The organism is Bradyrhizobium sp. SZCCHNRI20481 (assembly GCF_032485055.1).
Taxonomy (GTDB): Bacteria; Pseudomonadota; Alphaproteobacteria; order Rhizobiales; family Xanthobacteraceae; genus Bradyrhizobium.
In genome coordinates this window covers 57,672-107,708 of sequence record NZ_JAUEUE010000024.1, presented here as the reverse complement: position 1 = coordinate 107,708, position 50,037 = coordinate 57,672, and the positions used below count along the sequence as shown (strand labels likewise).

Annotated in this window: 49 protein-coding genes and 1 pseudogene (1 of these 50 cut by a window edge); 22 read left to right on the top strand and 28 right to left on the bottom strand. The window is 65.4% G+C overall.

The genetic code is table 11. The features are described 5' to 3' along the window. Positions 1-265 precede the first annotated feature (265 nt). Positions 266-592, top strand: a complete 327-nt coding sequence (locus tag QX132_RS31130; RefSeq protein WP_315775518.1) for a hypothetical protein — start codon at positions 266-268, stop codon at positions 590-592. Between the two features lie 438 nt (positions 593-1,030). Here the strand turns inward: QX132_RS31130 and QX132_RS31125 are convergent, their stop codons facing one another. The 4 genes from QX132_RS31125 to QX132_RS31110 all read right to left on the bottom strand — a co-directional run bounded on the left by QX132_RS31125 (position 1,031) and on the right by QX132_RS31110 (position 4,582). After that, positions 1,031-1,510 (bottom strand): DUF3237 domain-containing protein, encoded by a 480-nt coding sequence (locus tag QX132_RS31125; RefSeq protein ID WP_316163667.1) that lies wholly within the window; start codon positions 1,508-1,510, stop codon positions 1,031-1,033. Beyond that, positions 1,510-2,829 carry a TRAP transporter permease gene (locus tag QX132_RS31120; protein WP_315734739.1) on the bottom strand — a complete coding sequence of 440 codons (1,320 nt, stop codon included), beginning with the start codon at positions 2,827-2,829 and terminating at the stop codon, positions 1,510-1,512. Before QX132_RS31120 ends, QX132_RS31125 begins: the two co-directional genes overlap by 1 nt. Before the next feature lie 6 nt (positions 2,830-2,835). Further along, positions 2,836-3,345 (bottom strand): TRAP transporter small permease, encoded by a 510-nt coding sequence (locus QX132_RS31115; protein ID WP_315734741.1) that lies wholly within the window; start codon positions 3,343-3,345, stop codon positions 2,836-2,838. Between the two features lie 220 nt (positions 3,346-3,565). Next, positions 3,566-4,582: a TRAP transporter substrate-binding protein gene (locus QX132_RS31110; RefSeq protein WP_315783768.1), complete on the bottom strand. Its 1,017-nt coding sequence runs from the start codon at positions 4,580-4,582 to the stop codon at positions 3,566-3,568. 411 nt (positions 4,583-4,993) lie between these two features. Here QX132_RS31110 and QX132_RS31105 point away from each other — a divergent pair, with 411 nt between their 5' ends. Then, complete coding sequence (locus QX132_RS31105) at positions 4,994-5,407, top strand: PaaI family thioesterase (RefSeq protein WP_316163666.1); 414 nt, start codon at positions 4,994-4,996, stop codon at positions 5,405-5,407. Positions 5,408-5,629: 222 nt separating this feature from the next. Here the strand turns inward: QX132_RS31105 and QX132_RS31100 are convergent, their stop codons facing one another. Then, a complete protein-coding gene (locus QX132_RS31100; RefSeq protein WP_315775521.1) occupies positions 5,630-6,514 on the bottom strand; it encodes a LysR family transcriptional regulator in 885 nt (294 codons plus the stop codon). Between the two features lie 120 nt (positions 6,515-6,634). Between QX132_RS31100 and QX132_RS31095 the strand changes: the two genes are divergently transcribed. Then, positions 6,635-7,267, top strand: coding sequence for a pyridoxamine 5'-phosphate oxidase family protein (locus tag QX132_RS31095; protein ID WP_315783771.1), 633 nt, complete (start codon positions 6,635-6,637; stop codon positions 7,265-7,267). 120 nt (positions 7,268-7,387) lie between these two features. Here QX132_RS31095 and QX132_RS31090 read toward each other — a convergent pair whose 3' ends face one another. Beyond that, positions 7,388-8,116 (bottom strand): glutathione S-transferase family protein, encoded by a 729-nt coding sequence (locus tag QX132_RS31090; RefSeq protein WP_315734752.1) that lies wholly within the window; start codon positions 8,114-8,116, stop codon positions 7,388-7,390. 218 nt (positions 8,117-8,334) lie between these two features. On the opposite strand from QX132_RS31090, the gene QX132_RS31085 reads away from it, so the two are divergent. Both QX132_RS31085 and QX132_RS31080 read left to right on the top strand, forming a co-directional pair. After that, entirely contained in the window at positions 8,335-9,033 is a 699-nt protein-coding gene (locus QX132_RS31085) for a YafY family protein (RefSeq protein WP_315734755.1), read from the top strand. Beyond that, positions 9,026-9,346 carry a YkgJ family cysteine cluster protein gene (locus QX132_RS31080; RefSeq protein ID WP_315734757.1) on the top strand — a complete coding sequence of 107 codons (321 nt, stop codon included), beginning with the start codon at positions 9,026-9,028 and terminating at the stop codon, positions 9,344-9,346. Before QX132_RS31085 ends, QX132_RS31080 begins: the two co-directional genes overlap by 8 nt. Positions 9,347-9,370: 24 nt before the next feature. On the opposite strand, the gene QX132_RS31075 is transcribed toward QX132_RS31080, so the two are convergent. The 4 genes from QX132_RS31075 to QX132_RS31060 all read right to left on the bottom strand — a co-directional run bounded on the left by QX132_RS31075 (position 9,371) and on the right by QX132_RS31060 (position 12,112). After that, positions 9,371-9,763 (bottom strand): hypothetical protein, encoded by a 393-nt coding sequence (locus tag QX132_RS31075; protein WP_315735689.1) that lies wholly within the window; start codon positions 9,761-9,763, stop codon positions 9,371-9,373. Between the two features lie 134 nt (positions 9,764-9,897). Then, the gene (locus QX132_RS31070; RefSeq protein WP_315735691.1) at positions 9,898-10,248 is read right to left on the bottom strand and encodes a DUF3307 domain-containing protein; all 351 of its coding nucleotides are present in this window, start codon (positions 10,246-10,248) and stop codon (positions 9,898-9,900) included. Positions 10,249-10,542: 294 nt separating this feature from the next. Further along, entirely contained in the window at positions 10,543-11,424 is an 882-nt protein-coding gene (locus QX132_RS31065; protein WP_315734759.1) for a DUF6537 domain-containing protein, read from the bottom strand. Positions 11,425-11,443: 19 nt separating this feature from the next. Next, positions 11,444-12,112: a cyclic nucleotide-binding domain-containing protein gene (locus tag QX132_RS31060; protein ID WP_315713745.1), complete on the bottom strand. Its 669-nt coding sequence runs from the start codon at positions 12,110-12,112 to the stop codon at positions 11,444-11,446. 293 nt (positions 12,113-12,405) lie between these two features. On the opposite strand from QX132_RS31060, the gene QX132_RS31055 reads away from it, so the two are divergent. From QX132_RS31055 to QX132_RS31040, 4 genes are all read left to right on the top strand, one after another. Next, a complete protein-coding gene (locus QX132_RS31055) occupies positions 12,406-13,518 on the top strand; it encodes a cyclic nucleotide-gated ion channel (protein ID WP_316163665.1) in 1,113 nt (370 codons plus the stop codon). Next, positions 13,515-14,309, top strand: a complete 795-nt coding sequence (locus QX132_RS31050; protein WP_316163664.1) for an enoyl-CoA hydratase/isomerase family protein — start codon at positions 13,515-13,517, stop codon at positions 14,307-14,309. Before QX132_RS31055 ends, QX132_RS31050 begins: the two co-directional genes overlap by 4 nt. 157 nt (positions 14,310-14,466) lie before the next feature. Then, positions 14,467-15,201 carry a LuxR family transcriptional regulator gene (locus QX132_RS31045; RefSeq protein ID WP_315734766.1) on the top strand — a complete coding sequence of 245 codons (735 nt, stop codon included), beginning with the start codon at positions 14,467-14,469 and terminating at the stop codon, positions 15,199-15,201. 82 nt (positions 15,202-15,283) lie between these two features. After that, entirely contained in the window at positions 15,284-15,967 is a 684-nt protein-coding gene (locus tag QX132_RS31040) for an acyl-homoserine-lactone synthase (protein ID WP_315734768.1), read from the top strand. 631 nt (positions 15,968-16,598) lie between these two features. On the opposite strand, the gene QX132_RS31035 is transcribed toward QX132_RS31040, so the two are convergent. The 8 genes from QX132_RS31035 to QX132_RS31000 form a co-directional block, all read right to left on the bottom strand. Continuing rightward, entirely contained in the window at positions 16,599-17,246 is a 648-nt protein-coding gene (locus QX132_RS31035; protein ID WP_316163671.1) for a nitroreductase, read from the bottom strand. A gap of 254 nt (positions 17,247-17,500) precedes the next feature. Further along, the gene (locus tag QX132_RS31030; protein WP_316163663.1) at positions 17,501-18,748 is read right to left on the bottom strand and encodes an acyl-CoA dehydrogenase; all 1,248 of its coding nucleotides are present in this window, start codon (positions 18,746-18,748) and stop codon (positions 17,501-17,503) included. A 122-nt stretch (positions 18,749-18,870) separates the two neighbouring features. Then, positions 18,871-20,115 (bottom strand): acyl-CoA dehydrogenase, encoded by a 1,245-nt coding sequence (locus QX132_RS31025; protein ID WP_316163662.1) that lies wholly within the window; start codon positions 20,113-20,115, stop codon positions 18,871-18,873. Positions 20,116-20,235: 120 nt separating this feature from the next. Beyond that, entirely contained in the window at positions 20,236-21,363 is a 1,128-nt protein-coding gene (locus QX132_RS31020; RefSeq protein ID WP_316163661.1) for an acyl-CoA dehydrogenase family protein, read from the bottom strand. A 135-nt stretch (positions 21,364-21,498) separates the two neighbouring features. Beyond that, the gene (locus QX132_RS31015) at positions 21,499-23,367 is read right to left on the bottom strand and encodes an AMP-binding protein (protein ID WP_316163660.1); all 1,869 of its coding nucleotides are present in this window, start codon (positions 23,365-23,367) and stop codon (positions 21,499-21,501) included. Positions 23,368-23,408: 41 nt separating this feature from the next. Continuing rightward, positions 23,409-24,215 (bottom strand): enoyl-CoA hydratase/isomerase family protein, encoded by an 807-nt coding sequence (locus tag QX132_RS31010; RefSeq protein WP_316163659.1) that lies wholly within the window; start codon positions 24,213-24,215, stop codon positions 23,409-23,411. 153 nt (positions 24,216-24,368) lie between these two features. Continuing rightward, entirely contained in the window at positions 24,369-25,127 is a 759-nt protein-coding gene (locus tag QX132_RS31005) for an SDR family NAD(P)-dependent oxidoreductase (RefSeq protein ID WP_315783788.1), read from the bottom strand. 84 nt (positions 25,128-25,211) lie between these two features. Next, positions 25,212-25,871, bottom strand: a complete 660-nt coding sequence (locus QX132_RS31000; protein ID WP_315753583.1) for a TetR family transcriptional regulator — start codon at positions 25,869-25,871, stop codon at positions 25,212-25,214. A gap of 138 nt (positions 25,872-26,009) precedes the next feature. Here QX132_RS31000 and QX132_RS30995 point away from each other — a divergent pair, with 138 nt between their 5' ends. The 4 genes from QX132_RS30995 to QX132_RS30980 all read left to right on the top strand — a co-directional run bounded on the left by QX132_RS30995 (position 26,010) and on the right by QX132_RS30980 (position 30,686). Further along, complete coding sequence (locus tag QX132_RS30995) at positions 26,010-27,182, top strand: acetyl-CoA C-acetyltransferase (RefSeq protein WP_315775533.1); 1,173 nt, start codon at positions 26,010-26,012, stop codon at positions 27,180-27,182. A 169-nt stretch (positions 27,183-27,351) separates the two neighbouring features. Then, positions 27,352-28,890, top strand: a complete 1,539-nt coding sequence (locus tag QX132_RS30990) for an acyl-CoA synthetase (protein ID WP_316163658.1) — start codon at positions 27,352-27,354, stop codon at positions 28,888-28,890. Between the two features lie 252 nt (positions 28,891-29,142). After that, entirely contained in the window at positions 29,143-30,213 is a 1,071-nt protein-coding gene (locus tag QX132_RS30985) for an alpha/beta hydrolase (protein ID WP_316163670.1), read from the top strand. A 95-nt stretch (positions 30,214-30,308) separates the two neighbouring features. Continuing rightward, on the top strand, positions 30,309-30,686 hold the full coding sequence (locus QX132_RS30980; protein ID WP_315734788.1) for a hypothetical protein: 378 nt from the start codon (positions 30,309-30,311) through the stop codon (positions 30,684-30,686). Between the two features lie 72 nt (positions 30,687-30,758). Here the strand turns inward: QX132_RS30980 and QX132_RS30975 are convergent, their stop codons facing one another. Continuing rightward, positions 30,759-31,481 carry a hypothetical protein gene (locus QX132_RS30975; protein WP_315812491.1) on the bottom strand — a complete coding sequence of 241 codons (723 nt, stop codon included), beginning with the start codon at positions 31,479-31,481 and terminating at the stop codon, positions 30,759-30,761. Positions 31,482-31,683: 202 nt separating this feature from the next. Between QX132_RS30975 and mbfA the strand changes: the two genes are divergently transcribed. The 3 genes from mbfA (at position 31,684) to QX132_RS30960 (ending at position 34,817) form a co-directional block, all read left to right on the top strand. Further along, complete coding sequence (mbfA, locus tag QX132_RS30970) at positions 31,684-32,655, top strand: iron exporter MbfA (RefSeq protein WP_315713729.1); 972 nt, start codon at positions 31,684-31,686, stop codon at positions 32,653-32,655. Between the two features lie 78 nt (positions 32,656-32,733). Beyond that, entirely contained in the window at positions 32,734-33,264 is a 531-nt protein-coding gene (locus QX132_RS30965; RefSeq protein ID WP_315783794.1) for a cytochrome b, read from the top strand. 83 nt (positions 33,265-33,347) lie between these two features. Continuing rightward, on the top strand, positions 33,348-34,817 hold the full coding sequence (locus QX132_RS30960) for an amidase (RefSeq protein WP_316163657.1): 1,470 nt from the start codon (positions 33,348-33,350) through the stop codon (positions 34,815-34,817). 188 nt (positions 34,818-35,005) lie between these two features. Here the strand turns inward: QX132_RS30960 and QX132_RS30955 are convergent, their stop codons facing one another. Further along, the gene (locus QX132_RS30955) at positions 35,006-36,094 is read right to left on the bottom strand and encodes a Zn-dependent alcohol dehydrogenase (RefSeq protein ID WP_316163656.1); all 1,089 of its coding nucleotides are present in this window, start codon (positions 36,092-36,094) and stop codon (positions 35,006-35,008) included. A 41-nt stretch (positions 36,095-36,135) separates the two neighbouring features. Next, entirely contained in the window at positions 36,136-37,920 is a 1,785-nt protein-coding gene (locus QX132_RS30950) for an acyl-CoA dehydrogenase family protein (RefSeq protein ID WP_315797115.1), read from the bottom strand. 62 nt (positions 37,921-37,982) lie between these two features. Between QX132_RS30950 and QX132_RS30945 the strand changes: the two are divergent. From QX132_RS30945 to QX132_RS30935, 3 genes and pseudogenes are all read left to right on the top strand, one after another. Then, positions 37,983-38,222, top strand: a pseudogene (locus QX132_RS30945) (glutathione S-transferase N-terminal domain-containing protein); the annotation flags it as partial. Between the two features lie 239 nt (positions 38,223-38,461). Then, a complete protein-coding gene (locus tag QX132_RS30940) occupies positions 38,462-39,046 on the top strand; it encodes a glutathione S-transferase C-terminal domain-containing protein (protein WP_316163655.1) in 585 nt (194 codons plus the stop codon). 95 nt (positions 39,047-39,141) lie between these two features. Then, a complete protein-coding gene (locus QX132_RS30935) occupies positions 39,142-39,843 on the top strand; it encodes an SDR family NAD(P)-dependent oxidoreductase (protein ID WP_315734802.1) in 702 nt (233 codons plus the stop codon). Between the two features lie 158 nt (positions 39,844-40,001). Here QX132_RS30935 and QX132_RS30930 read toward each other — a convergent pair whose 3' ends face one another. Together QX132_RS30930 and QX132_RS30925 are read right to left on the bottom strand one after the other, a co-directional pair. Next, the gene (locus QX132_RS30930; protein ID WP_316163654.1) at positions 40,002-40,616 is read right to left on the bottom strand and encodes a GNAT family N-acetyltransferase; all 615 of its coding nucleotides are present in this window, start codon (positions 40,614-40,616) and stop codon (positions 40,002-40,004) included. A gap of 78 nt (positions 40,617-40,694) precedes the next feature. Continuing rightward, the gene (locus tag QX132_RS30925; RefSeq protein WP_315734806.1) at positions 40,695-40,898 is read right to left on the bottom strand and encodes a DUF1127 domain-containing protein; all 204 of its coding nucleotides are present in this window, start codon (positions 40,896-40,898) and stop codon (positions 40,695-40,697) included. A gap of 113 nt (positions 40,899-41,011) precedes the next feature. Here QX132_RS30925 and QX132_RS30920 point away from each other — a divergent pair, with 113 nt between their 5' ends. From QX132_RS30920 to QX132_RS30910, 3 genes are all read left to right on the top strand, one after another. Continuing rightward, positions 41,012-41,932, top strand: a complete 921-nt coding sequence (locus QX132_RS30920; protein ID WP_315734808.1) for a transcriptional regulator GcvA — start codon at positions 41,012-41,014, stop codon at positions 41,930-41,932. A 120-nt stretch (positions 41,933-42,052) separates the two neighbouring features. Beyond that, positions 42,053-43,363 (top strand): MFS transporter, encoded by a 1,311-nt coding sequence (locus QX132_RS30915; RefSeq protein WP_315775542.1) that lies wholly within the window; start codon positions 42,053-42,055, stop codon positions 43,361-43,363. 109 nt (positions 43,364-43,472) lie between these two features. Further along, on the top strand, positions 43,473-43,955 hold the full coding sequence (locus QX132_RS30910) for a CinA family protein (RefSeq protein ID WP_316163653.1): 483 nt from the start codon (positions 43,473-43,475) through the stop codon (positions 43,953-43,955). A 217-nt stretch (positions 43,956-44,172) separates the two neighbouring features. Here the strand turns inward: QX132_RS30910 and QX132_RS30905 are convergent, their stop codons facing one another. From QX132_RS30905 to QX132_RS30885, 5 genes are all read right to left on the bottom strand, one after another. Beyond that, positions 44,173-45,513 carry an HlyD family type I secretion periplasmic adaptor subunit gene (locus QX132_RS30905; protein WP_315753615.1) on the bottom strand — a complete coding sequence of 447 codons (1,341 nt, stop codon included), beginning with the start codon at positions 45,511-45,513 and terminating at the stop codon, positions 44,173-44,175. Next, positions 45,510-47,252, bottom strand: coding sequence for a type I secretion system permease/ATPase (locus QX132_RS30900; protein WP_315734816.1), 1,743 nt, complete (start codon positions 47,250-47,252; stop codon positions 45,510-45,512). The genes QX132_RS30905 and QX132_RS30900 overlap by 4 nt, the downstream gene beginning before the upstream one ends. Positions 47,253-47,445: 193 nt before the next feature. Next, the gene (locus tag QX132_RS30895) at positions 47,446-47,715 is read right to left on the bottom strand and encodes a GlsB/YeaQ/YmgE family stress response membrane protein (RefSeq protein WP_315713716.1); all 270 of its coding nucleotides are present in this window, start codon (positions 47,713-47,715) and stop codon (positions 47,446-47,448) included. A gap of 124 nt (positions 47,716-47,839) precedes the next feature. After that, a complete protein-coding gene (locus tag QX132_RS30890) occupies positions 47,840-48,823 on the bottom strand; it encodes an ABC transporter ATP-binding protein (RefSeq protein ID WP_316163652.1) in 984 nt (327 codons plus the stop codon). 254 nt (positions 48,824-49,077) lie between these two features. Next, positions 49,078-50,037, bottom strand: the 3' portion of a protein-coding gene (locus QX132_RS30885; protein ID WP_316163651.1) for an amidase. The gene runs 453 nt beyond the window's last position; 960 of the gene's 1,413 nt are visible here — the last part of the coding sequence; the start codon falls outside the window, past its right edge — the gene reads right to left on this strand; it ends in the stop codon at positions 49,078-49,080.

Below are 50,037 nucleotides of genomic sequence, written 5' to 3'. Positions count from 1 at the left end.
ACATGATCGCGGCCACCGCTCCCCGCCCCGCGTGTCGTGACGATCGCGCGCTACGCCCCTCGGCTTGGGACGGGATGCCGGTAAAGAACCATAATTTCCGATAAAGCGCAAGATATTTATTTTTATCAGAATATGCTGGGAGGATGCCGCTTAGGCCGAAGCCCCCGGGGGCGACATCCGAGATGAACGGCCAACAACATTGCATTCAGGGTGCCTTCAAAGCCCGCGATGTAGAACGTCCCTACACTTCCCAATGGAGGGGACCATGGTTTCGCTGAAGACATCTCTCGCAGGCGGCGTCGCCGCGCTCGCTGTGACCGCAACCCTGTTCGCCGCGCCGGCGCCCGCTCAAGCCCATGACGGCCGCAATGCGGCGTTGATCGGCGGCCTGGTGGCCGGAGCCCTCATCGGCGGCGCGCTGGCGTCGGAAGCGCAAGCGTATGAGGCGGCGCCGGTCTACCGCTCCCACTACCGCGACGCCACGTATGACGGCTACGGCTACGAGCGCTACCGTTACGTGCCGGCTCACCGCTATCGCGATTGCGACCACGGCGGCTACGGCCGGGTTTCGGATTGGGACGACGAGGATTAGTCGTACGTCTGCCCGGGATCCGGGCGTCCCGATTTTCTTGCTCGACGCCATGGCTTCCGGACGGCGCCACCACTAGCTGCGCTGTCGTCCCGGGGCGGCGCCTCGACCGCGCTGCGCGCCGCCGAGGCTTACCCGGGACGACAATGGTGTATGAGGCGAGAGCCCGCGGCCACAGATTCCGGTGTCGTCCCTGCGAACGCAGGGACCCATAACCACCGGCTTCGATGGGACGATGACTGGCAGTCATGCCTCACCGATCAATTCCGCGGTATGGGTCCCTGCGTTCGCAGGGACGACAGCCGAGGTTGCAGCAACAGCTGGCGCCGCACCGTCATTACGAGCGACGCGAAGCAATCCAGACTGCCTGCGAGGAGATGCTCTGGATTGCTTCGTCGCTCTGCTCCTCACTATGACGAAGCGTGACGCAAGCCGCCCGGCCTACAGCACCATGTGCACGTCGATGATGACGCGATCGGCATGGCGGGCGGCGGAGCCTATGAAGACGTGCTCCATCAGCCAGCGATACTTCTCGTGGCCGGTCTCGAAGCGCGGGTGGGTGCGGAAGTAGATCAGCCTGGGGTCCACCGGCTCGCCGCGCTTGAGCTTCTGCAGCAAGTCGACCGGCCCGAAGCGGATGCCGCGGTTCTCGACATGGACGGTCGCGCCGTCATCGGTCTCGAAGGCGTATTTGGCTTCGAGGTCGATCAGCTCGTTGGGGCGGATGATCTGGAAGTCGGCGCCGAAGTTGCAGATTGTGCCGCTGATGCCTTCGCCCCCGAGGCCCGGCCCCTTCACCTCGCCGCCATGGATCGGGATGATCCGGCGCACGCCGATGCCGGTCTCGCCGGCGGAGGTCACCTCGCCGATCATGACGGTGAGGGTGAAGACGTAGCGGGTGTCGAGGATGGGCGCTGTCATCAGCGGTTCATCATCTGTTGCGGCAGCCAGGTGGCGAGCAGCGGGAAGGCGATCAGGATCACCAGCCGGATCAGGTCGGTCGCGACGAACGGCAGCACGCCCTTGAAGATCGTCGAGAACGACACGTCCTTCACCACGCTCTTGATCACGAACACGTTCATGCCGACCGGCGGATGGATCAGGCCGAGCTCGACGGTCATCACAATGATAACGCCGAACCAGATCGGATCGAAGCCGAGATGGGAGATGACGGGGAAGATGATCGGCACGGTCAGGATGATCATCGCCATCGCGTCCATCAGGCAGCCGAGGACGAGATACATCACCATGATCAGCGCCAGCACCCCGTAGGGCCCGAGGCCTAGACCGGTGAGGAATTCGGTCACCTTCTGCGGCGTCTGCGTCACCGTCAGGAAGTAGCCGAAGATCAAGGCGCCGATCAGCACCGTGAACACGGCCGCCGCGGTGCGCGTGGCCTGCAGCAGCGAGGCCAGGATCTTGTCCTTGTTCAGCCGTCCCGTGAACACGCCGATCAGGAACGCGCCGGTGGCGCCGACGCCGCCGGCCTCGGTCGGCGTGAAGCGCGGCAGGAAGGGGAGACCGTAGAGGCCGCCGATCACGAACAGGAACAGCAGCATCGGCGCCCAGATGCCCTTGAGGCCCTTGATACGCTCGCTCCAGGGCAGCGCCTCGCCCTTGGGCAGGAAATCCGGCCGGACGCGGCCGATCACCGTGATGGTGATCATGTACATGGTCATGGCGAGCAGGCCGGGGATGATGCCGGCGATGAACAGCTTGCCGATGTCCTGCTCGGTGATGATGCCGTAGACGGCGAGCACGGTGGAGGGCGGCAGCATCGCGCCGAGCGTGCCGCCGGCGGCGATGACGCCGGTGGCGAAGGATTGCGGATAGCCGAAGCGGCGCATCTCCGGATAGGCCACGGCCGAGAACGTCGCGGCGGTCGCCACCGACGAGCCGCAGATCGCGGCGAAGCCGCCGCAGGCCGCGACCGTGGCGATGCCGAGCCCGCCGCGCAGATGGCCGACGAAGCCGTTGGCGGCGCGGAACAGCTCGCGGCTCATGCCCGAGTTGGACACGAACGTTCCCATCAGCAGGAACATCGGGATCACGCCGAACGTGTAGTCCGTGACCGTGCGCATCGAGGTCTGGCCGACCAGCTTCAACGCGGCCGTGCCGTTGACGAGATAGGCGAAGCCCGACACGCCGACGAGTCCCATCGCCATGCCCACCGGCACGCGCAGCAGCATCAGCGCAAACAGCGCAACGAAGCCGATGACGGCAACCGCATCCGTGCTCATGCGGCGCTACTCCGTGGGCTTGATGTGAGGGTCATGAATCTCCTCGGGGTGGAAAATCAGGCGATAGGTCCGGATGGCGATCAGGAGCACCGCCGAAACATCGCCGATCCAGGCGATGGCGAAGAACGGCCAGGTCGGCATGTGCAGATCGAAGGTGAGGACGTTGTCCTCATAGGTGCCGCGCACCTTGTCGAACAGGGTCCAGGTCTGCACCGTGACGACGAACAGCAGCACCAGCGTTGCGAAGATGTCGATCCAGCGCTGATAGCGCGGGCCGACATTGCCCCAGATGAGGTCCACCGTGATGTGGGTGCCGCGGTACGATGTCGCGGCAATGCCCCAGAAGATCAGGATGCCGAGCAGCATCCGCCCGATGTCGAAGGAATCGGGGATTGAATAGTTCAGCGTGTTGCGGAGCAGCACCGACAAGAAGATGTCGAGCGCGACGATGCCGACGAAGAACGCGGCGATCCACTCGATCCCGTCGATGATCCGGTCCATGAAGGCGCGCTGCATGGCGTCCCCGTTTGATCTTAGTCGTAAACCTGAAGATTGAGCGCGAGCTGTTGCTCAGCAGGCGGTGGGCCCCCTCGCCCCGCTCTTGTCCGCCGTAGCTCGAAGAGCGAAGGCGGATGCGGGGAGAGGGTTGGGGTGAGGAGCGCGCGTCGAGGGCGCGCCCGTTGCCGCATCCATCGGAATGAGGCGGGAGGCGCGGCATCTGCGATGATCGCGATCGCTACTGCGCCAGCGCCTTGTACTTGGCGAGCGAGGCCTTCAGCTCGGTCATGGCGGCCTCGGCGTCGACGCCGGTCTTCTTGACGCCATCGGCCCAGGTCTTGAACAGCGGCTCGGAGGCCTTTTTCCACAAGGCGGTCTGCTCCGGCGACAGCTTGTAGACCTCCTGGCCGGACTCGGCCTTGATCTTGTCGACGCCGGCGTCCTCGAACTTGCCCCAGGGCTCGCCGACCCGGCCGGCGGCTTCCGTGTTGCAATTGTCGTCGATCGCCTTCTTCTGCGTCGCCGACATCTGGTTGTACTTGTCCTTGTTCATGACGAAGACGAAGGTCGTCACGTAGAACGGCGCATCCATGTGGTACTTCGTGACCTTGTCGACGCCGAACAGCACCAGCGAGCCCGCCGGAAAGGTGACGCCATCGGCGACGCCGCGCTCGATGATGTCGCGCACTTCCGGTGCCGACGACTGCACGTTGGTGCCGCCGAGCAGGGTGACGAAATTGGCGATCGTCGCATCGGCCGGGCGGATCTTCATGCCCTTGACGTCCTCGGGCACGACGACCTTCTTGGTGCGGGTGTGGAAAGCCGACGGCGTGTGGACGAAGGCGAGGCAGTACTTGACGTCCTTCATCTCCTTCTCGGCATATTTGCGATACCACGCGTCCAAACCTTCCGAGCCCCCCTTGGCGTCGGAAATCAGGAACGGCAACTCGCCGGCGCCGATGATCGGGAAACGGCCGGGCTGATAGCCGGGATTCACATAAGTGACATCGGCGATGCCGTCGCGCGCCATGTCGTAATGGTCGAAGGCCTTGCCGAGCTGCTGGGCCGGGAACACCTTGCCCTTGATGGTGCCACCCGAGGCCTTTTCGACCGACGCGGCCCAGTCCTCCAGCGCCTTCTGCAGCGGATGGCTCGCCGGCACCCAGTGCGAGATCTTCAATTCGAATGTCTTGTCCTGCGCGAGCGCGGGGGTCACACCGGCGGCCAGAGCCAACGCCAGAAGCGTCTTCCTCATCGGGATCGTCTCCTCCATCAGGGGGCCTTCGAGGGCCCTTTGCTTCATTGTTATAGCATATAAGCATCATTGCAAGCACGGCGGCAGGTTGGCCACCAGTGCACGCGCCAAGCGGAGCCTATCGCGCCCGCCAGCGCAAGTCTGGCAGACGAAAGTTGCAGGCACATGGCCATTTCATTAACACGTTAAGGATCTCGCCTGCACCCGAAATTGCACGGCGGGAGCATCGCACCACGAAATTGCCGCAGGGCCGCACCGGACGGCCGGCGACATCGCGCGCGGCCCATCCCGTGCATCCGATGCGCAACGTGTCAAACGCCCGCGCAAAAGACGTTTGAAACTTTGTAGGCGGTGCAAAATCCGCGCTGATGTCGTTGACTGCGGACATCGCCAGCAACGATCGAGACACGCATGAGCAGCGTCCCCGCCGGATTCGAACCGCATTTCCGCAAGAGCCCGTTCACCGATCCCTGGGAGCCGCTCTACGCCAAGAAAACCGACAAGGCCGTCATCCTCGGCCTGCGGCTCGCCACGCCGCACACCAATTCGCGCGGGCTGATCCATGGCGGGCTGATCGCATCGCTGGCCGACAATGCGATGGGCTATAGCTGCGCCCAGGCGCTAGGCTGGGAGGCGTCGCTGGTGACGATCAACCTCGCAGTGGACTACATCGGCAGCGCCGGGACCGGACAGTGGCTCAGCGTCGAGAGCGACGTCATCAAGAGCGGACGCACCGTCTGCTTCGTCCAGAGCCTGGTGCTGGCCGACGACGCCGTCGTCGCGCGTGCGAACGCGACCTTTCGCGTGGTGCCGAAGAAGGAGTGACCGAAACAGCCGGTCTTTCACATCAAGACGAGTGTCGCACCAAGGTCGGCGCAATCGCATCCACTCGTCATTCCGGGGCAATCGGCAACGCGCATCTGCGCGTTGTCGATTGAACCCGGAATCTCGAGATGATGAAGAACAGAGGCAAGACAACATCGGGATTCCGGGTTCAAGGCCTTCGGCCTTGCCCCGGAATGACGGGGTGTGGCGTTGTAGTCGCTTTCAGCCGAAGCGCCAGTCGCAGGTCGTGGTCACTAGGTCGATGAAGGCGCGCACTTTGGCGGAGAGGAGGCGGGAGCTCGGGAACACGATGTGGATCGGGAGCGGCGGCGGCTCGTATTTCGCCAGCACCCGCTTGAGGCGGCCGCCGCGCAGCATGTCCGCTGCCTGATAGGCCATCACCCGTGTCACGCCGCCGCCCGCCTCGGCATATTGGATCGCGGCGTCGGCATTGTTGGTGACAAGGCGCGGGCTGACCGCAATCCGCAGCTCCCTGCCCTCCTTGACGAAGCGCCATTCGTCGGACGGGCCGAACTGGATGGTCTGGTGCTTCGTCAGCGCCTCGGGCGTCCGCGGCTCACCATGGACCTTGAAGTAGGCGGGAGCGCCGACCACGATGCGGCGCATGCTGCCGACCTGGCGGGCCACGAGCGACGAATCGCCGAGATGGCCGATACGGACGGCACAGTCGACGCCGTCCTCCACCAGATTGATCTGACGGTCCTCGAGGCGCAGCTCGGCCGCGACCTCGGCATAGCGGCTCAGATACGCAGCCATGACAGGACCGACATGGAGCCGGCCGAAGCCGACGGGCGCCGAGACCACCAACCGCCCCACCGGCTGCAGGCGCTCGCTCTCCGCGGCGCGCTCCGCCTCTGCCAGATCGGCCAAGATGCGGCTAGCGCGCTCGAGATAGCGTCGTCCGGAATCGGTCAACGTCACCGAGCGCGTCGTCCGTTGGAGCAGGCGGACGCCAAGATGCGATTCGAGCGCGGCGACCAAACGAGTGACCGCCGATGGTGACAACTTGAGCCGGCGCGCCGCCGGCGCGAAGCCGTTCAGCTCGGCGACGGTGACGAAAGCCTGCATGGCGTCGATGCGGTCCATGGGATTATTGCAACATCTGCAACGATACAATGTCAACTAGCCGGATTATTTCCCAGGGGGATTCGGACCATATTGGCGTGATGGCGGCAGTCACTGCCGCAGCGACAAGGAGTCATTGCGATGACCCAGACAACCATCCAGGCACCCGGCGACGTCATGTTCTCACCCGCCGCGAAGGCGATCCAGGCGCGCAAAGGGTCGCGCGACAGCTACGCGCATGTGGAGCAGAGCCGCGGCTTTCGCCACGCGGTCGACGCCGATCTCGCCGGCCGCCTCGCCGAGGCCACGAGCTTCTATCTCGCGACCGCCTCGGCCGACGGCCAGCCCTACATCCAGCATCGCGGCGGACCGAAGGGCTTTCTCAAGGTGCTGGACAGCCACACGCTGGCGTTCGCCGACTTCAGCGGCAATCGGCAATACATCACGCAGGGCAATCTGTCGGAGAACCCGCACGCCTACATCTTCATCATGGACTACGCGCATCGCCGCCGGGTGAAGATCTGGGGGACGGCGCGGGTGGTGGAGGACGATGCCGCGCTGACGGCCTCGCTGATGCCGGGAGGCTACAAGGCGCGGCCCGAGCAGGTCATCCTGTTCACGATCAGCGCGTGGGACACCAACTGCCCGCAACACATCCCGCAGAAGTTCGACGCGGCCGACGTCGCGGAAGCGCTGGCCTTTCGCGATGCTCGCATCGCGGAGCTCGAGGCCGAGCTGGCGACGTTGAAGGGCGAGAGCAAGCCCTCCGCCTAGGTCCTGCGCGCTGCGGGCCGCGCCTTTCGCTTGTTAGTCATTCCGGGGCAATCGTCAGTGCGCAGCGGCGCACTGGCGATTGAACCCGGAATGACGGTGAGTCGGACTCGACTGATCAGCTCACGCCGCCTCGGCTGCCCCGCCCCACTCGAACTCGGGGTAATACTGCGCCATCATCCGGTCGGCATAGGCGACGAGGTTGGCAAAGCCTTCGGTGCGCCGGCGCAGCTCGGATTCGAAGAACGGGGTGAGAATGCCGGCGATGACGGCGAACGCCGTCGCGTCGGTGCCGCACGGACGGTCGCCCATCAGATAAGGCCGGTCGCCGAGCTGCACCGACAGCGCGCGCAGCGAGCGCGCTGCGAGATCGACGTCCTCATCCGGCGCGTGGCGGCCGAGCCCGGAGATCAGATAGTTCTCGGCGACGCGAAACTGCGCGTCCTCGCGCAGCTTCTCGCGCTTGTCGGCCGGCACACCGTCGAAGAAATGCGCCGGCCCCTTGGCGAAGTTGACCGGATCGACCCAGCGCGCTCCGACCAGCGCGAAATACAGGTGATGCTCGATCATGCGCTCGAACCCCCAGGCCTGCGCCCGCGCGCGCACGTCGAGTCCATGATCGAAGTCGAAGCCATATTTGCGCTCAACATGGGCGCGGATGAAGGTCGAATCGGCGATCAGCTCGCCGCCGTCGTCGATGAAGGGCAGTTGCCCCTTCGGCGAGGCCGGCGGCATCGCCCGCTGCTTCCGAAAAGCAAGCCCCGCCATCTTCAATTGCACCTCCGTCTTGGTGACGAAGGGGCTGATCTCCGGCAGGCCGAAGCCCGCGCCCAAACCGAACAATGTGATCATGACAGCACTCCCGACTTCCTGAGCAGACGCCGGACGCTACGAACATGCTGCTGCCACCATGGTGTCAGCAGCGGCACTAGCGTGGTGGCAAGGCCAAGGCCATAAAACATCATCATCGACATCACCCCTTCAATCTCGTTGTTGACCCGGTATAAAGGCGGGCTGCTGCCAGCATCCTGTCAGCATCGGCGGGGGTGCTCGCCCATGCAGGACACACCATGAGACGCGCCGACCGGCTGTTCCAGATCATCCAGGTGCTGAGACGCACGCGCCGCCCCTTGACGGCGGATGCGATCGCGGCCGAGCTCGAGACCTCGAAGCGCACGATCTATCGCGACATCGCCACCCTGATCGGCCAGCGCGTGCCGATTCGCGGCGAGGCCGGCATGGGCTACATCCTGGAGAAAGGTTTCGATCTGCCGCCCCTGATGCTGACGCCGGACGAGATCGAGGCGGCGGTGCTCGGGGCGCAATGGGTCGCGGTCAACGCCGACCCGGTGCTGGCGCGCGCGGCGGAGGACCTGATGGCCAAGATCGCCGACACCGTGCCGGAGCGGCTGCGGCCGTTCGTGCTGGAGCCGGCGAGTCGCGCCCCGCGGCCGTGGATGCGCGAGCCGGACCACATCGACATGGCGCGCACACGCTCGCAGATCCACGAGGGCCGCAAGATCAGGTTGCGCTATCGCGACGAGCAGGGCCGCGACAGCGAGCGCGTGATCTGGCCGATCGCGATCGGCTATCACGACGCGGTCCGCATCCTCGCTGCCTGGTGCGAGCTGCGCCACGACTTCCGCAGCTTCAGGACCGACCGTGTCGTCGAGGCGGACTATCTCGACGACAAATATCCGGAAAGGCGCGAGGCGCTGCGCGCCAAATGGCGGCGCAGCCTGGTGTGGGAGGTTCCCAAGGATGTCTGAACCGATGCCCGATGACCTTGACGTCAGCCCCTGTCAGAGCTGCGGCGCGTGCTGCGCCTATTCGTCGAACTGGCCGCGCTTCACCATCGAGGAAGATGCCGCGCTCGACCTCATCCCGGCGGAGCTGGTCAACGAGCGGCTGTCGGGCATGCGCTGCGACGGCGACCGCTGCTGCGCGCTCGATGGCGAAATCGCGCGTTCCGTCGCGTGCCGGATCTACGCGATCCGCCCCGAGGTGTGCCGGACCTGCATGCCCGGTGACGCCGAATGCGCGATGGCCCGACGCAAGTTCGGGCTGCAAGTGCTCGCCTGAGCCAAAGGCGAGGAAGACGGGAAGTCAGGCCATGACCGGCTCGGGGCTGTCGTCGAGATCGTCCTCGAACGGCTTCATCACCGAGAGCGGCTTGGTCGACAGCGAGATCGGCTTGCGGCTCGAGGTCGTGCTGGCCGGACCCGCCCGGCCCCCGCGGGATTGCGCATACAGCGCCGATCCGACCCGGCCGCCGAACTGCGACAGGTCCTGCTCGCTGCAGGTGGATGCAATCGCAAGCGCCAGCGGGTGAAGATGCGTGCGCCTGTAGCAGAACAGCGCCAGCATGGCCCTCACATCGGCGGACACGCTCTCGACCAGCGCGGGCAGCCCGTTGGCGTCGGCACGGTAGAGCTCGCCGAGAAGCTCGTCGCCGACCGGGCACGAATCGCTCTCGAACGCATCGCGGCTTTGAAGCATCGGTTTGATTGCCATGCCGCGACGATGCAGCGCGAATCGCTAACGGTCGGTTAACCAAACCGAACGGTCGTCCCACCCCCGGCTTGACACGGGGGCTGCCGCGGCCGGCGCGCCGAGACGCGCCGTGGCCGGGCTCAGCCGTTCGCGGCCATGAAGATCGAGAGCCCGAAACCGGTGAGGTGATGCAGCGCCTGATCGACGCCGATCAAGGTCCAGAACCAGGGGTGCTCGGTATTCATGCCGAACCGCGACGAGCAGATGCCCTTCAGGCGATCGATGGTGATGTGAATGGCGAAGTCGATCACGGCGACGAACCAGAATCTCGGCGCGACGATCAGGATCAGGACCATGGCGACGGCGAGATGGATCAGGCAGTGCACCAACAGCGGCAGCGCCCAGCCCTTCCGCTGGTCCTTGCCATAGGCCATCCAGGCGTTCTGCAGCACGAAGTCGCCAATGATGTGCTTGAAGGTCAGCAGCAGCATCCAGCCGACCAGCGCACCAACCGGAACCTGCGACGACAAAGAGGGAAAAGACAAAGCTGACGCTCTCGCTACGACTGACCCTTGGAACCCAACCTTGGACGCACGGGGAACTGGAGGCGTTCAGCGCAATCTGATGAGAATACCCGGCCAATTCGACGCGTATGCGACGCTTATGACATCTCCGGTAGCGAATTGCACGCGAAAGGGAACTTCAAATCGCACCCTGCTACCCTTCGCGGCAATCCCGCCGGGGGTAAGGTTACCCACGCCGCGGCAACCGTCGCTGCGGCGGCGTCATTCCGCGGCGTTGGCCTTCGGCACTGAGAGCGCCCTCGCCCGGATCTGCGCGATGGTCCGCTTCAGCGCCCCCTGTCCCGGCTCTGCCAGCGCAACGGCGCGCGCCTCGGCGATGGCGGAGGCAAGATCCGAGATCGGCAGGACGCCATCGAAGGTGGGCTTGGCCAGGCCATCGATGATGGCATGCCAATCGGCGAGACCCTGCCGGTAGCCGTCGCCCTGGCCCTGGATCATGGTCGCCGTCGCGATCACGGCGGGCGCCGCCGCAGGCTGCTTGTCCAGCGCGCGCGCGATCATGTGCAGCCACCGCTCGGCCCAGGCGCGCTCCTCGCCATAGCGCACCGACTGCAGCCGCCAGCGCCGCAGGCCAGCCATCAGCTTGAGGCGGCGAACGGCGAGCCGCGATCGGACCGAAAAGCGGACCTTGACCCGGCGCCGACCCAGCCAGCCGATCTGCTCGAAGACTGCCAGCAACGATTCCGCCACGGCTTGCGGCAGCGCACCGATCAGCTCGTCGAGGCGGAACCTCCTGACGTCGTCGCTCTCGCGCCCCCCCGGGCGCCGCCCCATGTCGAGGCTGATCAATCTGAGCTGGGCGATCCGGATCGGATCCTCATAGGCCATGCGGGCGGCCAGCAGCTGCGCGATCTCGGACAGCATGCCGGCATCGACGTTCGATCTGCGCACGAACCGCTTGATGCGATCGACATAGAGCTGCGCGTAGCTCGCGCCCTGATACTCCATCAGCAGATGGATGCCATCGCTCACCGCCGGCACGGCGGCGTCAGGAAGGCCCTGAGGCAGAAAAGGCGGCTCGCCATCGTCGCCGCCGATGACGTCGGCGAAGAGATATCGCAGCGAGGACCGGACGCTTTTCACTGGGCTTCAGGCTCCCGGATCACGCCGGCTTGGCGACGGGCGCCGGCGCGGTGGTCTGTTGCGCCAGTCGCCGCTCGAGCGTTTCGATGTTCTGGAACAGCCGGGCGCTGGCGAGGCGCAGGAAGTAGAAGGCGAAGGCGGGGTTCTGGACGTAGAGCTGCTCGACCTGGTCGTAGGAGACCGACAGGATCAGGCCGCCCTCGACGCATTCCAGTGTTTGCGTGCGCGTATTGGACGGCGAGATCATGCCGAACTCGCCGACGATCGCACCGACCGGCAGCTCGATACCGGATTCGACCAGGCGGAAGCGGCCGCTGACGATGTAGTACATGCTGTCGGCCTTCTCGTCCTTGTAGAACAGCACCTCGCCGGGACCGCATTTGCGCTCGGTCATGAACGGCTTCAGCCATTCCATGGAGAGGTCGCTGTTGACCGACTGCTTCACGTCGCGGACCAGCTGCAGCATCTGGTGGAGCCGGTAGCTGTTGAGCGGCAGCAGCACCCCGTGCAGGATCAGGACCGGATAGTTGTGCATCGGCACCGCAGTCGCGATCAGGACGATGTTGGTGAGGATGGCGAAAACCCGCAGCGGAATCATCGTCCGCATCGACAGCGTGGCGACCACGAAGATCGAGGCGAAGAGGCTGCCGGCGGCGCCCGCATGTTCGACCAGGTGTGAGGTATCCATCGGGATCAACCAGACTCTTGGGACGCGGGAGGGCGGACGCTCGGTTCCGGCCTCCTTTTGCCTAATTTAGCGTGTCCATGCCGACCTCTGATATACGGCGATCAGACGACGTTTGAACCGGTATTTGAGCCGGCACGGAAAAATTCCCCGCTCGAAGTAGAACGGCTGGACCTGCCGGATGACGCTGCCCAACCGACCGACCCGCATCGTTGACGGGATTTCCCCGATCGGGGCACCTTGACGCCGCCGCGATCTCCTGCGGCTCTGAGACCAGCGACTGACGCCCGCCGCCCATGACCAAACCGCAGCACCCTGCCCTGGCGGCATTCGTCACCGCGTTGGCCGGACGCAACATGACCAGAGCGGCCCATGTGGCCGTGGCGCTCGGCATGAGCGCCATGGTGCTGTTGACGATGGACCCGGCCTACGAGGCTGGGCGGCGCTGGATCATCGCCCTGCTGTGGGGATGCCTTGTCTTTTTCGTCGTCGAATGGGCCGTTCGGGTTCAGCAGGCGGCGCGGGCGCAGCGCGCCGCCGCCTACCTGATGTCGGGCCGGGGGCTGCTGGACACGCTCTCCGGCCTTGCCGTTCCGGTCGCGCTGGTCTCGGGCATGGAGGTACGCACCGCGTGGCTGCTGGCGGTCATCTGGGTGCTCAAGGTGACCTCCGGCGTCCCGGGCCTACGCCAGCTCCGCCGGGTGCTCGTGGTCGAAGCACGCCCGCTGCTGTCGGTGCTGGTGCTGTTCCTGCTGGTGCTGTTTCTCGGATCGGTCGCCGAATACGCGCTCGAGCACGACGAGCAGCCGGCCACCTTCGGCACCATCCCGTCCGCGCTATGGTGGGCCGTCGCGACCCTCACCACCACGGGCTATGGCGACGTGGTGCCGATCACGCCGCTCGGGCGGGTGGTCGCCGCCACGGTGATGATCTCCGGCCTCGGCGTCTTCGGCTTGTGGACCGGCATCCTGGCCACCGCCTTCGCCGCGGAAACCCGGCGCGACAACTTTCTGAAGACCTGGGAATCGGTCAGCAGGGTACCATTCTTCGCCAGCCTCGGGCCCTCCACGATCGCCGACGTCGCGCAGATGCTGCACACCATCGACCTGCCGCCGCGCGCCATCGTGATCCGCAAGGGCGAGCCGGGCGACTGCATGTATTTCATCGCCTCCGGCGAGGTCGAGGTCGACCTTCCCGGCAAGAAGGTCCGGCTCGGCGAGGGCGCGTTCTTCGGCGAGATGGCGCTGCTCGGGAACAACCTGCGCTCGGCCGACATCAGCACGACCGGGCTGTCGAAGCTGCTGGTCCTCGACCTCGTCGATTTCCGCGTGCTGATGGCACGCCACCCCGATCTGGCGCAGAGCATCGATGCCGAGGCCAAGCGCCGAACCATGGAGAACAGGACATGACGACCGGACGGACCACCCAGGCCGATGACGCGCCGAGCAAGCCGCTCCTGACCATCGACGGCGCCCGCGCCACCATTCGACTCAACCGTCCGCGCCATCTCAACCGGCTGCAGCCGGAGGATCTCGGCGCGCTGCTGGCGCTGTTCGACCAGGTCGAGGCCGACCCGGCCTTGCGCGTGCTGGTGTTGACCGGCACCGGACGCGCCTTCAGCGCCGGCTTCGACCTTGGCGCCATCGGCGCAACGCCGGCGGATACGGCCGAGACTTCCAGCCCGGCATTCGAGGAGGTCGTCGACCGGCTGGAGGACCTCGCTCTGCCGACGATCTGCCGGCTCAACGGCGGGGTCTACGGGGGTTCGACCGATCTGGCGCTGGCCTGCGATTTCCGGATCGGGGTCGATACCAGCGAGATGTTCATGCCGGCGGCGCGGCTCGGGCTGCACTACTACCCGAATGGCATCAAGCGCTACGTGTCCCGCCTTGGTATCGACAATGCCAAGCGTCTGTTCCTGACGGCGGAGAAGATCAACGCGGCTGAGATGCTGCGCATCGGCTATCTCACCGGTGTGGCGACGGCCGATGCGCTCGACGCGGAGGTCGACCGGCTGGCGGCCATTCTAGCCGGCAACGCCCCGCAGGCCATGCGCGGCATGAAGCGCGCCATCAACGAGTTTGCACGCGGAGCCCTCGACGATGCGGCGGCTCGCCGCAGGCATCGGGACAGCATGAGCGGCGCAGAAATCCAGGAGGGCATGAGATCGTTTGCAGAGAAGAGAACGCCGACATTCTGAGCGCAGCCGCGCCCCGAACTGATAAATTTTGCATGCAAACGTCTGTATCCAGCCGGTGTTCTGACACACGCTCAACGAACTATCGACCTAAACCTCCAATTTGCGGTTGACAGCTTTTTGTCCGTGGCTAGCTTGAACCGCGGGCGGAGACTTTCACATGCAAGTGATGGACGCGTATTGGGGACGACGAGCTCTGGAGTACGTCGATGCGATCGAGGCGTCGAAGACCAGCGCAAGCGTGCTCTCCCAGTTCGAGAAGATGATCAGCGACCTGGGCTTTCACGCCTACATCATGGCCGGCGTGCCGACCTCGGGCCAATCGCTGCAGCAGACCATTCTCGCCAACGGCTGGCCGCGGGAATGGTTCGACATGTATGCGCGCGAGCAATTCCACCGCTGCGATCCGATTCCGCGGCACTGCATCTCGACATTGAATCCATTCGCGTGGACGGAGGTGCCCTACAACCGCGAGGACGAGCCCGGCGCGCATGAGGTGATGATGCGCGCGAAGGACTTCCGGTTGAACGAAGGCTTCTGCGTTCCCATCCACTACGACGATGCCGTGGGCGCCGTCAGCCTTGCAGGCGAAAATCCGAATCTCGCCCCCGACGCGCGGGGCGCGCTGCACCTGATCAGCATCTTCACGCACAGCAGGCTGCGCGCATTGGCGCGCTCCGCCGCGAGCAACCAAAGCCGACGCCTGTCGCGGATCGAGGCCGAGGTGCTGAGCTGGGCGGCGCGCGGCAAGACCGCGTGGGAGACGGCGCGCATCCTCGGCGTCTCCGAACGCAACGTCCGTTGGCATCTGGAGGAGGCGCAGCGCAAGCTTTCGACCAAGAACAAGACGGCGACGGTTGCGACCGCTCTTGTCAACGGCGAGATCTCGATCTGATCTGGCGTTTCTCCCACTGGATCAATTCGAGCGCATCGGCAATCTGCAAACCCCAATTTGATTCAGACGACCGGGGGTTTCGATGCCTGAGATTCATGTCGTTCGAAAAGATAATCGCGCTCTGTACGAGAAATATTTCGATCCGTATTACCGGCTGCGCCACGAGATTTACGTCAAGCAGCGCAAGTGGACGGCGCTCGATCGTCCCGACGGGCGCGAGATCGATCAGTTCGACACCGAGGATTCGGTCTATCTGTTCTGCATCGACAACGGCCAGTTGATCGGCTCGATGCGCGCGGTGCCAACGCTGATGCCGACGCTGATGAGCGACATCTTCCCGTATCTGAATCTGCGCGGCACGATCCAGCGCCCGGACGTCTACGAGCTGTCGCGCATCTTCGTGATCCCCGAGCGCCGCGGAGAGCATGCGGGCCCGCGGATCGACATGCTGCTGCTGACTGCGATCATGGAGTACGGCATCTCGATCGGGTTGACCGGCTTTTCGATCGTGCTCGAAACCTGGTGGCTGCCGCGGTTCGAGAAGTGCGGCTGGAAGGCGCGGCCGCTCGGCGTACCTCACATGATGGATGGGATGTCGGTAATGGCCGTGCTCGTCGACTGCGATGAAACGACGTGGAAGTCACTCTGCAAGCAGATCGGCCTGACGCGGCCGACGCTGACGTGGCAAGGACTCGAAGACGTCAGCCGCCAGGCCCTGCCGGATATCTTTCTTCATCTTCCACGAGCCGCTCAGCCAGCGCAATGAGCTGTTCCCGGTGCCGCTTCAGCCTGAGCTTATGGAAAGCCTTCAAGAGGCGGTGACCAAGGAGCGTCGCCTCATCCACCTCGAGGACGTAAAGGTTGGAGGGCGTATTCATGGAATCCATCGCTGACACTTCAGGTTTTGAGCCGTGACTGAACCTTCAATCGAGAAGATCATCGAGCTACTACAATTTTGCATCGTTGACGCTCGGGCAATGCAACTCAAAATGTTGGAGAGGATTTTGTCAATATCATTGCTTGAAGCCCACGAGCTCAGGGAAAAATGCGCGCCCAAATCGAGCAACAGCAACCACTAGCGCTCCTGCACCGACCCTCGCCACCCCTCCGGTCCTGCAGCAGTGAGCCTCGATTGGCGGATCGCGGACAAACTGTTGATTTCAGAGCGGCTTTCGATGTGAAGGTCGGGCAGGAGAGCGCGAGCATCGTTGCCGAAACGCGCTCGCCGAACGTGGACGACAGCTCGGCAAAATCATGGCACCGCCGCCCGAGCTGCTCCCTGTTCAGCAAACTCGGTTTACAAAAAGGGACTCGTGGGTCGTCTTGCCCCGTCCGGAGTCCCGCAAAACGGAACTCCGCCGGCAACAAATACGCGCGCACGACTTACGGACGCGAAGTTATTCGTCGTTAAAACGGACCGTCTCGGCAACCGCGGCGCGGCTGGTGCGGTAGGAGTTCGCCTTGTGACCGAGATCGGGATAACCGAACGAGATGCCGCAGACCACCTTGCGGTCGTCACCTAATCCGAAATGCTGCCGCACCACGTCGGAATGAAATGCCAGCGCCGCCTGCGGCACGGTGGCGATGCCGAGCGCCTGCGCCGCCAGCATGAAGCTCGTGACGTAGCCACCGCAGTCGATCGCGCCGTAGGTGCCGAGCGCCTCGTCGCTGTGGATGATCGCCACATGCGGCGCGCCGAAGAAGTTGTAGTTCTCCAGCGCCTGCCGGGCATAGCCGGCCTTGTCGCCGCGCGGGATGTCGAGCGCGTTGTAGAGCTGGAAACCACTCTCGCGCCGCCGGTCCAGATAGACGCCGGTGTATTCGCGCGGAAACGGGAAGTCGCCTGACGGCGGCTTGCCGCTGGAGGCCGCCGCATACATCACCTTCCGGAAAGCCTCGGTCGCCGGGCCCGACGTGATCTCGACCTGCCAGGGCTGGCTGTTGCACCAGGACGCGGTTTTCTGCGCCGCCGCCAGGATGCGCTCGATGGTGGCGCGCGGCACGGGCTCCGCGCGGAAGCTGCGGCAGGAGAAGCGCGCGGCCATCAGCTCTTCGAGAATGGTGATGGGATCTTGCTCTGACTTTGGCGCCGCTGATGACATGACAACCTTCCGTACAGTTCGACCGGAGGCGCTCGCGTTGTGCTCGCCCTCCACACCCCGCCATTCCGGGGGCGGTCGCCGCGGCGACCGCCCCCGGAATCTCGACATTGTTCAGAATAAGCCCAAGCCGACATCGAGATTCCGGGTTCAAGGCCTGCGGCCTTGCCCCGGAATGACAGTCGTCGTGATGCCGTGGACTAGCGCCGCCCCTTGGTCGGCACCTTGTTGAACGGCACGTCCTTGTCGACACGGATATCGCCGGGCAGGCCGAGCACGCGCTCGGCGATGATGTTGCGCAGGATCTCGTCGGTGCCGCCGGCGATGCGCATCGAGGGCGAGGTCAGCAGCATCTGCTGAAACTGGCCCTGCGTCACCGCCTCGTCCGCGCCGGTCAGCACGCCGGCGCCGCCTTCGAGATCCATGGCATAGGTGGCGATGTCCTGCAGCATGACGCCGGCGACCAGCTTGCCGATGGAATTCTCAGGTCCCGGCCGCTCGCCCTTGGACAGCGCCGAGATCGCGCGATAGCTCGTATATTTCAGCCCGCTGGCCTTGACCGCCCACGACGCCAGTTTCGAGCGCGTGGCGCGATCGTCGATGGCGAGTCCGCTCTCGGTCATCAGATTGGCGCAGAACTCGAACATCTCCGGGAAGCCGGTGGCGAGCCGCGCGCCGATCGACATGCGCTCGTTCATCAAGGTGGTCAGCGACACGTTCCAGCCGTCGCCGACCGCGCCGAGCCGCTGGCTATCCGGGATCACCACGTCGGTGAAATAGACCTCGTTGAACTCCTGCATGCCGTTGGCCTGCTTGATCGGGCGGACCTCGACGCCCGGACTCTTCATGTCCAGGAAGAACATCGTCAGGCCCTTGTGCTTGGGCACGGTGGGATCGGTGCGCGTGATCAACAGGCCATAGTCGGAATAGTGCGCGCCCGAGGTCCAGATCTTCTGACCATTGATGAGCCAGTCGTCGCCGCGCTTCTCGGCGCGGGTGCGCAGACCCGCGACGTCGGAGCCGCCCGCCGGCTCGGAGAACAGCTGGCACCAGATCTCCTCGCCGGAAGCGAGCTTGGGCAGATGGCGCCGCTTGTGGTCCTCACTTCCATAGGCCATCACGGTCGGGCCGCACATGCCCTCGCCGATCTGGAACGGCTGCGTCAGCTTGCCGTACACGCCCTCCTCCTGCTGCCAGATCACGCGCTCGATCGGCGTCGCACCGCGGCCGCCATACTCCTTCGGCCAGTGCAGGCAGGCCCAACCGGCATCGGACTTCTTCTTCTGCCAAGCCTTGCCGACCTCGACGATGTCGGCATGCTTGAGCCGGATACGCCCGAGCGAGGAGCTCGCCAGCTCCTCCTCCAGCTCCTTCGGCGCGTTGGCCGCGATCCAAGCGCGCGCGGTGTCGCGAAAAGCGGCTTCCTGCGGGGTGTCGTCGAAGTTCATGGTCTAACCCTCACTCCCAATGCGTAGGGCGGGTTAGCCAAAGGCGTAACCCGCCACTTGATCAGCGTTGTACGAGCTGACGGCGGGTTACGCTGCGCTAACCCGCCCTACGACTGCACGTGTTAGTTTCGTCCCCGGGTCGGCACCTGATTGAACGGCACGTCCTTGTCGACCCGGATGTCACCCGGCAACCCGAGCACGCGCTCGGCGATGATGTTGCGCATGATCTCGTCGGTGCCGCCTTCGACGCGGGTGCCGGGCGCGCGCAACAGCATCGCCTGGAATTTTCCGGCGAGCTCAGCCTCCGGGCCGCTCAGCACGCCGGCGGCACCCTGCAGGTCCAGCGCGTAAGCCGCGACGTCCTGGATCATCGGCCCCGCCACCAGCTTGCCGATCGAGTTCTCAGGTCCCGGCCGCTCGCCCTTCGACAGCGCCGAGATGGCGCGGATGCTGGTGTATTTCAGCCCGCTCGCCTTCACCGCCCAACTCGCGAGCTTCGAGCGCACGTTGCGGTCCTCGATCGCGGGACGATCGTCCAGCATCAGGTTGGAGCAGAAGTCGAACAGCTCCGGGAAGCCGGTGGAGACACCGGCACCGATCGACATGCGCTCGTTCATCAGCGTTGTCAGCGCGACGTTCCAGCCGTCATTGACGGCGCCGAGCCGTTGCGAGTCCGGGATCACGACGTCGGTGAAATAGACCTCATTGAAATCGGAGTGACCGCTGGCCTGCTTGATCGGCCTGATCTCGACGCCCGGACTCTTCATGTCCAGGAAGAACATGGTGAGCCCCTTGTGTTTCGGCACCGTGGGATCGGTGCGCGTCAGCAGGATGCCGTAGTCGGAGTAATGCGCGCCGGATGTCCAGATCTTCTGGCCGTTGATCACCCAGTCGTCGCCACGCTTCTCGGCGCGGGTGCGCAGGCCAGCGACGTCGGAGCCGCCGGCCGGCTCGGAGAACAGCTGGCACCAGACCTTCTCTCCCGACGCGAGCGGCGGCAGATATTCACGCTTATGCTGCTCGGAGGCGTAGGCCATCATGGTCGGGCCGCACATGCCATGACCGATGATGAACATGCCGGAGAGCTTGCCGTAAGGCCCCTCCTCCTGCTGCCAGATCACGCGCTCGATCGGCGAGGCGCCGCGGCCGCCATAGTCTTTCGGCCAATGCAGGCAGGCCCAGCCGGCCTCCGCCTTCTTCTTCTGCCAAGCCTTGGCGACGTCGAGGATATTGGCGTCCTTCAGCGCGACGCGGCCGAGCGAGGAGGCGCGCAGCTCGTCCTCATACTGCTTTGGCGCATTGGCCGCGATCCAGGCGCGGGCTTCGGCGCGAAATGCAGCCTCCTGCGGGGTGTCATCGAAGTTCATGGTCAAACCCTGCTTTCGTAGGGTGGGCAAAGGCGCAGCGCGCCGTGCCCACCGTTGCAATCACATGACGCGATGGTGGGCACGCTTCGCTTTGCCCACCCTACGAGTTCTCACCTTGCCTCACGCCGCATTGCGCTTGCGCATGCGGTCGATCAGCTGGTCCTCCCAATAGGACAGACTGCCGAGACCGAGCGCGAGCGCATTGGCGCGGCGGTAGTACATGTGGCAGTCGAACTCCCAGGTGAAGCCCATGCCGCCATGGACCTGGATGTTGTTCTTGGCGCAGTGCTGATAGGCCTGCGTCGCGCTGATGCGCGCCGAGGCCGCGGCCTCCGGCAGCTCAGGAGCGTTGGTCGAGAGCGCCCAGGCGCCGTAATAGGAATTCGAGCGCGCCAAGGTCGCGGACACGTACATGTCCGCGAGCATGTGCTTGACCGCCTGGAACGAGCCGATCGGCCGGCCGAAGGCGATGCGGTCGAGCGCGTAGTCGCGGCCCATCTCCAACGCGCGGTCGGAGCCGCCGACCTGCTCGAAGGCGGTGAGCACCGCGGCGCGATCGAGCACCTGGGTGATGATGCTCCAGCCCTCGCCGGCGGCGCCGAGCGGCTCCGCCCTGCAGTTCTTGAAGGTGAGCTCGGCCTGGCCGCGGGTCGGATCGAGATTGGTCAGCGCCTTCGCTTCGACACCGCCCGCCCTGGTGTCGACCAGGAACAGCGAGATGTCGCTGTCGCGGCCGGTCGAGCCGGTACGCGCGGCAACGATGATGAGATCGGCGATGGCGCCGTCGGCGACCGGCTTCTTGGTGCCGTTGAGCACACCGTTGGCGGCCTCACAATTGATCGCTTTCGGCGACGGATTACCGGTGCCCTCGAACAGCGCCAGTGTGCCGATTGCCTCGCCGCTCGCTATTTTCGGCAGCCAGGTCTGCTTCTGCGCATCGCTGCCGGCCAGCATCAGCGCTTCGGCGGCGAGATAGACCGTGGACGAGAACGGCACCGGCGCCAGCGCGCGGCCGACCTCCTCGGCGATCACGCAGAGCTCGAGATGGCCGGCGCCCGCGCCGCCATATTCTTCCGGAATGGCCACGCCGAGGAAGCCCATCTCGGCAAAGCCCTTCCACAGCGCGCGGTCGTATGGCTCCTTGCCGTCGAGCACGACACGCACCGCCTTGGGCGGACACTTCTCGGCGAGGAACTTCCGCGCCTGGTCCCGCAGCTGCTTCTGGTCGTCGGAGAAATCGAAGTTCATGGCCTCACCTGCTTCCTGATCGTCATTCCGGGGCGATGCGCAGCATCGAACCCGGAATCTCGATCTGATTTATCTCTGGATTCCGGGTTCACTCGCTGCGCGAGTGCCCCGGAATGACGGTTTCAAAATGCGTCATCACAGCACGATCACGTCGCTGTCGGGCTCGGCCGCATAGAGCCGCTCGACCAGCGCGGCGCGGCGTTCGAGACCGGCGCGCTGGTTGATGTAGCCCTTGTCGGTCAGCTCATGGCCATCGATCGAGGGCGGCTCGACCATCAACATGGCGCGGCCGATGCGCCGGCTGGTCGCGCCCTCGCACTCTTTATTATGGGCTTCGAGACCACGGCGGACGCAGTCGATGACGGCAGGATGCTTCACCACATCCTCGAACGTCGCATTGGGATCACCGACCAACTGGCGGCAGGCGTGCAGATTGGGCCAGGCCAGGAGACCGACATATTCGCGGTCCTGCCCCGTCACCAGCGCATCGTGGATCGCCGGCGTTGCGGCTGCGATCGCATCCGTGCGCAGCGAGCCGACATGGACGAAGGTGCCGGTCGTGAGCTTGAAATCCTCGACCACGCGGCCGGCGAAGATGATGCCTTGCGCCGGGTCATTGGGATCGACGAACACGCCGGCATCGCCGATGCAGTAGAACCCTTCCTCGTCGAACGCCTTCTTCGTCAGCTCGGGCTGACCGAAATAGCCGGGCATCACGTTGATGCCGCGCAGGCGCAGCTCGTACTTGTCGCCGGTCGGCACCATCTTCAGCTCGACGCCGGGGAACGGCAGGCCGATGAGGCCGACCCGCTCCGTGTTCCAATAGGTGCCGGTCGAGGTCGGCGCCGTCTCAGTCGAGCCCCAGCCGGTGTAGAACACGATGCGCTCGCCCGTGGTCTTGACCGCCAGCGCCTGCATCCGCTCATAGAGATCGTCAGGCAGCCGCGCGCCGCCATAGGCCATGATGCCCAGATCCCTGAAGAAGGAGCGGCACAGCGCGTCGTCCTTTTCCATCGCCGCCGCGAGCGCCGCATAGCCGGCGGGGACGTTGGCGTAATAGGTCGGCGACACCTCGCGCAGGTTCCGGATGGTTTCGTCGAACATGCCGGGCATCGGCCGGCCGTCATCGATGTAGAGCGTGCCGCCCTCGATCAAGAGCGGATTGAACAGCGCGTTGCCGCCCATGGTGTGATTCCACGGCATCCAGTCGAGCACGGTGGAGATCGGCGCCTCCGGTCCGCGCGGTCGCGTCTGCATCATCATCGCCGCATTGGCGCACATCATGCGCTGGGTGTTGATGACCGCCTTGGGCATGCCGGTCGAGCCGGAGGTGAACAAGAGCTTGCCGACGGTATCCGGCGTGATCTGCGCGATCGAGGCATCGACCTCGCCGGTGACCGGCGTCGCGGCGAGATCGGCGAAGCTGACGCTGGGGATGCCCTCGCACGGGCGCGCGACATGAATGACGGTGACGCCGTCGAGATCGAGCGCCTTCAGCGCCTTCTCGAAGGTCGGGCCGTCCTGCACCATGACAACGCCCGGCTTCACCAGCCCGAACAGATATTTGAGCTTGAGATGATCATGGCTCATCAACGAATAGGCCGGCGACACCGGAGCGGCCGGCGAACGGGCCTGCATCGCGGCCATGGTGATGAGCGCATGCTCGATCGAATTGCCGGAGAGGATCGCGACCGGGCGGCCGTCGAGTTTCAGATTGAGCAGACCCTGCGTCAGCCCATCGACGGTGCGCTTGGCCTCGGCATAGGACAGCTTGCGCCACTGCCGCTCGGCCCCGCTGCGTTGCGCGAGCCAGGTCCGCGTCGGCGCCTCCTTGGCCCAGCGGGCGAGCGGCGCCGCCAAATGCGGCTCATAGGCCTGCAGCGGAATGCGCGACTTGATGACGATGACGCCGTCACCGCGCCTGATGACATCGATGTCGCGCGCCAGCCAGTTGACCTTGCGGAATGTCGGCTTCTCCAGCACCTTCGCTGCCGTCCCGTCCATTTTGCGTCTCCCGAAATATCGTCCTTTGCGGATCTTGATATCTACCGGTTGGTATAGACCGGCTTTCGCTTCTCGAGGAAGGCTTGAATGCCCTCCTTGAAATCCTCCGAGCGGCTGCACAGCACCTGATTGCGATCCTCCATCGCGATGACGGCCTCGATCGACGACGCATCGACGCTCATGTTGAGGCATTCCTTCGACAGTCGAAGACCGACCGGCGATGCGGTCATCATCGCCTCGACGAAGGGCGCGGCCGCGCTGTCGAGCATATCGTCCTCGACGATCTCCGACACCAGCCCGACCATGAGCGCGCGCTCGGCGCCGATGAAGCGGCCGGTGAGAATGAGCTCAGACGCGACGGAGACGCCGACGAGGCGCGGCAGGAAGTAGCTGGTGCCGATGTCGCAGCCCCCTAAGCCAAGCTTGATGAAGGCGCAGTTCATCCGCGCCGAGCGCGACGCGATGCGGATGTCGGCCGCGAGCGCCAGGGCGAAGCCGCCGCCGGCGGCTGCGCCCTGTACCAGCGCAATGATCGGCTGCGGACAGCGCCGCATCAGCATCACGATATCGGCGATGCGCCGCTGCGAATCCAAGGACTCGGTGACGCCAGGGGGCTCATTGACACCGCCGCGCCGCTGCATCGCGGCTTTCAGATCGAGCCCGGCGCAGAAGTTCTTGCCGGCGCCCTTCAGCACGACGACGCGCGTGGTGCGATTGCGCTGCAGGCTTTCGAAATAGGCATTGAGCGCGTCGATCAGCGCCGGATCGAGCGCGTTGAGGCTGTCCGGACGATTGAGCGTCACCCGGTCGACACCATTGTCGTGCTCGATCAACAGCGGTTGGGACATGACGCGCGCTCCACCCTTAGTAACATCCCGGCGAACGCCGGGATCCATAGCCACCGGCTTGTGTTGTACCTACGGCGTCTGTCAGATTGCCTGTTTCAGACGCCGCGGAGCATGGGTCCCGGCGCAAGGCCGGGACGACAGCGGAGCTTGCCGCTAGCGCGGCGCCATGCGGATGGCACCGTCGAGGCGGATGGTCTCGCCGTTCAGCATCGGATTCTCGACGATGTGAACCGCGAGGTTGCCGTACTCCGAGGCGTCGCCGAGGCGGGCCGGATGCGGCACCTGGGCGCCGAGGCTCTTGCGCGCCTCTTCGTTCAGGCCCATCAGCAGCGGCGTCAGGAACAGGCCCGGCGCGATGGTGTTGACACGGATCTTCTGGCTGGCGAGGTCGCGCGCCGCCGGCAAGGTCAGGCCGACGACGCCGCCCTTCGAGGCCGAATAGGCGATCTGGCCGATCTGGCCTTCATAGGCCGCGACGCTGGCCGTGTTGATGATGACGCCACGCTCCTCGCCGATCGGCTCGGCGGTGACGAGGCGCTCGGCGAACAGCCGCAGCACGTTGAAGGTGCCGATCAGGTTGACGTTGATGATGCGGGCGAACTTCGCGAGCGGATAGACGCCGTCCTTGCCGACGATGCGCTGCGAGCCGCCGATGCCGGCGCAGTTGACCAGCACGCGGGCGACGCCATGCGCCGCCTCGGCCTTGGCGAGGCCGGCCTTGACCTGCTCCTCGTCGGTCACGTCGGCATGAATGGCGACGCCCTTCAACTCGGCGGCAACCTTCTCCGCATTCTCCTTGCTCTGGTCGAGCACGGCGATCTTGGCGCCCTTGGCAGCCATGGCGCGCGCCGTGGCGGCGCCCAGGCCCGAGCCACCGCCGGTGATGAGAACGGCAACGTTGTTCAACTGCATGATACGCTTCCTCCTTGGACGTTTTTTTGTTTGCGAATAGCGAATGGGGAGTAGCGAATAGGGCGAACCTCTATTCGCTACTCCCTATTCGCCATTCGCCCTCTTCAATATTCCGCCGCAGATCAGCGCCTCCATGTGGGCGATGTACTGACGGCAGACATCATCGGTGACCGGGCCGACGCCGATCGCGCGCGACATCGCGTGGCGGCCGAAGAACAGATGATCGCAGGCGCCGATCAGGCTGGTATAGAACAGCACCGGATCCACGGCGCGGAACTCGCCCTTGGCGACGCCCTCCTCGATCAGCCGGCGATGGAAATCCAACAGCGGCGCGACGAAGAACTTCGACACTTCATCCGCGGCTTCGGCGCTGCTCTCGTGCAGCAGATAGTGGATCAGCCGGTTCATGTAGGGAAACCGGTGATAGGCGCGGATGATGCCGCTGATGTGCAGCTTGAGCTTGGCCGTCGGCGCAAGTGGCTGCGCCAGCAGATAATCGAGATTGGCGACCTCGGTCGCAGCATCGCGGGCGAGCAGCGCCAGCAGCAGCCCGTCCTTGTTGCCGAAATGATATTTGACCAGGGCGGCGTTGGCGCCGGACTTCTGGGCGATGTCGCTGAGCGAAATTTCGATCGAGGACCTCTGAATCATCAGCTCGCTCGCTGCGTCCAGCAGCTTCTCCGCGGTGGCATTCCGTCCCGCGGGAAGTTTTTCCGGCACGCTGTTCTGAAGCTGAGGTCCCAAGACGCATCTCGCTGATGATCGCGGCAGATAAGCCGAAGCCGGAGTTCATCTCAAGAGTTAATTGATCGATTGACTAACCGACATCGGAGCATTTAAATCGCGCGCAATCACGAACACCAAGTCTAGGGAGGACACGTCATGGCGGAAGCCTACATCGTCGCGGCCGCACGCACGGCCGGCGGCCGCAAGGGTGGCCGTCTGGCCGGCTGGCATCCTGCCGATCTCGCCGCGAAGGTGCTGGATACGCTGGTCGAGCGCTCCGGCGCCGCGCCGGACCAAGTTGAGGACGTGATCATGGGCTGCGTCATGCAGACCGGAGAGCAGTCCACCAACATCGCGCGCAACGCGGTGCTGGCGTCGAAGCTGCCGGAGAGCGTGCCCGGCACCTCGATCGACCGGCAGTGCGGCTCGTCGCAGCAGGCGCTCCACTTCGCTGCGCAGGCGGTGATGTCCGGCGCGATGGATGTCGTGATCGCCGCCGGCGTGGAGTCGATGACCCGGGTGCCGATGGGTCTCTCCTCCACGCTTCCGGCGAAGAACGGCTTCGGGCACTACAAGAGCCCTGGCATCGAGAGCCGCTATCCGAACATCCAGTTCAGCCAGTTCACCGGCGCGGAAATGATGGCGGAGAAGTACGGACTCTCGAAGGATGAGCTCGACGAATACGCCTATAACAGCCATCAGCGCGCGATTGCCGCCACGCAAGCAGGCCAATTCAAGGACGAGATCATCCCGCTCGAGATCACCCGTGCCGACGGCTCGACCGACACCCACTACATCGACGAGGGCATCCGCTTCGACGTCAGCCTCGACGGCATCAGAAACGTCAAGCTGATCGCCGAGAACGGCAAGCTGACGGCGGCCACGGCCAGCCAGATCTGCGACGGCGCCTCGGGCGTGATGGTCGTCAACGAGCGCGGCCTGAAGTCGCTCGGCGTCAAGCCGATCGCCCGCGTCCATCACATGACCATGATGGGCGGCGATCCCGTCATCATGCTGGAGGCGCCGTTGCCGGCGACACAGCGCGCGCTGCAGAAGGCCGGCATGTCGATCGACGACATCGATCTTTACGAGGTCAACGAGGCCTTCGCCTCGGTGCCGACCGCGTGGCTGAAGGCAACCCGCGCGGATCCTGACAGGCTCAACGTCAATGGCGGCGCCATCGCGCTCGGCCATCCGCTCGGCGGCTCCGGCACCAAGCTGATGACCACGCTGCTGCATGCGCTGAAGGCCCGCAACAAGCGCTATGGGTTGCAGACGATGTGCGAAGGCGGCGGCATGGCGAACGTGACGATCGTGGAGCGGCTGTAGTCCTCGCTACAGCAATGGTGTCGTCCCGGCCTTGCGCCGGGACCCATACGCCCACGTGTTCGTGGTCGAGCTGAGCTGGAGCTCCAGCTCGCTTCCCAATTTCATTCGGTGGTTATGGGTCTCCGCTTTCGCGGGGACGACAGCCATCCTGATCAAGCGGTGTGCCCTCATGACCCACCCCTCCATCCACGCCCGAAGCCATCCCGACAAGATCGCCTATCAGATGGCCGGCACCGGCAAGGCCATCACCTATCGCGAGCTCGACGAGCTCTCCAATCAGGGCGCGCAGCTGTTTCGTGCGCTGGGCCTGAAAGCCGGCGACCATATCGCCTTCCTGATGGAGAACCGGCTGGCCTTCATGGAGATCGCCTGGGCCGCGCAGCGCTCCGGTCTCTACTATACCGCGATCAGCCGCTATCTCACCAAGGACGAGATCGCCTACATCATCAAGGATTGCGGCGCCAAGGTCTTCATCACCTCGCCGAAATGCGCCGAGCAGGTCCGCGATCTCGTGAGCGGCACGGACGGCCCGCTGTTCTTCATGGTCGACGAGCCGGAGCCCGGCTTCCGCTCGTGGGACAAGGAGGCCGGCGCCCAGCCCAAGACGCCGATCGCCGACCAGGTCGCCGGCTACGACATGCTGTATTCGTCGGGCACCACGGGACGGCCGAAGGGCATCAAGAAGGATTTCGAAGGCAATCCGATCGATCAGCCGAACCAGTTCTTGCGCGTGCTCTGCGCCGACATGTGCGGCATGAACGCCGACAGCATCTATCTGTCGCCGGCACCGCTCTATCATGCAGCGCCGCTGCGCTTCAACATGATGGTATCCGTGCTCGGCGGCACCTCGATCATCATGGAGCATTTCGACGCCGAGGAGTTCCTGAAGCTCGTCGAGACATACAAGGTCACGCAGTCGCAGCTTGTGCCGACCATGTTCGTGCGAATGCTCAAGCTGCCGGAGGACGTCCGCAAGCGCTACGACGTCTCGACCTTGAAGGGTGCGATCCACGCCGCAGCGCCCTGCCCGGTCGACGTCAAGGCGAAGATGATCGACTGGTGGGGCCCGATCCTGATCGAGTACTATGCTGGCTCTGAAGGCAACGGCGTCACCGTGTGCGCCTCGAAACAGTGGCTCGAGCACCGCGGCAGCGTCGGACGCGCCGTGGTGGGCAAGATCAAGATTCTCGGTGAGGACGATCAGGAAATGCCGACCGGCGAGATCGGGTCGGTGTATTTCGCCGATGCGCCGCAATTCTCCTATCACAACGATCCGGAGAAGACGAAGCGCGCTTATAATGACAAGGGCTGGTCGACCCTCGGCGATGTCGGCTATCTCGATGCCGACGGCTTCCTCTATCTCACCGACCGCAAGTCCTACATGATCATCTCCGGCGGCGTGAACATCTACCCGCAGGAGACCGAGGACGTCCTCATCACCCACCCGGAGGTGGCCGACGTCGCGGTGTTCGGCGTTCCCAATGAGGAGATGGGCGAGGAGGTCAAGGCGGTGGTGCAGCCGCACGACATGGCGCGCGCCGGCAAGGCGCTCGAGGAGCAGTTGATTCTGTTCTGCCGCCAGCATCTGTCGCCGATCAAGTGCCCGCGCTCGATCGACTTCGAGCCGGAACTGCCGCGCACGCCGACCGGCAAGCTGGTCAAGCGCCACCTGCGCGAACGCTACTGGCCGAAGAAGGGCTCGGCATAGCTCCAATAACGGTAGCTGTCGTCCCGGCCTTGCGCCGGGACCCATAGCCACCGCAGCCGATGATGCGAAGGGTATAAGCTCCAGCTTGGCGCCACATGAGCGCCTGTGGTTATGGATCCCGGCTCGCGCTCGCTTCGCTCGCTTGGCCGGGACGACGCGAGGAGAGTGCACGCCATGTCCCAGTCCCTTCCCCCGCTTCCCCTCCCATCCACGATCCGCTCGCGCTTCGTCGACGGCATCAACGGCCTGCGCATGCACGTGCTGGAAGCCGGCTTCGAGACGCCCGGCCGCCCCTGTGTGCTGCTGCTACACGGCTTTCCCGAGCTGGCCTATAGCTGGCGCAAGGTGATGCCGGCGCTGGCCGCCGCCGGATATCACGTGCTGGCGCCGGACCAGCGCGGCTATGGCCGCACCACGGGGTGGAGCGCCGACTATGACGGCGATCTCGCGCCGTTTCGATTCACCAATCTGGTCCGTGATGCGCTCGGCGTGGTCTATGCATTCGGCCATCACCATGTCGCTTCTGTCATCGGCCACGACTTCGGCAGCCCCGTCGCGGCGTGGTGCGCGGTGATCCGCCCCGATGTCTTTCGATCGGTCGTGATGATGAGCGCACCGTTCCCCGGGCCACCGGCAGCACCGTTCGACATCGCCAGCCATCCCCTCGTGCCGCAGGAGGATCCCGTGCATCGCGAACTGGCCGCGCTGCCGCGGCCGCGCAAGCACTATCAATGGTACTACGCGACGCGGCAGGCCAATACGGACATGCATCGGGCGCCGCAGGGACTGCATGACTTCCTGCGCGCCTATTACCATCACAAGAGCGCGGACTGGACGGGCAACGCGCCTTACCCGCTGCAGGCGTGGAGCGCGAGCGAGCTCGCGAAGCTGCCGACTTACTACGTGATGGACCTCGGCAAGACCATGGCCGAGACCGTCGCCGAGGAGATGCCGGATGCGGCGGCGATCGCGGCGAATCGCTGGCTGCCGGACCATGAGCTCGCTGTCTACACCGCCGAATATGAACGAAACGGCTTCCAGGGCGGACTGCAGTGGTACCGCTGCGGCACGTCTGGCCTATTCGACGCTGAATTGCAGACGTGGTCGGATCTCACCATCGACGTTCCGTCTGCATTCATCTCGGGCCTGCAAGACTGGGGCATCTACCAACGGCCCGGCGTGTTTGAGGCGATGCAATCCCGAGTGTGCACCAACATGATACTGTGCGAGCTGATCGATCGCGCCGGTCATTGGGTGCAGCAGGAGCAACATGAACGAGTCAATGAGCTCCTGTTAACGTTCCTGAACAGACTGACAGCCTGATTTCGGACGCCGTTTCGAACTATCAGGCGAATCGAGGAACGAACATTCGGGGTTGACGTTTCTGCATCCGGGCGATGCGCATCAGGAGATGATTTATGGATAAGAAGATCGCAGGCTTGTTGGGCGCGGTCGCCGCTGTCGGCGCGCTCGGCACGGCGCAGGCGTCGGCGGCTCCCGCCCCGACCGATGTCCTGAAGGCCAATTCCTACGCCGACCTGCTCGAGCCGATTCCGAACGCCGCCAAGGTGCTTCAAGCACTCGACGAGCAGGGACCGCCGACGGCCGAGCCGAAGGTTCAACTCGCGCAATGGTACCATCACCACCATCATCATCACCATCACCACCATGGCTACTGGCGCGGCTATGGCTATGGCTACGGCTATGGTCCGCGCGTCTACGTGGTGCCGCCGCGGCGCTGGTATCACCACCATCACCATCATCACCACCATCACTGGTACTACGATCGCTACTGATCGCATCGCGATGATGGTTTGACGGGGCGCCGGCCGCGAGGTCGGCGCCTCTTTCATGTCAGCAGGGCGTCCTCACGATTTGCGCGCCTTCTCTTTCGCTGCGCGATGCAGGTGGCGGTAGGTGCCGTCGAACACCGTATCGGTGCTCGACACCCATTCGGTGTCCTTGGCGAGGACCGGCCGGCTGGCATGGATCCGGCGTGACTGCAGCTCGCGTTCCGCCGCCTCGTCGGGGCTCATCGGCTCGACCGTGAAGTTCGCCTCCTCGGGAATCACGATCACCTGCGCGAACGGCTCGCCGGGGCGGAAGATGTGGGTCCGGCCCTCGGCAGGCGCCTTGAACACGCAGAAGAACAGCATCGGCCAGAAACTGCGCACCAGCGCCGGCACGGCGATCGGGCAGGTATCGGTGCGGTCGGTGTAGAATCGCGGATGCGGCTCGGTCCGGATCGCAAAGCCGTTGGGCACCTTGAGATCGAGCAGGATCTGGTAGGTGTAGAAGGCATCGCCGAAATTGCGGAATGGCGGCCATTGCAGGCTCGGGCTCGGCGGCTCGCCCCATTCGCCGGACAGCTCCAGCCTGCCGTCGCGCGTGGTGACCTGCAGCTCGAAGTCGTAGGGATAAAACAGCTCGATGCCATATTGCGCACCTTCCGAGAATGGTACGCAATGCCAGACCTGCTCATGCGAGCCGTTCGCGCGTGGCTGGCGTTCGCCCGCCCAGCCCGGGATGTCCATCCGGGTGCGGCGCGGCGCCAACCCTGGATCGTTGAGCCGATATTTGACGCTATCCATTGGAACTCCTTAGGTGGCTGAGCGGAACGCGAACGACGGACTATCCTCGCAGTTCCATGACTGGAGCTTGAATGCGACGTCACGAAAGGGTTTCGCGACCAATCTGCGGCCGGAGTTTGACCGCGGTGCAGCAAATCCATATAGACTTTAGAAACGTTCTAAATACTCGAATGTTGAGAGCGAAAGATCCGGGGACCTTGGAATGAAGAACTTCGCCGACCTCACCGAGCGCGAGATCCTGGCAATCGCGATCTCGGCCGAAGAGGAAGACGGCCGCATCTATATGAGCTTCGCGGAGGATCTGGCGGAACGTTATCCGGATTCGGCCAAGCTGTTCGAGCAGATGGCCGAGGAGGAGAAGGGCCACCGCCACATGCTGCTCGAGCTCTATGAGGAGCGCTTCGGCAAGAACCTGCCGCCGATCCGGCGCGAGAACGTCAAGGGCTTCATGCAGCGCCGGCCGATCTGGCTGACCAAGAACCTGTCGCTCGACGCCATCCGCCGCGAGGTCGGCACGATGGAGTTCGAGGCCGAGCGCTTCTACGCCAAGGCCGCCGAGCAGGCCAAGGACGTCGGCGTGCGCCGGCTGCTCGGCGATCTCGCCGAGGCCGAGAAGGGCCACGAGAAGGTCGCGGCGAAACTGACCGACAAGATCCTCAGCCCGGACGTCCGGCACAAGGAGGACGAGACGCGGCGGCGCGTGTTCGTGCTGCAATATGTCCAGCCCGGTCTCGCCGGCCTGATGGACGGCTCGGTCTCGACGCTGGCGCCGCTGTTCGCCGCCGCCTTCGCCACACATCAGAACTTCCAGACCTTCCTGGTCGGTCTCGCCGCCTCGATCGGTGCCGGCATCAGCATGGGCTTTGCCGAGGCGCTGTCCGACGACGGCTCGCTGACGGGCCGCGGCTCGCCGTGGCTGCGCGGCGCTGTGTGCGGCGCGATGACGACGCTCGGCGGATTGGGGCACACGATGCCCTATCTCGTCCCGGACTCCTGGACCAACGCGTTCTGGATTGCGACCGCGATCGCCAGTCTCGTCGTATTCTTCGAGCTGTGGGCGATCGCCTACATCCGCGCGCGCTACATGGACACGCCGTTCCTGCAGGCGGTGTTCCAGATCGTGCTCGGCGGCATCATCGTGCTCGGCGTCGGAATTCTCATAGGAGCGGCCTAGCATCCGCACCCCGGCGTCTTGCGAAACGTCCAGCCGCGAGGCTGATGGCGCCAGACCGACCGCAACGGAAAACTCGTCATGACGCCACGCTTGCATTACGGCACGCCCGCGAAGATCCTGCACTGGCTGGTGGTGGCGCTGCTCGCCATCCAGTATCCGATCGGCTGGCTGATGCCGGACCTGCACGCGAACACTCCCCCCGGCGCGCCGATGATCCTGCACATCTCGTTCGGTCTCACCATTCTGGCATTGATCGCCGTGCGCTTCGTCTGGCGGCTCACCCATCCGGTCGCACCGGAGAGCTCGCTGCCGCCCTGGCAGCGGCTGAGCTCGGAGGTCGTGCACTGGATGCTCTATGTGATGGTGCTGGCGAGCACCATCACCGGCTGGCTGTTCGCCTCCTTCCGCGGCTGGAGCGTGTCGTTCTTCTACCTGCTTCCGTTGCCGATGCTGGCCGCGCGCAACCCGGCCGGTAACCGCGCCATCGACGGGCTGCACCAGGCCTCCGAATGGCTGCTGCTGATCCTGATCGTCGTTCACGTCGCCGCCGCGATCGCGCACGTCTTCATCTATCGCGACCGCGTCATGCAGCGGATGCTGCCGGGCTAGAGGATAGTCCGCAATTTTGGTCAAGCGATCGCCATCCGCATCGGTTAAGACTCCCGGCAAACATCGTACCGGGAGGATCGACCTTGGCCGCACCGCAATGGACGTTCGCAACCGCCGTCGACACGGCGAAGGCATTGGCAGATCGTCAGATCTCGTCGGTGGAGCTGACCAAGCTCGCCATCGACCGCATCGAACGTCATGACTCCGATATCAACGCCGTCTGCGTGCGCGATTTCGAGCGCGCGCTCGCTGCCGCTGACGTCGCCGACGCGGCGCTGGCGCGCGGCGAACGGCGGCCCCTGCTCGGCCTTCCGCTCACGGTGAAGGAATCCTACAACGTCGCCGGCCTGCCGACGACCTGGGGTTTTCCGCAGCATAGGGATTTCATCGCGGCCGAGGATGCGCTGACCGTGACGCGCGTGAAGGATGCCGGCGGCATCGTGCTCGGCAAGACCAACGTGCCGCTCGGGCTCGGCGACTGGCAGAGCTACAACGACATCTACGGCACCACCAACAATCCCTACGATCTCGACCGCACGCCAGGCGGTTCGTCCGGCGGATCGGCCGCGGCACTGGCGGCCGGCTACGGCTCGCTGTCGCTCGGCTCCGATATCGGCGGCTCGCTCCGGGTCCCCGCGTTTCATTGTGGCGTCACCGCGCACAAGCCGACCTACGGCCTCGCGGCCTCGCGCGGCCACACGCCACCGCCGTTTCAGCCGCTGCCGGGCGAGGCGGACCTCGCCGTCGTCGGCCCGATGGCCCGCTCGGCCGCTGATCTGTCGCTGCTGCTCGATGTGATCGCAGGCCCCGACCCGCTCGAAGCCGGCAAGGCGTTTCGCCTCGACCTGCCGCCGCCGCGTCACGGTCGCCTGCAGGATTTCCGCGTGCTGGTGGTCGCGAGCGATCCGCTGCTGCCGACCAACAGCGCCGTGCGCGGCGCGATCGAGCGGCTGGCGGCCGACCTCGCGCGGGCCGGCGTCAGCGTCACGACGGAGAGCCCGCTGCTGCCGGACTTCGCCGCATCGAGCCGGCTCTACATGCGCATGCTGCTCGGCTTCATCGGCGCCACCATGCCGGCGGAGGTCCACGCCGGCGCCAGCCACGCGGCCGCGCAATTGCCGAAGGAGGCAGCGAGCCTCGCGGCCGAGCGGCTGCGCGGCATCGCGCTCAGCCATCGCGACTGGGTGCAGGCCGGCGGGGCGCGGGCGCGGCTGCGCGCGCAATGGCGAACGCTGTTCGAGAATTTCGATGCCGTGATCTGCCCAATCATGCCGACGCCGGCCTATCCGCACGACCATTCGGCCGACCAGGAGCAGCGCCGCATCAGCATCGACGGCGTCGAGCACTGCTACACCGATCAGCTCGCCTGGCCGGGCATCGCCACCTTGCCCGGACTGCCCGCCACCGCGATTCCGCTTGGGCTTGCCGACGGCCTGCCGGTCGGGGTGCAGATCGTCGGCCCGTACTTCGAGGACCGCACGCCGCTCAAGCTCGCCGAGCTGATCGAGCGCGAGTTCGGCGGCTTCGTTCCGCCGCCGCTGTTTGCGGACTAGTTAGCGATCGGGCTTCTTCAACAACGCCTCGCCAAATTCCGCCGTCGTCCTACATCGTCATGGCCGGGCTTGACCCGGCCATCCATCTTCCAGAGAGGCTGGATGCCCGGGTCAAGCCCGGGCATGACAGGTAACTAATAGGCAGACCCGCCGAACCTCATCACCTGCCTCACACCCGACCACCCACCTCACGCGTCGAACATGATCACGCTGCGCAGCGTCTTGCCGGCTTTCATGTTGGCAAAGCCCTCGTTGATCTCGGACAGCTTCAGCTTGGCGGAGATCCAGTCCTCCAGGTGCAGCTTGCCGCGCAGGTAGAACTCGATGAGGCGGGGCATGTCGACGCGGAAGTGGTTGGAGCCCATCGACGAGCCCTGAATGCGGCGCTCGCGCAGGAAGTCGAAGCCGTGCAGCTCGATCTTCTGGCCGAACGGGATCATGCCGACGATGGTCGCGGTGCCGCCAGGCGCCAGCATCGCGAAGGACTGCTCGGCGGTCTCCTTGCGCCCGAGCACCTCGAAGGCGTGATGCACGCCGCCCTTGGTGAGCTCGCGCACCTGCGCCACGACGTCGCCCTCAGCGGGATTGATGATGTCAGTCGCACCCAGTTTCGTCGCGAGCTGCAGCTTGGCCGGATTGGTGTCGATGGCGATGATGCGGCCCGCGCCCGCGATCTCGGCGCCGTTGATCGCAGCCATGCCGACGCCGCCGCAGCCGATCACGGCCACCGTCTCGCCGGCCTGCACCCGCGCCGTGTTGACGACGGCGCCATAGCCGGTGATGACGCCGCAGCCGATCAGCGCCGCGAGGTCGAGCGGCATGTCCGGGCGGATCTTCACGATCGCATTCTCGTGCACCAGCATCTGCTCGGCGAAGGACGAGAGGTTGAGAAACTGGTGCAGCTTCTCACTTCGTCCCCATGACAGCCGGTTGGAGGCGCCGGGCGGCATCTTCACCGTCGTATCGGTGCACAGCACCGGGCGGCCCGTCGTGCAGTTGTCGCAGGTGCCGCAGAACACGGACAAGCACGTGACGACATGATCGCCCGGCTTCACATAGGTTACGTCGGCGCCGACCTGCTCGACGATCCCAGCCGATTCATGGCCGAGCACGGCGGGCAGCGGATGCGGATACAGGCCTTCGATGAAGTGCAGGTCGGAATGGCAGAGACCGGCCACCGCCGTGCGGATGAGCACTTCCCGCGGCCCCGGCTTGGGCACACTGATGTCCTCGATCACCAGCGGCTTGTTGACCTCCATCAGCACGGCGGCTTTCATTGGCGTTCTCCCGATCTTGTTTGTTGTTGGTCGCGGCAAGCCTACGCCGCTGACAGCAGTTCGCCAACCTCCTCCATGTCAGCGGTACGTTCGCCGAGCAGCAGCGTGGCGATCGCATCATCCATCCTATTTTCCGCAAGCCGGAACGGATCGGACGGCGTCAGCCGGTGCGCGACGACGAGCTTCGCCAGCAACAGCCTGCGCGCGTCGCCGCGCATCACGTGGATGCGCGCGCTTTCCCAGGTCGTCGAGACGGCGCTCGCCACGTGATACAGCAGGCTGGTGGCGCGGCGCGCTTCGGACTCATTGTCGGCGCGTCCAGCGACCTCGCGCGCAAAGCCGACGGCACGATCCACGAGTCGATGCAGCTGATCGCGCCAGGCCTGCGGCACGGCGGCGCTGTCGTCGAGCCGCGCATGCAGGTCGGCTGCCAGCGCGGCCTCCGCACCGTGCCGGCCCACGGCGCGCTTCAGCGCATCGAGCGCGACGATGTTGCCGGTGCCCTCCCAGATCGAGCCGAGATGGGCGTCGCGCAGCAGCCGCGCGGTGACGAACTCCTCGACATAGCCGATGCCGCCGCGCATCTCCAAGGCATCGCCGCAGACCTTGCGCGCGTCGCGCGTGGCACGGAACTTCAATGTCGGCGTCAGGATGCGCAGCAGCGCCGCGGCCTCCTGGCTGCCGGCCTCGGCACGGTCGAGCGCGTCGGCGGTGAGGAAGCTCATCGACAGCGCCTGCTCGGTCGCGAGCAGGATCTTCATCAATTGCCGACGCCCGAGCGGCAGGTCGACGATGCGTTTTCCGAACACCACGCGGTTGCGCGCGACCGTGATCGCGTCGTGCCAGGCCCGCCGCATCAGCGCAGTCGACTTGACGCCGTTGGAGAGACGCGACGAGTTGACCATCTCGGCCATCTGCACGAAGCCGCGATCGAGCCGCCCGACCGCATAGGCGATCGCGCCCTCCAGCTTGATCTCGCCCGAGGCCATCGAGCGGGTGCCGAGCTTGTCCTTGAGGCGCACGATCCGATAATGGTTCTGGCTGCCGTCATCGAGGAAGCGCGGCATCAAGAACAGGCCGACGCCGCGCGTTCCCGCTTCGGCACCTTGCGGCCGCGCCAGCAGCATCACCACTTTCGCATCGGCATTGGAGCAGAACCATTTCTCGCCATGCAGGCGCCAATGGTCGCCCTCCGGGACGGCGACCGTCGTCAAGGTGCCGACATCGGAGCCGCCCTCCTTCTCGGTCATGAACTGGCCACCCTGGGTCAGCTTTCTCATGTCGGTCTGCGTCAGGCCATCGAGGTACTTGGCCTTGAGCCCGTCGCTGCCGAAGCTCGCCAGCAGCTTGGCGCAGCCATCGGTGACATTGATCGGACAGCCCAGACCGAACTCCGCCTGGTTGAACAGGAAGGTGAAGGCGTGCTTTGCCGCGACGGGATATTTGCTCGGCCAGCCGAGAATGCCCTTGCGGATCGACATCGCATGAATGCCGAACTCGCCAAAGGCGGCGCGCTCCAGCTCGCGATACGCGGGATGATACTCGACCCACTGCACGTCGCGGCCGAAGCGGTCGCGCTGGTGCAGCACGGGGCCATGACGGTCAGCCAAGCGGGCGCATTCGTCGAGATAGGAGCCGGCGAGCTCGCCGAGACGGTCGAGATGCGGCACGAGGTGCCGAAACAGCGTCTCGGGCAGATGGATGCGCAGGAGATCGGTGAGCGCCGGATCGGCGCGATAGAAGTTCAGCCCCGTGGTATCGGGCGCCAGCAACTCCGGCCTCGCGCCGCCGGTCATCACGTCATCGCGTTTCAGGAACTGATGCATGATCGTTAAGCCCTCGTTCGTTTCCGCAAGTCTCTGATGGACTCTTCGACAGGTTGCGCCTGATGGGATACACAACAAGCAGCGGCGTGCGCCGAACCGGGAGCAGATCCATGACCAATCAGCCGACGGAGGTTTATCGCATCTTCGGGGCGGAGATGTCGCCCTATTCGGTCAAGGTGCGATCGTATCTGCGTTACAAGGGCATTCCGCATCAATGGATATTGCGCAATGCGGAAAGCGAGGCGGAGTTCGCGCGGCACGCCAAGCTGCCGATCATTCCGCTGGTGGTCGGCCCCGGCGAGGTGCCGATGCAGGATTCGACGCCGATCATCGACGCGCTGGAGCTCGACTTTCCGCAACCCACGATTCATCCCGGCGACGCGCTGACGAGCTTCATCTCGGCCTTGAGGAGTTCGGCGACGAGTGGGGCAACAAGTGGATGTTCCATTATCGCTGAGCCCGTGATCTCGATCAGCGCGCCTCGGCCGGACGCATCGCCCGCATCCGCGCCCCCAGGGCGGACGAGGCCGAGTGCGGCGAAGTGGCGGATAAAGTCCGCGCCCGCATGGTCGAGCGGCTCTGGTATGTCGGCTCGAACGAGATCAACGCGCCGCAGATCGAGCAGGGCTTTGCCGAAATGCTCGACCTGCTCGAACGACATCTCTCGGTCAGGCCGTATCTGTTCGGCCACCGTCCGGCCTACGGCGATTTCGGACTGTGGGGCCAGCTCTACGAGCTGTGGACCGATCCGACCGCCGGCGCCCTGATCGAAGGCCGCGCGCCGCATGTGCTGGCCTGGATCCACCGCATGCTATGGCCGCGCGCCGAAGGCGAGTTCGAGCTGTGGCCGGAACTGTCACTGACCTTGATGCCGATCCTGACCCGCCAAGTCGGCGCGCTGTTCATGCCGTGGACGCTCGCCAACGAGCAGGCACTGGCGGGACAGCGCGACGTCTTCAGCGTGCAGCTGGGTGACTTCACGTGGACACAGAAGCCGCAGAAATATCATGCGCGCTCGTTGGCCATGCTCCGCGGCAAATACGCGTTCCTGCACGATCGCAGCCGACTCGACGTCGTGCTGGAGGAGATTGGTTGCCTCGCCGGATTGCAGCCGCGCCCCACCTGAGGGCGCGTGGCAAAAATGTGGGGACGAGCCGTAGGAAGTCGGCCGCCGGTGCATTAGCTTGATGCCTGCGGACGCTTTGGCCCAAGGACCTGCCCATGGATATCCCAGCCTACAAGATCGCCCTCATCGTCGGTGCCGGCGAAGGGCTCTCGGCCTCGCTGGCGCGGCTGTTCGCGCGCGAGAAGATCCGCGTGGCGCTGGCTGCGCGCAAGATCGAGAAGCTCGGCGCGCTCTGCAACGAGACCGGCGCCCGCGCCTACCCCTGCGATGCGACCAATCCGGAGGAGGTCGAGCGGCTGTTCGGCATCGTCGAGCGCGAGATCGGCGCGCCTGATCTCGTGGTCTACAATGCCAGCGCGCGGGCGCGCGGAGCGCTCACCGATCTCGTGCCGGCCGACGTGCAGCAGTCGATTGCCGTCAGCGCCTTCGGCGGCTTCTTGGTGGCGCAGCAGGCGGCACAGCGCATGCTGCCGAACAAGCACGGCGCGATCCTGTTCACTGGCGCCTCCGCCAGCGTGAAGGGCTACGCCCAGTCGGCGCCGTTCGCGATGGGCAAGTTCGCGCTGCGCGGCCTCGCCCAGAGCATGGCGCGCGAACTGTCGCCGCAGGGCATCCACGTCGCGCACTTCGTCATCGACGGCGGGATCAGGAGTGCGGCAAGGCAGGAGCCCGCCGAGCGCCCGGACTCGATGCTCGACCCGGACGCCATCGCTGCCAGCTATTGGAGCGTGCTGCAGCAGCCGCGCAGCGCCTGGAGCTGGGAGATCGAGCTCAGGCCGTGGGTGGAGATGTTTTGAGGCGCGGCGTAGTCATTCGATTGCCGATGCTCGCCTCACAACGACTGTCATCGCCCGGCTTGACCGGGCGATCCAGTACGCGCAGCTCGCGGAGAGGAACGTGGACAGACCGCAGCGTATGGGATACCCCGCCTGCGCGTGGCAGGACGGACGTCATATCATGAATGTGCTATGATGCGTGGCTCACGGTCCACTACCCTCAGGCCACCGCTTGGCGATTCCGTAGACCGGTGCCTCAGCTCCTTCTCGAACCGCACCAAGGTCCAGTCATCGGGATACTGGCGAAGATCGAAGCCGGACTTCCTGGCGAGCGCAATCATCACGTCGTTGGTACGCAGCGCGTCACCCGACAGCGTGACGCCGCCGAGCGCAACCGCACGGTGCTCGAGATTCGCGATCAGCGCCGGGCCGATGCCGTGGCCCTGCCAGCGGTCCTGCACCGACAGGCCGAACTCGACGCGGCCGGTATCGCGGTCGAGCGCGTAGCGCGCTTCGGCTACGATGCTCTCGACGCCGTCGTGATCCATCTCGCCGATCAGGCTGTAACGGTCGTTGCGGCCGAGCGCGACGAAATCGTCGAGCACAGCCGGAGGCAGTTCGCTCAGCGCGCCGAGGAAACGCTTGTGACGCGAGCGCGGGCTCAAGGAACGCACATAGGTCTGCAGCGCCTCGGCATCAGCCGATGTCACGAAGCGCAGCCGCACCTCCTCGCCACGCCGGGTGTGAATGGCGTTGGACGCGGCGGCGAAATCGGCAACGGCGGACGTCGGCATGACGGACTCCGGCGGAGATCAAATTGCCGGCGCCCTCCTTTGCGGAGCGGCGCCGGCGCGACGGGACGAGTGAGGGGCTCAACCCCGCCAGAACGGCTTGTCGATCTCGGCGGCGATATCGCTACGGGACAGGCCGAGGTCGTGCAGGTCGCGCTCCGACCATTGCGCCAGCTCGTGCCGTGTGCGGTAGCGGAGGCGCCAGGCGGCGAGCAGCTCGGCCACCCCCGACCAGAAGCCGGGAGTATGATGTTTCGTCATTGACGAGGAGACGTAGAATGACATGAAAGCCTCCTGTATTGCACTGAGCGTGCACTATCGGAGGCTTGCCTTTCATCTACAAACGACATTTACTACCGCTTCGGATGATATAACGTCATGTAAACGGGAGACCCTGAGTGACCCGGCTGCCGTCGCTGAATGGATTGCGGGCGTTCGAGGCCGCGGCGCGGCATCTGAGCTTCACCCGCGCGGCCTCCGAACTGAACGTGACGCAGACCGCGATCAGCCATCAGATCAAGCGCCTGGAGGATGAGCTCGGGCTGCGCCTTTTCGTCCGCCAGAACCGAAGCTTGGCGTTGACGCCGCAGGCCCGCGACTATCTCCCGCTAGTGCGGGCGGCGTTCGACGATCTCCGGCTGGCGACCGAGCGGCTGGTGCGCAAGGACAACGCCAAGGTGCTGACGGTCTCCACCATCGCCTCGCTGGCCGCCAAATGGCTGCTGCCGCGGCTGACGGCATTCCAGGAAGCCCATCCCGGCATCGACGTGCGGATCACGACCTCGACCACCCTGGTCGACTTCCGCAAGGACGACGTCGACGCTGCGATCCGCTATGGCCGCGGCCACTGGCCGGGCGTCCGGGCCGAATGGCTGATGGCCGACGAGCTGTTTCCGGTGTGCAGTCCGGCGCTGCTGCAGGGCGACAAGCCGCTACGCTGTCCGGAGGACCTCGCGCATCACACGCTGCTGCAGGCCAGCGGCGGCTATGACGACGACTGGCGGCTCTGGCTGACCGCGGCGGGTCTGCCGGTGGAGATGTCGAGGCAGGGCCGGCTGAGCTTCGACCTGTCGCTGATGACCGTCCAGGCTGCGATCGACGGGCTCGGCGTCGCGATCGGCCGCACAGCCTACGTCCAGGACGACATCGCCAAGGGCCGGCTGGTGGTGCCGTTCAAGATGGCGCTGCCGAGCGACGCGGGGTTCTATCTGGTGACCCCGGAGGGACGAACCGATCCGCCGAAGCTGAAGGCGTTCCGGCAATGGCTGAAGGATGCAACGCAGCAGAAGTCGGCCGCCGGCAATTCTGTTCAGGCCTAGGGCGCCTTGAGCGCAAAGCTATTGGCCGCCAGGGCCTGGTGTGGCAGATTGTCGCACCTTTCCCCTCGGCCGGCGTAGAAATCCTCCGCACGAGCCTCTCGACGGTAGGAGTTTCCCCGCGTGTCCTCAACGTCAATCCCGCAGCCGGCTACGATCCATTCGCGCATCGGCGCGATCCTGCGCGCCACCAGCGGCAATTTCCTCGAGCAGTTCGACTTCTTCCTGTTCGGGTTCTATGCCCCGATCATCGCCAAGGCGTTCTTCCCATCGGAGAACGAGACTGCATCTCTGCTGAACGCCTATGGCGTGTTCTGGCTCGGCGCCCTGATGCGGCCGGTCGGCGCGATCGTGCTCGGTGCCTATGTCGACAAGATCGGCCGGCGCCAGGGCCTGATCGTGACGCTCGGCATCATGGCGGTCGGCACCGTTGTCATCGCGTTCTGCCCGACCTATGCGACGATCGGCATCGCGGCCCCGATCATCGTGCTGCTCGGGCGGCTGTTGCAGGGCTTCTCGGCCGGCGTCGAGCTCGGCGGCGTGTCGGTCTATCTGTCCGAGATCTCCACGCCCGGCAATCGCGGCCTCTACACCTCGTTCCAGTCGTCCAGCCAGCAGGTCGCGATCTTCGTCGCGTCGGTCATCGGCTATGTGCTCAACCAGGCCATGCCGGCGGACATGGTGGCGGCCTGGGGCTGGCGCATCCCGTTCTTCATCGGGTGCCTGATCATTCCGCTGATCTTCTTCCTGCGCCGCACGCTGGAGGAGACGCCGGCCTTCCTCGCCATGAAGAAGCACCCGACCGCGCGCGAAGTGTTCGCCTCGGCGCTGGAGAACTGGCGCATCGTGATCCTCGGCATGATGATCGCGGTCCTGACCACGACGATGTTCTACTTCATCACCGTCTACGGTCCCGGTTTCGGCAAGGAACTGAAGCTGTCGGCGGCGGATTCACTGCTCGTCACTTTGCTGGTCGCCGTGACCAACTTCTTATGGAATCCGGTTGGCGGCGCGGTGTCGGATCGGATCGGGCGCAAGCCGGTGCTGGTGACCATCGCGGCTCTGGCGTTGCTGACCGCCTATCCCGCCTTGCACTGGCTCGCGGCGGCGCCGAGCTTCGGCAAGCTGCTCGCGGTCGAAATGCTGTTCTCGTTCTATTTCGGCGTCTACAGCGGCACCATGCTGGGCTGCCTGGTCGAGATCGTGCCTGCGCATGTCCGCACCACCTGCTTCTCGATCGCCTTTGCGCTGGCGGCTGGGCTGTTCGGCACCGCGACGCCGGCGGTCTCGACCTGGCTCATCAACAAGACCGGCGACAAGGCCTCGCCCGGCTACTGGCTGATGTGCGCCGCCGTGCTCGGTATCATCGCAGCGATGACCGTCTATCGCGGCGGCCGCCAGGCCGTCGCGGCGCGCGAGCCGGTCATTGCGTGATCGCTGCGAGGGGCAGCGCCTTCCTTGGCGCGCGCTTTCGGCGCATGATGGTGGGGAATGAACAGCAGCCGGCGGCAGCGGGTGTCGACGCTGCCGAAGGATGACCGCCATGCAGCACCTCATCGCTGTCGCCGAGAAGGTCGCGGCGCGGCTGATCGCCAACAAGCAGACCATTGCCGTTGCGGAGTCCTCCGCCGGCGGCCTGATCGCGGCGGCGCTGCTCGCGGTGCCCGGCGCCTCCGCCTATTTCCTCGGCGGCGCCGTGGTCTATACGCGCGACGCCCGCCGCGTGCTGATGGACATTCCGGACGAGGCGATGAAGGGCATTCGCTCGGCGTCAGAGCCCTATGCGGAGCTGCTGGCGCGGCAGATCAGGACACGCTTTGCGACCGATTGGGGCTTGTCGGAGACCGGCGCGGCCGGCCCGACCGGTAACCGCTATGGCGACGCCGCTGGCCATGCCTGTTTCGCGGTGGCCGGCCCCGCGACCGCTGTGGTCACTCTGGAGAGCGGCCGCAGCGACCGCTTTGCCAACATGCAGCTGTTCGCGAAAAGCGCGCTGGAGCTGTTGCTGACGAAGCTCGAACAGTAAGTGCTCCGGTGTCGTCCCGGGCAAGCCCGGTGACGCAAAGCGTCAGCGGGCGCCGACCCGGGACCCATACCGCGTGATCTCGCTTGAGGCAGGCCACACGTTGAGCCTTCGGGCAAGCCAATGTCCGCCGGTGGTTATGGATCCCCGCGTTCGCGGGGATGACACTGAGTTTGGGGCAGCGCCAATGGTCTCGAAGCAGCGGCGTGTCGCCCTTGCCTCACTTCTCCCGGAACGCACGCATCAGCTGGTCGTGCAGCGGCTTCATCAGGTAGGAGATCACGGTGCGATCGCCGGTCTGGACGAAGGCTTCGACCGGCATGCCCGGAATCAGCTTGACGTCGCCGAGCCGGGCGATCTCCTCCGGCGGCATCGAGACGCGGATGGTGTAATAGCTCTGGCCGGTGCGCTGGTCGGTGGTGACGTCGGGCGAGACGCGGCTGACGACGCCGTTCAATTCGGGCGTGGTGCGCTGGTTAAAGGCGGAGAGCCGCAGCAGCGTCTTCTGGCCGACCTGCAGCTTGTCGATGTCCTGCGGATTGACCTTGGCCTCGACCTGGAGGTCGTCGCTCTGCGGCACGATCAGCATGATGGTGTCACCGGCGGTGATGACGCCGCCAACGGTATGCACGGAGGACTGCAGCACCATGCCGTCCTGCGGCGCGCGGATGTCGACGCGGCGGAGCTGGTCCTCGGCGGTGACCTTGCGCTCGACGAACTCTCCGATCTTGTCGGTGGTCTCGCGCAGATCCTTGGACACCTCGCTGACCATATCCTTGTCGACCTGGATGATCTGCAGCTCGGTCTCGCTGATCTTGCCCTTGGCCTGCGCCCGCGCCGCGATGAATTGCGCGCGCTCGCCGTTGAGGCGGGCGGCGTCGCGCTCCAGCGTCGTCAGCCGCGACAGCTGCACCAGATGCTGCTCATAGAGCTGGCGCACGCCGTCGAGCTCCTTCTGCACCAGCGCGATCTCCTGGTCCTTGGCGCTGACCTGCGCCGAGAGGCCCTCGATCTCCTCGTTCAGCTGGGTGACGCGCTCGCGCAGCTGCGCCTTCTGGCCGATGCGGCCGTTGACGCGGACCTCGAACAGCTTGGTCTCGCTCGCCGTCAGGCTCTTGACCTCGGGATCGCTCATGCGCTGCAGCAACTGCGGCGGAAACAGGATCTTGGCCCAGCCCCGCTGCTCGGCCTCGAGCCTGGCGGCGCGCGCCTGCAACGCATCGAGATTCTTGGTGACGATGGCGAGAGAAGCCTTGGTCACGGTGTCGTCGAGCCGCACCACGATGTCGCCGGACTTGACGACGTCGCCGTCACGCGCCCGGAGCTCGCCGACCACGCCGCCGGTCGGATGCTGCACCTTCTTGACATTGGATTCGACCACGATCTGGCCCGGCGCGATCAACGCGCCGGAGATCTGCTGCGTCGCGGCCCAGCCGCCGAGCCCGCCGGCGACTGCAACGACGACGCCCATGCCGACCAGCAGGTGACGCCTTATCGACTCGCGCACGCTCTCCGGCTTGCGCGCCCTCGGAAGAGGACCAGCGACGACCTGACTGCTCATGACTTCGTCACTCCGGCCTCCGAGACGATCTTGATCGGTGCCGGCGGGCGCGGCTGAAGCACCTGCGCCAGCACCGTCTCCTTCGGACCGAAGGCCTGCGCGCGGCCATCCTTCATCACCAGGACCTGATCGACCGCCTCGATGCCGATCGGCCGGTGTGCGACGATGACCACGATCGCGCCGCGCGCCCGCGCCGAGCGCACCGCGCGCGACAACGCCTCGTCGCCTTCGGTGTCGAGATTGGAGTTGGGCTCGTCGAGCACGATCAGGAACGGGTTGCCATAGAGCGCGCGCGCCAACGCCACGCGCTGCGCCTGGCCCGCCGAGAGCGCGGCGCCCTGCTCGCCGATCTCTGTATCGTAGCCGTCGCGCATCTTGATGATCATGTCGTGCACGCCGGCCTCCTTGGCGGCGGCGATGATGCCGTCGGCGGAGGCTTTCGGATCGAAGCGGCAGATGTTCTGCGCCACGGTGCCGCCGAACAGCTCGACATCCTGCGGCAGATAGCCGATGTGGCGGCCGAGCTCGTCCGTCGACCATTGGTCGAGCGCCGCGCCGTCGAGCCGGACATGGCCGCGCACCGGACGCCAGACGCCGACCAGCGCGCGGACCAGCGACGACTTGCCCGACGCGCTCGGGCCGATGATGCCAAGGCCGTTGCCGGCGGACAGCGCGAAGCTCACGTCCTGCACGATCGCCTTCTGATCGCCGGGCGCGACGATCGAGATGGCCTCGACCGAGAGCTTGCCGACCGGCGGCTGCAACAGGGTCGGCGCCGGTCGCTGCGGCATCGTCTGCAACAGATGGCTGAGACGGCGCCAGCTCTGGCGCGCGGCAACGAAGCTCTTCCAATGCGCGATCGCGAGATCGACCGGCGCCAGCGCCCGCGCGCTCAGGATCGAGCCGGCGATGATGATGCCCGCGGTCGCCTCCTGATGGATCACGAGATAGGCGCCGACCGCGAGCACCGCGGACTGCAGCATCATGCGCAGCACCTTGGCGATGGCGCCGAGGCCGCCGGCGACGTCGCTGGCGCGCTGGTTGCCGGCGAGATATTTCTCGTTGGTCTCGCTCCAACGCGACAGCATGCGCCCGGTCATGCCCATCGCGACCAGCACCTCCGCGTTGCGCCGGCTTGCGGTGGCGAGATCATTGCGGCGGGCGGCGAGCCCCATCGCCTCCTTGGCGGGAGTGCGGGTGAGGAATTCGGTGATCAGCGTCAGGGTGACGAGGATGATGGCGCCGGCCAGCGCGGTGACGCCGAGCATCACGTGAAAGGCGAAGCAGATTGCCAGATACAGCGGCAGCCACGGCAGATCGAAGAACGCGCCCGGCCCCTGGCTGCCGAGAAAGCTCCTGATGTTGTCGAGGTCGCGCAACGGCTGCAGCCCTTCGTTGCGACCGCCGGCCGCCAGCGGCAACCGCACCACGGTGTCGAACACCCGCGCGTTCAGGCTCTCATCCAGGGCGGTGCCGATGCGGCCGAGAATACGGCTACGGATCATGTCGAGCGCGCCCTGGGCGGCGTACAGCCCGGCGGCGATGATGATCAGGCCGATCAGGGTCGGCACGGACCGGCTGGGCAGCACCCGGTCGTAGACCTCGAGCATGAAGATCGAGCCGGTGAGGTAGAGCAGGTTGATGATGCAGCTCATCGCCCCAACGCCGATGAAGGCGCTGCGGCAACCGCGCAAGGCATCGCTGAGCTCGGATTGCCTCACGTGAGGTGCGGCCGCCATCACCACCATCTCTTCAATTGATCAGATGAGCTGCATGACCGCCGATCAAAAGCACAAACTGGCGGCAAACAAGGCGAAATATACTGATTCCTGCGGTGAGCGTCCAACGATGCTCACTTTAGCGTAAATAGCTATGTGCTTGGGTATGTCGCGTGGCGCAGTGCAAACGTTCAGCCGCGCCGGATCGCAAGCCCTAGAGCCGCCCGCCGGTCCGCACCAGCCGCACCACCAGCAGAAGAATGATGGCGCCGAGCGCGGAATAGACGATTTCCGACACGAGGCCGGTCCCGATCCGGACGCCAAGCCGCGGGAAGATCAGGCTCGCGACCAAAGCGCCGAGCACGCCGATCACGATGTCGCCGACCAGCCCGAAGCCGGTGCCGCGCACGATCTTGCCCGCGAGCCAGCCTGCAACCAGGCCAACGAACAGAATGACCAGGATACCTTCGTTCGATACGTGCATGGCGCGTCCTCATCCGGCGCGGACGATCGGTCCCACGCGTGCCAGCACCTTAGCGAGGCCGCCGCGACGCTTCGACACGCGATGCACGGTTTCGGCCGGTGAGTAGCGCGTTTCGGGCGAACCGTTACGTCGCCGCCACACTTGCCGGCGCCTCGGCCAGGATACAGCGCGCCAGCCGCTGCGGTCCGAGCGCAATGTTCGGCGGCATCGCCTCCGAGCAGCGCGGCTGCGCCAGGCTGCAGCGCGGTGCGAACGAGCAGCTCCGCGGCGCCCGGTCGAGCGAGGGTGGCGTGCCGGGAATGGTCTGCAGCCGCTCACCGCGCCTGGCACCGTGGATCGTCGAAGCCAGCAGGCCGCGCGCATAGGGGTGCATGGGTTGGCGCACGATCTCGCGCAAGCTGCCCTGCTCCACGATCTCTCCGGCATACATCACGGCGAGGCGGTCGCAGATCTCGATCGCGACGCCGATGTCGTGGGTGACGAAGATGACGGACATGCCAAACTCGCGCTGCAGTTCGCGCAGCAGCAGCAGGATCTGGATCTGCACGGTGGCGTCGAGTGCGGTGGTGGGCTCGTCCGCGAGCAGCACTTTCGGCCGGCACGCCAGTGCCAGCGCGATCATCGCCCGCTGGCGCATGCCGCCGGACATCTCGTGCGGATAGGACTCCAGGCGACGCTTCGCCGAGGGAATCCTGACGACGTCGAGCATCTCCAGCGCCCGCGCCTGCGCTTCTGCAAAACTCTTGCCCTCGTGCCGCATGACGGTCTCGGCGATCTGCCGGCCGATGGTATAGACCGGATCGAGCGCAAGCCCCGGCTCCTGGAAGATCATCGACACGGAGCGGCCGCGAAACTGCGACAGCTCCTCGTCGTTCATCGCCAGCACGTCGCGGCCCAGCACCTTGACACTGCCAGAGATCTGCGTCCGCTTGTTCGGCAACAGCCGCATCAGCGCCCGCATGGTCACGCTCTTGCCCGAACCGGACTCGCCGAGCAGGCCGAGCACCTCGCCGTCGCCGAGCGACAGGCTGACGTCGTTCACCGCATGCACGGTGCGCTCGCCGGTGAAGCGGATGGTGAGATTGTCGATCTCGACGAGGTTGGTCATGGGGAGGCTATCTCACCTTGCCGTCAGGAACGCCGTGGCCAATTGCGAAGTGAGCTGCCACCCTCCCCTGGAGGGGGAGGGTCGGCTCGCATGAAGCGCAGCGGAATGCGAGACGGGGTGGGGTGACAGCCCCTCCATTGACTCGCTTCCAAGGGGAGAGACCGTCACCCCACCCCGATTGCGCATGCCATGCGCAATCGACCCTCCCCCTCCAGGGGAGGGTGAGATCGTCGGACGGTATGCACAGGTCTCCCTCATGGCAGCGTCGGCACCCTGGCGTGGAAATCAGTCGCGCGCTGGAAGGCGGCGCCGATGGTCAGGATCGTAGCCTCATCGAACGCGCGGCCGATCAGTTGCATGCCGACCGGAAGACCCATCGACGTGAAGCCGGTCGGGATCGCCAGCGATGGCAGGCCGAGATAGTTCACCGGGCGGGTGAAGCGGGTGATGCGCTGGATCACGGCCTCCGCACCCGGCGCGCCGCCAACGTCACTCTCGACGATCGAAGGTGTCACCAGCGGCGACACCGGTGCGACCACCGCATCGACGCCTGACGTCGCTGCGACATGCGCCGCCAGGGCCGCACCGCGCCAGCGCAGCGCTTCGAGATAGGTCACACCGGAAACGGCCAGCGCGTTCTGCAGCCGCATCAGCACCTGCGGGCCATAGTCCTGCGGCCGCTCGATCATCCAGCGCTTGTGGAAGGCGGCCGCCTCGACCGCGAGCACAAGCTGGCAGGCTGCGGTGAGCTGGCGCTGATCCGGCAGCTCGACCTGAACCACATCGGCGCCCTCGGTCTTCAGCACCGCGATCGTCGCATCGAGACAGCGCGCCACCTCAGGATCGAGGTCGTCGACATAGAACGCCTTGGGCACGCCGATCCTGAGACCCTTGATCGAGGCCTGGGTGGCCGCGACATAGTCCGGCACGGGCGCGGCGCTGGCGGTCGGATCCTCGGGATCAGGACCGGCCATCAGCCCGAGCAGCAACGCGCAATCCTCGGCAGTCTGAGCAAGAGGTCCGACCGTGTCGAGCGACTGCGACAGCGGCATCGCACCGGCGCGGCTGACGCGGCCCCAGGTGACCTTCAGGCCGGTGACGCCGCAGAAATTCGCGGGCATGCGGATCGAGCCGCCGGTGTCGGAGCCGAGCGCCGCAAAGGTGAGACGCGCGCCGACCGCCGAGCCGGAGCCGGACGACGAGCCGCCGGTGAC

What these genes read in the sequence shown, in the direction of transcription:
- QX132_RS31130 (WP_315775518.1), top strand. Translation starts at nt 266, where the DNA reads ATGGTTTCGCTGAAGACATCTCTCGCAGGCGGCGTCGCCGCGCTCGCT.
- QX132_RS31125 (WP_316163667.1), bottom strand. Translation starts at nt 1,510, where the DNA reads ATGACAGCGCCCATCCTCGACACCCGCTACGTCTTCACCCTCACCGTC.
- QX132_RS31120 (WP_315734739.1), bottom strand. Translation starts at nt 2,829, where the DNA reads ATGAGCACGGATGCGGTTGCCGTCATCGGCTTCGTTGCGCTGTTTGCG.
- QX132_RS31115 (WP_315734741.1), bottom strand. Translation starts at nt 3,345, where the DNA reads ATGCAGCGCGCCTTCATGGACCGGATCATCGACGGGATCGAGTGGATC.
- QX132_RS31110 (WP_315783768.1), bottom strand. Translation starts at nt 4,582, where the DNA reads ATGAGGAAGACGCTTCTGGCGTTGGCTCTGGCCGCCGGTGTGACCCCC.
- QX132_RS31105 (WP_316163666.1), top strand. Translation starts at nt 4,994, where the DNA reads ATGAGCAGCGTCCCCGCCGGATTCGAACCGCATTTCCGCAAGAGCCCG.
- QX132_RS31100 (WP_315775521.1), bottom strand. Translation starts at nt 6,514, where the DNA reads ATGGACCGCATCGACGCCATGCAGGCTTTCGTCACCGTCGCCGAGCTG.
- QX132_RS31095 (WP_315783771.1), top strand. Translation starts at nt 6,635, where the DNA reads ATGACCCAGACAACCATCCAGGCACCCGGCGACGTCATGTTCTCACCC.
- QX132_RS31090 (WP_315734752.1), bottom strand. Translation starts at nt 8,116, where the DNA reads ATGATCACATTGTTCGGTTTGGGCGCGGGCTTCGGCCTGCCGGAGATC.
- QX132_RS31085 (WP_315734755.1), top strand. Translation starts at nt 8,335, where the DNA reads ATGAGACGCGCCGACCGGCTGTTCCAGATCATCCAGGTGCTGAGACGC.
- QX132_RS31080 (WP_315734757.1), top strand. Translation starts at nt 9,026, where the DNA reads ATGTCTGAACCGATGCCCGATGACCTTGACGTCAGCCCCTGTCAGAGC.
- QX132_RS31075 (WP_315735689.1), bottom strand. Translation starts at nt 9,763, where the DNA reads ATGCTTCAAAGCCGCGATGCGTTCGAGAGCGATTCGTGCCCGGTCGGC.
- QX132_RS31070 (WP_315735691.1), bottom strand. Translation starts at nt 10,248, where the DNA reads ATGCTGCTGCTGACCTTCAAGCACATCATTGGCGACTTCGTGCTGCAG.
- QX132_RS31060 (WP_315713745.1), bottom strand. Translation starts at nt 12,112, where the DNA reads ATGGATACCTCACACCTGGTCGAACATGCGGGCGCCGCCGGCAGCCTC.
- QX132_RS31055 (WP_316163665.1), top strand. Translation starts at nt 12,406, where the DNA reads ATGACCAAACCGCAGCACCCTGCCCTGGCGGCATTCGTCACCGCGTTG.
- QX132_RS31050 (WP_316163664.1), top strand. Translation starts at nt 13,515, where the DNA reads ATGACGACCGGACGGACCACCCAGGCCGATGACGCGCCGAGCAAGCCG.
- QX132_RS31045 (WP_315734766.1), top strand. Translation starts at nt 14,467, where the DNA reads ATGCAAGTGATGGACGCGTATTGGGGACGACGAGCTCTGGAGTACGTC.
- QX132_RS31040 (WP_315734768.1), top strand. Translation starts at nt 15,284, where the DNA reads ATGCCTGAGATTCATGTCGTTCGAAAAGATAATCGCGCTCTGTACGAG.
- QX132_RS31035 (WP_316163671.1), bottom strand. Translation starts at nt 17,246, where the DNA reads ATGGCCGCGCGCTTCTCCTGCCGCAGCTTCCGCGCGGAGCCCGTGCCG.
- QX132_RS31030 (WP_316163663.1), bottom strand. Translation starts at nt 18,748, where the DNA reads ATGAACTTCGACGACACCCCGCAGGAAGCCGCTTTTCGCGACACCGCG.
- QX132_RS31025 (WP_316163662.1), bottom strand. Translation starts at nt 20,115, where the DNA reads ATGAACTTCGATGACACCCCGCAGGAGGCTGCATTTCGCGCCGAAGCC.
- QX132_RS31020 (WP_316163661.1), bottom strand. Translation starts at nt 21,363, where the DNA reads ATGAACTTCGATTTCTCCGACGACCAGAAGCAGCTGCGGGACCAGGCG.
- QX132_RS31015 (WP_316163660.1), bottom strand. Translation starts at nt 23,367, where the DNA reads ATGGACGGGACGGCAGCGAAGGTGCTGGAGAAGCCGACATTCCGCAAG.
- QX132_RS31010 (WP_316163659.1), bottom strand. Translation starts at nt 24,215, where the DNA reads ATGTCCCAACCGCTGTTGATCGAGCACGACAATGGTGTCGACCGGGTG.
- QX132_RS31005 (WP_315783788.1), bottom strand. Translation starts at nt 25,127, where the DNA reads ATGCAGTTGAACAACGTTGCCGTTCTCATCACCGGCGGTGGCTCGGGC.
- QX132_RS30995 (WP_315775533.1), top strand. Translation starts at nt 26,010, where the DNA reads ATGGCGGAAGCCTACATCGTCGCGGCCGCACGCACGGCCGGCGGCCGC.
- QX132_RS30990 (WP_316163658.1), top strand. Translation starts at nt 27,352, where the DNA reads ATGACCCACCCCTCCATCCACGCCCGAAGCCATCCCGACAAGATCGCC.
- QX132_RS30985 (WP_316163670.1), top strand. Translation starts at nt 29,143, where the DNA reads ATGCACGTGCTGGAAGCCGGCTTCGAGACGCCCGGCCGCCCCTGTGTG.
- QX132_RS30980 (WP_315734788.1), top strand. Translation starts at nt 30,309, where the DNA reads ATGGATAAGAAGATCGCAGGCTTGTTGGGCGCGGTCGCCGCTGTCGGC.
- QX132_RS30975 (WP_315812491.1), bottom strand. Translation starts at nt 31,481, where the DNA reads ATGGATAGCGTCAAATATCGGCTCAACGATCCAGGGTTGGCGCCGCGC.
- mbfA (WP_315713729.1), top strand. Translation starts at nt 31,684, where the DNA reads ATGAAGAACTTCGCCGACCTCACCGAGCGCGAGATCCTGGCAATCGCG.
- QX132_RS30965 (WP_315783794.1), top strand. Translation starts at nt 32,734, where the DNA reads ATGACGCCACGCTTGCATTACGGCACGCCCGCGAAGATCCTGCACTGG.
- QX132_RS30955 (WP_316163656.1), bottom strand. Translation starts at nt 36,094, where the DNA reads ATGAAAGCCGCCGTGCTGATGGAGGTCAACAAGCCGCTGGTGATCGAG.
- QX132_RS30950 (WP_315797115.1), bottom strand. Translation starts at nt 37,920, where the DNA reads ATGCATCAGTTCCTGAAACGCGATGACGTGATGACCGGCGGCGCGAGG.
- QX132_RS30935 (WP_315734802.1), top strand. Translation starts at nt 39,142, where the DNA reads ATGGATATCCCAGCCTACAAGATCGCCCTCATCGTCGGTGCCGGCGAA.
- QX132_RS30930 (WP_316163654.1), bottom strand. Translation starts at nt 40,616, where the DNA reads ATGCCGACGTCCGCCGTTGCCGATTTCGCCGCCGCGTCCAACGCCATT.
- QX132_RS30925 (WP_315734806.1), bottom strand. Translation starts at nt 40,898, where the DNA reads ATGTCATTCTACGTCTCCTCGTCAATGACGAAACATCATACTCCCGGC.
- QX132_RS30910 (WP_316163653.1), top strand. Translation starts at nt 43,473, where the DNA reads ATGCAGCACCTCATCGCTGTCGCCGAGAAGGTCGCGGCGCGGCTGATC.
- QX132_RS30905 (WP_315753615.1), bottom strand. Translation starts at nt 45,513, where the DNA reads ATGAGCAGTCAGGTCGTCGCTGGTCCTCTTCCGAGGGCGCGCAAGCCG.
- QX132_RS30900 (WP_315734816.1), bottom strand. Translation starts at nt 47,252, where the DNA reads ATGGCGGCCGCACCTCACGTGAGGCAATCCGAGCTCAGCGATGCCTTG.
- QX132_RS30895 (WP_315713716.1), bottom strand. Translation starts at nt 47,715, where the DNA reads ATGCACGTATCGAACGAAGGTATCCTGGTCATTCTGTTCGTTGGCCTG.
- QX132_RS30890 (WP_316163652.1), bottom strand. Translation starts at nt 48,823, where the DNA reads ATGACCAACCTCGTCGAGATCGACAATCTCACCATCCGCTTCACCGGC.